This window comes from Cutibacterium sp. 37298 (assembly GCF_023838685.1).
Classification (GTDB): Bacteria; Actinomycetota; Actinomycetes; order Propionibacteriales; family Propionibacteriaceae; genus Cutibacterium; species Cutibacterium acnes.
Genome location: NZ_JAJNRJ010000001.1, coordinates 399,972 through 457,642, shown reverse-complemented (window position 1 = coordinate 457,642; position 57,671 = coordinate 399,972). Strand labels below are relative to the sequence as shown.

The window sequence follows — 57,671 nt, the reverse complement described above, 5'->3', positions numbered from 1 at the left end:
TACCAAGTACCTCATGCATGCCGAGGGCGGCAATGTTGCGCTCATTTCGTACACCTACGACGGGGTGACGGATACGGTCTGGTCGAACCCCTACCGTGACATCAAGAAATACCGCGTGGGTCAGAAGGTCGATCTAGTGATCCGGGCCACACCGAATCATCCGGATGACGCCATCGTGACGGTGCGTGACCACACCATCCTGGGCTTGCGTCTCATCCCTTGGGGATTCCTCGCCAGCGCCGTCATTATGACGGCATGGTTCGGACGTGACTACTGGAGGTCCAAGAGACGCCGTCGACTAGGTGGTCAGCGTCACACCCCGGCCGCCGTCGAAGCCTAACGAGAGTCAATCAGCCACGTCAGGAACTCTTTAAGTTCTCCAGTCTCACCGTCGCGACCGCCTCTGCCAATATGCATCGGGGGCAGGGAAGGGTGAAGCTTGACCCCACGCAGTCGCGCAGCGAAACCACCGGGGACGACGAGGTGGTAGTACTCCCCGTTTTCTCCGATGGCGAGGGAATGCTTGGCGTTGAGGTACCAGCCTCGTTTGTCAGTGCGCGCCTCGTGGCCGTCCATAAGTTGAGCGCGCAGCGGCACTGGTGTCATCCCCCTGAGCGCGAGCCATGACGAGGAAGTCATCGATGAGTCGCTGGGCCTGAACAGCCTCCTGACGACGCGCTCTTTCCTCAAACTCGATACGGAGGCGGGCATCCTCGGCACGTTTGCTGGTCACGAGTTGAGGGTACGGCATCCCCCGCAACAAGCCTGAACTGTATGTCCGGAGGCGTCACACAACGCCGATGGTTGGAACCAGTTCGGGGACGCGGCACCACTGCGCATCCCCGAACCGTTGACGTCAGAACAGTCCGATGGTTTCGCCGTTATCGTCGATATCGATCCTCTCGGCGGCCGGGTGACGGCCCAAGCCCGGCATGGTGCGCATGTCGCCGCAGATCGCGTAGATGTATCCAGCTCCGACGGCGGCCCTCACCTCGCGCACAGGCAACCGCCATCCGGTCGGGGCGCCCTTGAGGGATGGGTCATGGGACAGGGACAGGTGGGTCTTCGCGATGACGACCGGGAATGTGCCGTAGCCGAGATCCTCGAAGTGGGCCAGCTCCTTGGCTGCCGCTGGGGCGATGTCGATTCCGTCAGCCCCATAAACCTTGGTAGCAACCTTGGTCAGTTTCTCGACTAGAGAGTCCTCAAGGTCGTAGGTGTAGCGGAAGTCGGCCTTGTGGTCACAGGCTGCCACGACCGCGTGAGCCAGGTCGATGGCACCGTCACCGCCATCGACGACATGGGTCGAAGAGGCGAAATGGGCTCCGGCGGCCTCAGCGACTTTACGGACGGCATCGATCTCACCGGGGTGATCGGTCGGGAAAACGTTGAGAGCCACAACCGGGGAGACGCCGAACTCACGCACAATCTCGATGTGTTTGCGCAGATTGGCAGCACCAGCGAGCACGTCGTCAAGGTTGTCCTCCAGCATTGCCGGGGGCAGGGGTTTTCCGGGGATGACGTTGTAGCGGCCGGCGTGGGTTTTGAGGGCACGCACGGTGGCGACGAGGACGGCAGCGTCGGGGCGCATCCCGCCGATGCGGCATTTGATGTTGAAGAACCGCTCAGCTCCCATGTCCGCACCGAATCCGGCCTCGGTGAGCAGGTAGTCGCCGCAACCGATACCGACGCGGTCTGCGATGACCGAGGAGTTACCGGTTGCGATATTGCCGAAGGGGCCGGCATGAACGAGCACCGGGCTGTTCTCGGTAGTTTGTAATAGGTTCGGCTTGAGGGCGTCTTTAAGAATGACGGCCATCGATCCGGCGGCGTGCAGATCCTCGGCGCTGACTGGCTCCTTGGAGCGGTTGTAGCCGATGACAATACGCCCCAGGCGAGCACGCAGGTCGGACAAGGAGGTGGCCAAGGCCAGGATGACGCCAACTTCGCTGGCTGCGGTGATATCGAATCCGGTCTCGCGGGGGACACCGTCGACCCTCGATCCAAGACCAACAATGGTGTTGCGCAGGGCACGGTCATTGATATCGACGACGCGACGCCACGAGATCGAGTGAGGTTCGATGTCGAGCTCGTTGCCCTGGTGCAGATGGTTGTCGATCATGGCGGCAAGCAGGTTGTGGGCCGCTCCGATGGCATGGAAGTCACCAGTCAGGTGCAAATTAAGCTTCTCCATCGGCAGCACCTGGGAGTATCCAGCACCGGCGGCACCGCCCTTGATTCCGAAAGTTGGGCCCATCGACGGCTGGCGCAGGGCCAACACGCTGTGCTTACCGATCTTCTCTAGCCCCTGGGCTAGACCAACAGCGGTGGTCGTCTTGCCCTCACCAAGGGGCGTGGGGGTCATGGCCGTGACGACGACGTATTTACCGCGAGGATGATCCCTGTTGTGCGTGATGACCTCGAGGTCCACCTTCGCGACGCCGCGCCCATAGGACTCCAGGTACTTCTCATCAATGCCTGCCCGGGCTGCAACCTTCTCGATGGGGTCAAGGTGGGCCTCGCGGGCAATTTCAAGATCCGACTTCATTGTCATAGCTCCAATCATGACGTGTTGAACACCTCTTTGCATACCTGTGCGCATCATGGCCGGCCCGGACTGCCACCGACGCTCACCTGACGCCACAGCAGCGTAGCGTTCCGCTGCCATCACATGTCACCGAGATTCTCCTCGAGGTCGCAGACATAGGACCCGAGCAAACTTCCGTAACAAAAGCGCCGAGAGCCCCGAGCTGTGGCAACCGTCCACGTGGTACTTCGCCCGCAGGTGGGGGTATTTCCGGTCCTGCTGCGTCGTCCTTGCAGCATCATTGATGAGGCCGACCTTGCAGGGCCGCTGAGGTGGATCCTCTGCGAGTGTTCTTCGGTTCACCCTTTAGGATCGATAGAGGCCAGCCCGAAGGAGACCATGTGTTCTGGCAGAATCTGCGCCACCTGTGGCGACGCCACGACTTCCGGAGGATTCTCGGGGTTCGTGTAGCTACCCAGGCGGCTGACGGCACCCTTCAGGTCGGGATGGCCTCCTACGTTTTGCTCTCCCCCGAGCAGCAGCCTGACGCGTGGTCGATCGCCATGGTGCTGGCTATCACCTTGCTGCCCTTCAGCATCATTGGCCCCTTCATTTCCGTCGTACTCGACCGCTGGTCGCGTCAGCGCATCCTCGTCTATACCGATGGTCTGCGCTGCCTCATTGCGGTCGGGCTGGGGATCTTAGTCTGGAATGGCGCGCGCGATAAACCCTCCCACCTGGCCTTGCTCATCGGGTTACTCATCGCGATGAGCCTCAACCGGTTCTTGCTCACCGCTTTGGTCGCTGGGTTGGAATACACCATCGACAAGCGTGACTACCTGACGGCGTCGTCGATCATGCCGACGATTGGCCCACTCGGGCTCATGATTGGTGCGGTTGTTGCTGCCGCAGTGCGCATGATTGCCGGACGCCATATCCCTGTGCACCACGCCGACACGATCATTTTCTGCATCTCCGCAGCCCTCTTCGCAGTCTCGGTCGCCTTGGGGCTGCAGTTTTCACGTCGGGAGCTTGGGCCGCCACTGGTGGATCGTTCCCGGACGATGAGAACGGTGGCTGGGGATGTGGTGGATGGGTTCCGCTATCTAAGAAAAGTGCCACTGGTGGGGCACTCCCTCACGCTGATCGGCGCCCAGCGGGTGCTGTTCGGGGTGTACTCGGTAGCGATGATCCTGGGGTACCGTAACCGATTTCATGTGCAGTCTGACATCAACGGAGCCATGGCAGACATGACCGTATGGGCCGTAGCTATGGGCGCCGGCTTCGTGCTCTCGGCAGGCTTCATGCCCATGTTGGTGCATCGGCTAGGAATGCGTCGTGCCCTTATGACCCTCCTCATCGCGACTGCGGTCATCCAGGCCTTCCCAGGCGCCACCCCAAACCGTTGGGGTCTGCTCATGGCTGGCTTTCTCGTCGGGCTATTCGCCCAGTCCCTCAAGGCCGGTGTCGACACCATTTGCCAGGCACACATCACTGACGGCTACAAAGGCCGTGTGTTCATCGCTTACGACATGGTGTACAACGCGATGTTCGTGGCAGGTTCAGCTTTGGCTGCATTGGCGCTGCCCATCCAGGGACTGTCCGGCCCACACATAGTCGGCCTGGCCATCGCCTACGCCGTGATGGCTGTGGTCTTCGCGCTAGCGACCCGGGCCCATGGTAACGACGTCTTTGACAAGGGCAGTGCCCTCGGCGGGTTGCCCGCCGCTAACCCCAAAGAATGACGCCATGCACGGGCGTCGCTCCTCGACTAGTGGACAGTGGATACCCTCAGACCACCCTGGCCCGGGCGTGACCTTCCATCACCTCCTGCAAAACGGTGACGGTTTCGTCTGACAAGTCCACGCCAAGCCGTCGGGCCTGACGAGACAGCACGTAGACCAGTCTCTCGACTTCGCCACGGTCGTCGAGCTCGTCAGCAAGTTTGATGCGGGCCACTAGCAACACCTCGTCCTCGGGACAGGCGACGGTGGCCCTGGCTAGGGCCCGGGATGCCAGCTCAACGTCTCTTATCTCCATAGCTCGTCGGGCTACCTCGACCCCGATGTCGCGAACCATCTGGATCATGTCGATCCGCCATTCCTCGGCCCAGTGCCATTGGCCGGGAGCGGCATCAGCCAAAGGAGCCCCACGGACGAGGTCAAGGGCGCTCACAAGATTGGCTAGCGGAGCCGTCGACACTCCCCCAGAAACCAACAGCTCGAGCCTTTCCCAGTCACTTGTCACTGCGTCTGCGAGACGCAATGAACCGTCGTATCCCTCTGGAAGATAGGCGCGACCAGCGTCATCGGTGCCGAGCCAACGGCGTAGCCGGGAGACATTGGAGCGCCGGGTCGGCTCGGCAACCATGAGTGCGTCAGCCATCTGCACCGAGCGAGCTCCTGGATGGCACAGCAGCCAGGCGCAGTACTCCAAGCATTGACGTCGAGCCTTCGTCGGCGGATTTCCCCGAGCCCCCAACAGGTCAACCGGGCCGAGAAGCCGCAATATGGGCGACGGCACCTGTCCACCGGTGGCAGGTAGGTGGGCAACATCACTCGTCATAGTTGACGTCAGCACGGTTTCCTCCTCGACGGTCAGATGGGCATCACTGGGTGGCAGCACAGCGCAGGGCTTGGCCATCACCGGAGGAGGATCGGATCCTTCCTCATCGCCTCGCCGCGGCTCCCACCACGGAGCGGGCTCCGTATCAGACCGAGCGGTAGTCTCAAGCAATTCCACAACAGCACGACGCATCGGAGAGGTGACGATCTGCGGGGTAAACGACTGACCGTCGAACTCCGCATGATCACAGTCGGTAACGGTAATCTCTTGGCCACCTACCCCGGGCATGACGATGACGATGCCCGCTGCAGCAAGGGAAGCCAGACTCGGAAGGTTGAGGGGGCTTGAGGAGAGGACAACCCTGGTAATCGCCCCGGGATACTCGCTGGCTTCGTTGGAAAGACCAGCTAAGCCCTCAACAACCTCGTCCTCATCAGCGAGTTGGACATCGTCACTGCCGGTATGTGCCAGCCAGGCAAGATCCTCACCCACCGCTACGATGTCAATTCCGCCGCTCCACGGCGCCGCAACAAGGGACAGGCTGATCGACGCAACCATCGCCGTAGCCAGGTCTCTGGCGGCATTAACCGCTAATACCCCGCCAACATCGGCTAGGTCCACCACGACCGGCGTCTGAGGGTCACATGTTCCCAACACGACGGTGGTCGGCGTCATGGCAAGGGCAGCGGTGTCCCGCGATGACGCGGACTCGTCGAGCTGATCTGCGGCGGCGTCAAGAACACGCTTCGCCCGCCGGGGCTCTCCAGATACTGGCGGTATGCGTCTGCCGAGAGGCCGGGTGAAAAGCTGCTGTCGGCGTCGAGTTGTGACTGTTCCAGCGACCCCACCTGCCAGGAACAAGCTCAGGCCAGCTAATGCGGTCCGAAATATCTCGGCCGGGCTTTGCCCGACCTCAGCCATACTCATTGCCTGGTTCGCCCCGGCAGCCGTGTGAGGTTCAACTTTCGTCTCATTGACGGTGGCCGTGGTGTCGCCACCCCCCGCAGGTAGCACGGGCGGAGTGCTCTCGGTGGTCGGAGTCTCGGCAGGGGTCGATTTTTCCCGCTTGCCGCCTTGCTCATCGGTGTGCTGGTCAGATGTCCGCATGTCCACAGTTGGGGAGTCCGGCAAGACCAGTTCCCAACCTGGCTCGATGTGGTCGGGGTCCGCGATGGTCCCCTCGTTGAGATGCCAGATTGCTGGCCAGGACGATGCATCCCCCAACTGTGTTTGAGCAATCCCGCTAAGGGTGTCTCCTTGCTCGACAGTGATGGTCCGAACTTTCGACATCTCCGACGGGGGAGCGATCTGGTTGAGTTGCTCAGTATCGATCGGGCGACCAACGCCAGTGTGCCCGGCGGGCATGGTCACTGTGGCTCCCGGAAGAGCGAGTCGCTGACCGACGACGAGATGATCAACGTCGACATCAGGGTTGGCAGCGACGATGCGTCGCCACGAAGTGCCATCCCCATACCAGGTCTCGGCGAGTGTCCACAGGTCGTCATGCGGGCCAACTGTGACAGTCATGACGTCCTCGTCGTGCCCAGAGTCGCTGTCCACCTGAGCCTCAGGCGCAGGCTGCGGGACAGCCGCCGCAGTAGCCACTAGCGACACCGGAGCGGGTGGGACAGCTGATCGCGTCAACGGGGACAGGACAGTCAGACTTGCCACCAGCAGTCCTGCCGCAATCCCCTGGATCGCGCCCAGACCAGGAAACCTCACGTGATGACGCTGGCTGGTGGCCATTCCGACGGCCTCGGCAACGACGCAGACACAGAATACGGTCCAGGCCGCCCAGCCGATCACAGTCACAACGGTGAGGAAAATCGACCCGTCATCAGGGGCTAGCCATCCTGCTGGGCGCAACACGGTGGTGGCGTCGAGGTGTCCCCATGCTACGAGAGCGGCTGGGGAGCCCACCACCAGAAGGAGGAGGGCAACCACGGCCAGGGCACCGTGTATTCGGGCACGGACAGGTGAGATCTTCATGAGTATCGCTCCCGATGGCTGTCGAGGGTGGAGTGGGCCACCGACTCGATGTGGAAGGACCCCGGCATTCCCGGGACGAGAAGGTCAGACAGTTTGATGATGCAACTTACTCGTGCTGATGTGGTGCCAGCGGACCCGACAGGAAGCGTAAGGTCAGATGAATCCACAGCAATTGCGGGGTTACTGCACCTGGTGCCAGCCAACTCAGCCAGACCAACGCGCTGCCCAACCGCAATGCTCTCGCCAACCGACGAGGCCACTGACCCAGCCCGTGCAGCGACTTGGGCAGCCGATTGAGCGTCGGCCTTTACTTCAGAAATTCGCCAGCTTCCCGTGGCCACCGCGGCAATCATGAGCAGAGCGGGCAAGATAAGTGCGGCTTCGACCGCGACCGCTCCCCGGCAGCACCAATGGCGTCTGTTCTGGCAGGCGTTGCAGCGTCGATACCGTATCTGGTCGATGCGGTCTTGAGGCAACAGCGCTCGCCCATGGAAGGGCCGGATCATGTCCCCTCCTCGACGGCGACAGCATGCCCTCTCACCGTGACAGCAGCACCAAAGAGCGCTGCGGCTCGTCCTTCAACATCGACTCTGACGAGAGAATCAGTCGTACTCACCGTGACGGTGACGTCGGTCACCTTCGAGGTCCGGGCGACATCGCGCGCGGTAGCCTCGGCTTCACCAGTGTGCGAACCTCGTAAAGCTTGGATGCGAACTGCTGCTCGAGCCGCTTCGGTGACGGTAGCCCGTGCCTGAAGGACGACCGCGGTCTCAATGACCGCAACGACTACCAGCAGGACGACGGGCCACACCAGCGACCACTGAAGGGATTCGGAAACTCCACGCTCCCGGCACTGTCGATGCTCCGATCGACCCCGACTCATTTCGGCAAGTTTGACGACACATAGCCCTTGATCACGGTAACAACCACCGTCGCTATCGAGACCGCCCCCACTAACAAGATGGCGTTTTCGGTTGACTGGCTGAGTCCTCTCTCGTCGCGTTTCTCGACGAGAGAGGGTATCCCTGCGATCATCGGCAGAACGACCGAAGCAACGGTATTGATGTGTTTCATGGCGACCTCCTTGGTCATTCGCACCGGCCTTTCCGGTGACGTCGTGTACCCCGCAACGGGTCGGGGATTCGAGGGTGCGAAACGTAGTCATGAGGCGACCCCCGCCATGATCAATAGCGGTGGGGTGATAAGCACCAAGCCCAAAACAAGGACGGGGATGACCATCCATATCGTCAGGGATTCCGAGGCTGTCTGGGCCTCGACCTTCTCCTGATTGAGGTGAGCGTCCCTCATCTCATGGACTCGAGCGCGCAGTGCTCCGGCGAGAGATGCTCCCTGGTCGTCGAGTCGCAATACCTCAACGAGTTCGGCAAGTTCTGGCAGATCAAGTTCATCTGACAACCCGTCGAGACCAGCCCATGGGGACTGCTGCTCCAACCGGGAGCGCTCCAGCGTCATGCGAATGCGCGCCAAGACAGGGTGATCACTCATCTGCGCCGCCTCGACGAGGGCCCGCGGAGCTGACTGGTTAGCCAATCGAGCAAGGGTGACGAGATCGACATAGACCAAGACGGCCTCGGCGGCATCCTGACGCACTGCTTTAGACCGTGACCTGATCCGGGTGTCGGGAATAAACCATCCGACGACAGCAAGAACCACCGCCAAACCAACTGGAGTCACCGGCAGGGTGTCCCCGCAGGCAGCAGCCACAGCCCGTACCAAGGCCGGGACGAGCATCCCTCCCATAGCCATGACGGCTTTCTCGATCACCAGATCACCAGGGGTTCTCCCCTGCAATATGAGAGTGCGACGAGATCGCTCGCTCACCACCCGCGGCCAACGGATTGCTGCTCGCGTTCCCCACCGCTCCAGCCGTCCGCCCTCCGCGGCGAGATCGACGACGGCGTCTTGACGTCCATGATCGGACAGTCCCGCCAAGGCGTCGGACAATCTCAAAGGCGCATTACGTCGTCCGGAAATGACAAAGACTGGAGCGCATGCCAGCAAAGCCCCACAGATAGCAGCGAGGATGACGGTGGACTCAGCCATAGTTGGCCTCCCCCGCACGCCGAAGGAGGATCCGGGCACGACGTCGCGGCTCGCTACGCCGGGATAAGGCGATCAAACCGGCGAGGTAAAGACCTGCGTAGCAGCACAACAGCAGCTGGCCAACGCCGGTACGATACGGAATCAGATATTCCCGGCCAAGGATGAGGGCACCTGCCAACACGACGCCGATGATGATACTGACCTGACGCACAACGACCCGCGGCTTAGCACGCTCAACTCGTATTTCTCGAGCTGCTCGGATGCGTTCCTGGAGGGACGCCGCGAGAGCGTCAAGGGTACCGGTGGCCCCCGTCCCGCCACGTTCGGCAGCCATCATAATCGCGGCAATGACCTGGTCAGCGTCGGCGCTGTCAAGGTCATCGGCAAGGCCTTGCAAGGCAGCTCGGGTATCCCACCGCGAATCCAGGCGGGCTACCACCCGGGTGAGTGGTTCTATCAGAAGTTCGGGGGCTTGACGACGAGTCGCCCGGATGGCATCAATGACGGATTTACCTGTCGATGCTGACCCGCTGACAAGACGCACCCATCGTTCCAGGGCACGCATGACGTCGAGGTCATGACGTGGTGGATCAGTCAACAAGGTAGGGACGACGACCGCCAAGACTGGCACGATGACCAGCACAACCGCCCACCCCGTCACCACATAACCCACGACACCGATTCCCAGACCAGTGAGGCCATGAGCGCGACTACGGCGGGGTAGCCGGAAGAACCAATTGTCCACTCTTGTCCACAAGCTTGTGGATTGCCCTGTGGATAACTGGTGAATCGGGGCGATGCCGATGCCTACCATGACCACTCCCCCGACAAGAAGTCCGCCGAGCAGTGCGGCAATCGCGGTGTTCATATCCATCTCGTCACCTCCGGCTCGTAGTGGGACAACTCAGCGACGAGAGCGGGATCCGGGTGGAACATGCCTGGACTAGTTGGCGTTGGCGCAGCATAGGTGAGGTGGGTGACCGGTCGCCCATTCTCTAACGCCCCGGTGAGTTGGCGGATTTCGGTGATGTGACGAGTTCGGGTGCCTCCTCGCCAGGTGTCATCGACGAGGGTGACGTGCACGAGGAACGTGATGTTGTGCGCGATCTGCCGATAGGCCTCCTCAATCGTCATGACCCCTCCCATGGCAACTCGTCCAGCCAACCGATCCATGGTCGAGGTGGCCGAGTGGGAGTGGGTGGTGCTCATCGTTCCGGCACCGGCCTGCATCGCCTCGAACATGGCAGCCGCCTCGACGCCACGGACCTCGCCCACCACCAAACGCGAGAGGTTTTGACGCAGTGCCTCCGGGATAAGATCGGCGACGGTGAACTCACCCAGGCAATGCCCGTCCACTTTCTCTCCCAGCCCCACGGTGGCCTGGAAGGCGACCATATTGTCGCGATCTGGGTTGAGGTGAGTGAGCAGTTCGTAGTCAGTTTCAAGGGTTCCGAACCGCTCGGTGGGTGGGATAGCGTCAACTAAAGCCCGTAGCAGCGTCGTCTTGCCCGCACCCTGGTCTCCGGCAATGACGATGGACCGACGCGCCAGGACGGCCGCACGTAGCAACACCCCGACGTGGTGGGGCATCATCGCGGTATTGACGAGGTCGTCGATCGTCACCCTCGTCAGGGTGTGGTGGCGAATGACGACCGAGGGCCGGTAGGACAGCCCAAACCCGATAGCGTGCAGTCGATATTGGGATCCCAACGCCACCGTCATAGTGGGGTGAGCGTCGTCAAAAGGCCGAGGCGGGTTAGCCGACTCACCGAGGAACCGAATTGCCTCGACGAGCTCAGCGTCATCGTCGGCCACCACGGGGCCAGGTTCGCGTCGTCCATCCCCGTACTGCACAAAGACCCGGTCGCAGCCATTGATTTCAATATTCTCCGCGTCTTGGATTTCGAAGAGAGGCTGTAGCCGCCCGTACCCAAAGATGGCATCCATGACCGCGCGGACGTACGCGTCTTTAGTCTGCGCGCTCCACAGGGCTTGCCCCTCAGCCGTCAATTTCTCCGCGTGGGACTCGACAGCCTGCCGCACGATCGACCGGCCAAGCATCCGTACATCATCGCCGCTCAGGTCGACGCCGGTACGTTCCCGATGGGACGCCCGTTCTGACGAGATACGTTCAGATGCCTTCCGACGCAACGAAACGACGGTACGCCAATCAATGTCCTTCGCCTCGAGTCGTCGTGGGTTGGGACGACGTGGGTTGGGACGAGGAGACACGGTTGTAGGCGATACGTGTGGCGACGGGGAGATGCGGGAAAGCACACCGGCAAGGTCCTTCCCGTCATCGAGCGAGACTACCGGAGCGTCCTGTGCATATCGACTTACTGCATGGTCGATCGTCATGACGCCACTCCCATTGCCGACGTGCTGAGAATTTCAGGTCCGGTGATGGCTTGATCTGCTCGACAGATCCGCTCTCGCATTGACTCCGCCATACTTTGCATACTCGTGACATAACGTCCCCGCAACCAACGCTTTCCCGCTGGTTCCCCGTCAGACAGCACTGCGGCGGCATGGGCATCAAAGACGATGTCACCGAACACCGGGAGACCAAACTGATGACCGATCTCGCGTGAGTTGTAAGGGCGACCGGGACCAACAACGACAAGCCCCACGGTCCCGGTGGTCGCCGAGGACATTGCCTCAACTTCCTCAGCTCTCATAGACAGTCCAGCCAGCTGACGCAGCCGAGATCCCGTCACGATTCCGATGAGGGATGCGCGGGAGACGAGACTGCTAGGCAAGGCTTCCGGCCCCAACCGGCCTGCGTCAACAATGACGTCAACCCCTGCCTGACCAAGTTCGATCATGGCACTGACGAGGCTCGACCACGCTGCTCCCATGAGAGAAGCCTGTCCTAGGTGCCCGTACCCGCTAAGTAACCTCACCATCCGGTCTCCGGAGTCGTGGGGAAGCGGGATGGTCTCCTCCCACATCGTTTGAACTGGGTCAGCACCGTCACGGAATGCTGTAGCCAAGCCAATGAGTCCGGGGCGCGGTGGGATGCGTCCCGTCAGGTATCCCGATTCGATCACGTGTCCGGGGCACGGGTCGGCGTCGACAAGAACGATGTCTCGCGGCCAGGTAAGAGCCAGGCCGAGAGCGGTAGTTGTCAGGCCCGGGGCTCCCCCAGGGCTGGTCAACAGGATGATCGACATCACTGACCCCTTTCGACCAGGGCGATGCGGTCCAGGGAAGCGAGGTCGGCTAGTCGGGCAGCATTGCCGGAATCGACCTCGACATCAACCAACCAGCTTCCATGATCATTCGTCGCCTTGGGTGCCGCGACGACCACAGCGTCAGCCGTTGACAGATTAGAAACAGTCCCCGTGTCCTTGTCGGGACTGGTTTCTATCACGGTGACGTGGGCGCCGGCGGGCAGAGAGACGGTGGGTAGACGTCCAGCAGCAAGTTTGAGACCTATCCGTGCGCGCCCTGGTGCCACCCGTAGTTCTCCCACCGAGTGAGACCCGAGAAGTTGTCCTGGTGATAGATCGACCAGAGCATGACGGCCAACGATTTTGTCGAGTTGGGAAGCTGGGATCGTTGCGACGGCCCGATCGACGGCCACTGAAGTCAGCCCAATATCGGCATTGCGGACGATGTCTCCCTGTCCTACTGCTCGCGTCATGACAAGAACTTGGTCGGCATGAGAGGCGCGGTGCCAGGCAACAGCTCCCCCCAGGCCGCCTAGGCATGCACATAGCACCCCTATGACGATGAGGCGCGGAGAGCGTCGAAGCCGGGGAGATGGCGTCGTCGCGCGAGCAGATATCGGAGTAGCCGTCACGGACATGGCCGCGAAACTATGCGTCAGCTGAAATCAGCGACAAGAGACGCACAGAAGATCTGTGGACACCGAAATCGGGGTGTCAGGTGCCACGCGCACACAGCATGCTGTCCACAGCTACCCGCAAATCCTGTGGACAATCCTGGGGATAACGGAGGTATCTCGACATGTTCAGGACCCGCCCGTGATAGCCATCAGGCGGATGATATTCGGGGCCATCGCTCCTCGCACGATATGGCCGCCCGAATCTCGACCCCGCTACGCCAGATGGACCTTGCCAGTAATAGTCCATCCCAACCCGGGATCCACTGCTCCGGCGGTGTCACACACCACAACGGTGGCCGTCACATCGAGCTGCTCAGCGGTCTCGTAGGGATAGTTCGCCCCGACCATGAAGGATTCCCCCGGCCCCAGCACGTATGGCGGCCGCGCGGTCCCGGGGGCGAATGGGGTCGTCACGATTTTGTGGGCCGCATCATCCCGGGGGGCCAGTACTGACACCAACGGTTGACGCCAAGTCCAGTCCGGGTAGCGTGCGGTGATCGTCACCGTCCCCAAACCCAGATTGATTGGCACCTTTGACACATTTGTGACGATGTAGCGCACCAGCACAATTGACGAGCCCTTGCTCACCACCGGAGTGCCATCTTGCGGATTCACCATGATGGAATCTTCGGGAGCCTTCGCTATTGCCGCTTGGTCCACTTCAATGCGAATACGGTCATCACCAAAATGCCCCAGCTTTTTACCTGATCGCGCCACTGGAACAGCCCAGGCCGGGTGCACGTCAATGCCCTGCGGGATTTTACTTGCCGAAACCGTCGGGGTTGGCTGTGGCCCAGTCAGAGGTTTGAGAACGCTACACCCCGATACCAGGGTACACGCCAGTAAGACACTCGTGATCAGGCCGCGGCGCATATCCTCACCTCCGTCACAAGTCGTCACGCAGCAGGGCCATTGTCACCAAATCCCAGCGACGCCCCTGCCACGATCGTGCCTGCGGAATTCTGCCACATTCTCGGTATCCCACAGCACCAGCACAATGGATCATTCTGCCATTGCCGCTCCACGTAGTCAGAGTCACCACCTGAGCGTCGGTGGTAGCAAAGGTCGCCTCGGTCCACAACCGCAGCGCTCGACGCCCTACACCGCGTCCCCATAAGGTCGACCGAAACACGACAATCCCGACCTCCCACCAGCCTCCTCCAGCTGGCGGCTCCTCGAACCGGGAGACGAACCCAGCCCGGTGCCCGTCCACAGTGACGACGGCATGGTGACCGCTCATCAGCCCCGAACGCCACTCCTCGGCAAACTCCGCAAAACTACGATCGTCGTCGGGCCCAAAATAGGGACCATCCCACTGTTTCCACTGCGGGTCGACGACCTCGACGTTCCAGTGCCACAACCATTCCAGGTCTTCCTCGACGAGGGGACAGACCTCAACCTTCCCGACCTGTGCAGGGCCGTCACAAGGGGGGGGGACGTCACGCGGTCGAGTCATGCCCTTATTATTGCCTGCCCAAGACAACTCACCACGTGGCAGGCTAGACCTATGACGACTTCTATAGACGGTACAGCTCTGGTCCTTGAGGGAGGTGGCATGCGTGCCGCCTACACCAGCGCCGTCATCGTCAAGATGCTCGGGCTAGGTTGGAAGTTCCCGCACGTTTCCGGTATCTCCGCTGGGTCCAGCCTCACCGCAAACTACATCTCCCGCGATCCTGAACGCACCCGTCTCAGCTTCACTGACTTCGCTGCGGACCCCCGATTCGGCAACCTCGGTACCTGGCTGGCAGGGCGTGGATACTTTGACGGCGAGTACATCTACCAGCGAACCGCCGAGCCCCATCAAGCCCTCCCCTTTGATTTCCTCACCTTCTGCGCGTCAAGTCAGGCTTTCCGCATCGGCGCGACTCGTACCAGCGACGGCGGGCAGGAATGGTTCACTCGCGAGGATATGAAAACAATGGACGACCTCATGGTGCGGATACGGGCCTCCTCAACCATGCCCGGATTCATGCCGCCGGTGACCATCGAGGGCGTCGAGTACGTCGACGGAGCCTTAGGAGATACAGGTGGCATTCCCATCGACGGCGCTCAACTCGACGGCTACGACCGGTTCTTCGTCGTCTGTACCCGACCTCGCGACTACATCAAGAACGAGGTGAAACGTCCTCAGACGCTTAGACGGTTATGTAGGCATCGTCCTGCCGTCGCCGAAGCCATCATCGCTCGACCGGCCAGGTACAATGCCACCCGCGAGATGTTGCGCGACCTCGAGTCAGACGGGAAGGCCTACGTCTTCTATCCACGCGTCATGCCCGTAACCAATAAGGAAAGAAACGTCACAAAGCTACGTCAGGCCTACGCTCTTGGGATGGCCCAGGCGAACGCTGAGCTGCCGCAGTGGCGGGTCTTCCTGGGGGTCTGAGCCTCAGCCCTTGACGGCCTGGGATAGCGCCTCGATTGCTCGGTCATTCTCCGCGTCCAACCCGATCGACAGACGAATCCCCTCCCCGCTCCAGCAGCGTGCGAAAACGCCGTGGGAAACCATCACCTCGTCGATCCGATCGGTGTCGTCACCCGTGGCCAACCAGAGAAAGCTCGCCTGGGACGGCACGATCTTCCAGCCCTGGCGGGTCAATTCGTCAAAGACCCGGATGCGCTCGGCGACGATCCGGTTAACCCTCTCATTGAGCTCGTCCTCGGCTGCCAGCGATGCGATCGCAGCCTGCTGGGCCAGAGAGGTCACCGTGAACGGAGTGGCGACGCGACGCAGGTCGTCACTAATCTCGGTGTTGGAGATGGCGAAACCAATCCGCAGCCCAGCCAACCCATAGGCCTTGGAGAAGGCGCGCAGCACGACGACATTGGGGTGGTCATCGAGAAGGGTGAGCCCGTCCACAGCGCTGGCGCCACGGTTGAAATGGCAATACGCCTCGTCCATGACGGCGATCACGTCCTCCGGCACCCTCGCTAAGAACTCCTCCACCTCATCGGTGTGCAAGACGGTTCCGGTCGGGTTGTTGGGGGTACATAGGAAGATCACGCGGGTAAGATCGGTGATCGCGTCGGCCATGGCGCGTCAAGGTCATGACGCAGGTCGACGGTCAGCGGCACCTGGATAGGGGTGGCCCCGGCAACTTTGGTGAGGATCGGGTAGGCCTCGAAGGACCGCCACGGAAAGATGATCTCGTCACCGGCACCGGCGAAGGCATGCATGAGCTGGCTGGCTACCTCCGTCGATCCAGCCCCCACCGCCACCTGGCTCACGTCGACGCCGAAGTGACCAGCGATGGTCGAACGTACTTCCTCAGCACTCATCGACGGGTAACGGTTGAACCTCGGCAGCGTACGAGTGACAGCCTCGACCACACTCGGCAGTGGTTCGAAAGGATTCTCGTTGGATGACAGCTTCACAGCGTTCTCGCCGTGACTTGCCCCTTGCTTGTAGAGCGGTAGTCCTCGAACAACATCACGTCGGTCCTGACTCACGTCATCCTCCCATTCAACGTTCGCTAGGACTCCTTCACACTCCCCCGACAGTCGCTGTCGCGATGCTCTACCACATCTGGCACAGACCAGCCACGCTTTACTTGGCCCCGATCCTTCGTCCGACTCCCTCGGGTGATATAAGTTGTTCATGTATCAAAAATCCACTGCAGCCCTGCTGGCGCTGAAGCTTGCCTTAGCAGTGCCTGCTACCGCATCCGCCTCCCCAACCACATCTCCATCCCCACTGCTAGTGGCAACAGTGACTTGAGACCCGAACAGGGTTCCGCCAAAGTCGCATCCAAAGCCGCTCCCTTCATATCGAAAATAGACAATCCTCACTATTCATCCAGTCATGCTGGAAGTGTCAATGTCCATGGATGGTGGCTAGATGATCATGGCAACTTCAGCGGAATGAAGGCCCGAGTTACGGTTTATCTGTGGGCCAAAAAGGGGTCACAGTGGGTCCAAGTGAACAAGATTCCTAGCAAGAAGAATCCGGTGACTGTCTATGCCGGTGGAGGCGGCGGCAAACGAGCCTCAGGATCAGTATCCTGTCGCAGCCACACACCTACATGGTATCATGGTCAGGTCGATGTGGACATTATTGGCGCCATCGACACACCCAACCGACCCAACTCACAAGACGTGAAATTAAACTGCCGACCATGGTAAAAGAACAACCCTCATGCATCATCGGCAACGTAGCCATCAGCACAACGCTCCACCTCGCACCCAATGACATCGGAGCATTCACCGACACCGATGAACTACGCATCCTCATGGAATCAGCTCGATCCCACGGCTACTTCAGCCCACCCCCACTAGAAAACCGAGAATACCTCATAGAAGAACCCATCGGAGTAGTCGTATCCGACACCAGCCAACCCGAATACCTCACCCTACGCCTAGACTGCCACCCTGAACACCACATCATCGGACGACCCGGCATGAAAATCATGCTCGTCCTCGCCGACGCCCTCCGACTCATAGGGTTATCCACCCCCCAAAGCATCGACGTCGAATGCGTCTATTTCAACCCCCACGACTGGGACCTCCTCAATCCAGACCCCGATGACCACATGCATATGATCGGGACCCTCAGCAACGAGATCTGCCGGTGGATGTCTCCCCACCTCACCTACACCTGGCACGCCACCACCACAAACCCCAACCTCGACCCTCAACTCACACGAAACACCATCAACCGCTGGTTCCCACCAGACTTCGAATACCCCTGGCTAGGACACACACCCCAAGCCCACCAAGAAACCCTCACCTGGCACATGCCCGACGACATCACAGCCCTAGGCTGGCTATTTGACCTCATCACCCTCCTCCAAGGCCAACCACCACAACACATCCACGCCACCCCAAATGAACAAAAAATCCGACCCTGGTAAACCCATCACAAACACAGATATAAATCAGGGAACTCGAAAATCCTCTACACAATCACAAGTACCTCACATCTCTTCACACGGTGAATAGGAACACTCTCTTTAATAGTCATACCCTCTATTAACCTTCTAGCAGCATGACCTACTCGAGAACGAAAAGGAGCCCCCGGCCTCCACAAAAGTTTCCCCGCCCCAACAGGACGCGATTGAACAATCGATACCCCCTCAATCACGAAGGTGGTCTGGGCGCGACGGTAGTAACCCGGCCGCCCATGCTCACGGTCTCCTGAGCATCCCTGATCTCGATCGTGACGCTGCGTTTGCGGGGATCTACCCCATTTATGACCGGATCTAGAGCGGTCTACTCCTTAGTTCGTTTGCGTTGCACGATGATGGTGGGCGTAAGAGGGTATAGCTTCTTTGGGCGGCGCATTCCTCTCTTGAGCCTCTCCCGATCTGGCAGAACCAGGATCGCGCAGACCAAGTGAGAGCCTGACCGGCCGGGGTGGGTGACCGAATAGGGAGCGAGGGTTCTAGTCCCCTAAGACTCGACGTGGCCGAGCCGGATCTTGCAAGAGATCCTCTAAGTAGCCGAGAATTGCGCGTTTCCCGGTGGTGGTTAGTCGGTGACGTGGACCTTGCTTCCGGCGGCCCGGAAGGCGTCAAGCGTTGCCTGAGGCGCATCTTGCATGGTGACCAAGTCGTCGATGTCTTCGATGCCTCCGAAGCGAAAACTCGAGGTCCGTGAAAGCTTGTCGCTCGTAGCAGCCAGAATAACCCGGGCCGAGGATGCGAGGATGGCGCGTTTCACCAGGGCGTCTTGATGTGTCGTGACCGTCAGGCCCATGGCAGGAGAGGCAGAACATGTGCCGATGATGGCGACATCGGCCCGGAACGCACCTAACGCGCGTAAGCATGAAGCAGCCTCGTAGCGCAGGCTTTCGGGCATGAGCGTTCCGTCCGGCGTGCTTACGGTGGCTACGCCGCCTTCGCCCAGGGGCAGCGCGGCGCGCAACGAGAGACACAAAGCCGTAATGGGGCGTTCCTGAAGGGCCTGCGCCACGGCAACCATGGTCGAGCCGTTGTCGATGATCACGGACATGTCGTCAGTCACGAGGCGGGAGACCAGCTGAGCTATGGCAGTCTTGCTTTCAGCATTCTCGGCCGACCGCAGGGAGTAAGGCATCGGCGTGCCGCGCAGGTTCACCGCCACTGCCCCGCCATGTACCTTGCGCAACTGTCCGTGGCCTTCAAGGTCGGTGAGGTCGCGGCGGATCGTCGCCGGCGAGGCGCCGGTGAGCTCCACGAGTGTATCCACCGAGGTCGGTGAGGTCCCGAGAGAGTTGATGATCATTTTCTGGCGAAATAATCGTTGCATATGATTATTTAATCATGCACGCTAGTGGCGTGGCTCATATATGGCAGCGAATCTGGGCCGTCCTCAGCACCAAGGGCCTGGCCATCACCGCAAGCGTGTGCCGCCAGTTAGCCGGGCAGGACGGAGATAACAATGACACGCACTGATCCACGACTGGCCGACTTCCAGGCAGTCCTCTTCGACATGGACGGGACGCTGCTGGACTCCACCGTAGCCGTCGAATCCGTCTGGTCGGCCTGGGCTGAACGGAACAGCATCCCCACCGCTGATGTCCTGGCCTGGTGCCATGGCCGGAGCGTGGCCGCGACCATCACCCATTTCCTGCCCCATATCGCCCCGGAAACCCTCCAGAGCATGGTGAGTGCCCAGCTAGACCAGGAGTGCACACAGCTCGACAGCGTAAAGCCTGCGGTCGGCGGCCGGGAACTCCTCATCTGGCTCGACGCCCACCGCATCCCGTGGGGCGTCGTCACCAACGCGCCGCGGCGACTCGCGCTCGCCCGACTCGGCGCAGCCACCATCGACCCACCACTCCTGGTCACCCTCGAGGACGTCGAGCATGGCAAGCCGGCGCCCGACGGTTACCTCCATGGAGCCCGCTCCTGCGGTGTCGCGCCAACCCGAGCGTTGGTCGTGGAGGACTCTGCGTCCGGCCTCGCGGCAGCACGCAGCGCCGGCACCGTAGTCGTGGCTGTCGGAGGACGCAGGGATGCCGACGTCGTATGTCACGACCTTGTCGACCTGCACCGCCTACTCGTCCAGATACGTTCCAAGTAGCCTGATCGAGAGAGCAGAAGACCGTGGACGTCACAACTTTGCAAACTCAGGGTGAGCGAGCGGTAGACACCAGCGCCCACACCATCGAACCGCCAGTCCATGACGGGGCGGGACGCTGGCCACTGAGTATCGTCCTGATGCCTCCACCACCTGCAGAGAGCGTTCTGGCCGCCTTAACACAGGAAGCTATCTACCTCGCCGGGACAGACCACTTGCACAGTGGGGGTGTGGGCTGTGCACATGTCACCGTCCGGGCGCTAGAGAACCGGCGACCAGTACCACCACAAGATCCATTCGCGGTCAGTTGCGCGAGCGCGCTTGACCGAGCTTGTGCTCACCACGCGCCCTTGTTCATGAAACTTGAGCGCCTCCTAATAACCCCCGGCGGCGTTCTTGCGCTCCTGCATCCCACCAGCCCGGACGCCGATGAGTTCCGCACCTACACGCTCGGCCACGAGCTCGGACCCAACGCCTACCGAGAAGGCATCCTCAGCCCCCGAGATCTCTGGTACGTGTCCCTGCTCCACTTCCGCGGCCCCATCGAGCACCCCAAAGATCTCGTGACCTGGAGCCACCAACAACTCGCTCCAATCACATGGGCCTTCCCCGATGCGGCGCTGTGTACCTACGAAATTACTACCACGGCGATGCGCCCCCGCATCCGCCACACGGCCGCGTTCGGGCGGGCGATCTGACCGCACTACTTTAATGCGACCAGTGGAGTGGGTGGCAGGCAGAGTCAGTAGCCCCGGCCGTGTTGCTCGCGAGAGACCGTCGTGTCCTGATGAAAGCGGGCCCGTCAAGGCGACGTGAAACAGGGCCTCCATTCCTCTGAGAGAGATCTCTAGCGATCACCTGAGGGGTTGTGCTGTCAGTAATAGAAGGTGGTTCCTCGTTCAAACAGTTAGAACTCGCTGGTCTCTGGTGCAGCACCCGGGAGCGATAGATCGAGTCGCCCTGTTCCAGGTCACGCATGATGCCCCACAGAAAGCAATCCGTGACCTAGATGTACTCGGCAGTGACGCTGGGCACGGGCTACTCTCTCAGCTACCTCCGAGACGAGTTTGAGAAGCCGGTAACGACCTGCGAAGAGCAAGCACGCAGAGTCGACGCAACAGTGGCATGTCCAGAGGTGACGACAACGGGGTCGAAGACATCGAACCGTCGAGCGACCATCGTTTGGAGAGCCAGCACAAACTCAGCTGCAGCTGGCACTTGAGACCAGGCTCCGGCATGCCATGGAGCTCATGCCGCAACGCGACAACGCCATCTCCCAAGGTGGTCTAAGACTATGTGGCTCACGCCTCCTCACCCCCTGTTAGGTCTCTCACCTTGCCTAAACATGACCGCAGGGTGAATGCGTGTTCACTTATTGGACACGCAGAGACAAAGTGCCGCTATCTCTACGAATTTTTTGACGAGAGGCCAATGGCCGTAGTGGACAACTCACATGATGCCAAAATGCTATGGGTCCAGCAGTGTAGCGATCAAGTCATCGCCAGAAGAACTTCGCTCTATCTACAATGTCACGATAAACCGTCCGAAATAGTGGAAGACAAAGCCTACTAGATAGCCGACAATGGACGATCCCAAGTAATAACAGGCCAGATACGTACCTGAAGCTTCAGCGCGATCAGCGTTCACCGAGGCACCCACCCCGAAACAACGGAGTAAGCGATAAAGAGTCCGTAGGTGAACACCGCGCCGCTTAGGATCGTCCGAGAGCGGCCCTAACGCGTGACGACCGTACCCGTACAAGCCGAAACAACCGTCTCAAAAAGTACAGAAGGAAGATGCCACCGACTCCCGATTGGGAACAATGGAACGGAGCAGTAGTTAGACGGTAGCCAAGGAAGTCATAAACGGAAACGAACGTCCCCATAACTAAAAAGACCACCAAAACAATGATGCCTTACGTGAATCGCACCAATGATCGAGGACTGCTTGCGTCTCGGTGCGAAGGTGAACCGCTTTCGGGACGAAGCGCCGCTCCTGTAGAATGAAGCCAGGCCAGCAGCCACCAGGGCAATGAGAGCGGTTACATAACCAGGACGTTCTTTCCTCAACCCTTTTGGCAAGACTACGGATGCTGACTCTTCCTCAGCGGCACTCCCTTAACCATTGTCTACCCACTCGACAGCATCACATGGATATTTGCTTATCGAGAAATTTCATAAATTCATGATACGACGACATTGACCGCAGTTCTGTGAACAATTCTCGATCGTAAAGAACGCTGATAAGCGGCTGATAGAACCTCACAAAATCATCGTAGTCCCCCTCATTGATGGCAAGCAGGAGAACCAAGCTCACATCCGACGTTTCCCAGTTGATTGGAGTTGAAGGTATGAGGACTGCAATTTTTGTTTCATACGCCAGAAAATCCATTGCGTGTGGCACTGCGAACGTCCGGAAGAAGACCGTGGATGGGTACTCTTCCCTCAGAAAAACACTTTCCCTAAAGGCGTCGGGAACAATGCCATTCCTCTCCATCGACCCACACATGAAGTCGAGAGTTTCACGCCATGAGTCGAAGGATCTTCCAGTGAAGAACAGTGTGGGATCGAGAAAACGTTTCATCGCGCTGGCAGTGGCAATCCGCGACTTCTTCTCACTGGCCCTCAGGAGCACAGAATCGATCGCCGACAGATCGAGATCCGACATCAACGCGCTGATGGGAACACAGGTATGACGGTGTGACGGTTCTTCTGTCGTCGATATCACGATGTCGCCATCGCACGTATCCGCTTCCGCGACAGATGAAACGATGTCCACAACCCTCATCCGATCCGCGAAATGGTCAACCAGTCCGGCTAGCAGAACGTCACGGAGTGCCTGGTAACGAGGACAGACCACCACTGCCGTGACCAAATTCGGATTTGGCGCAGGTTCGGAGTACAATCCAATATAGATGGCCAGCAGCCCAATCTCGTCATCCGTGAAGAAAATTCCCAACAGCCTTGAAAGCTTGTCAGCCAAGTATACAGCGGCGTCATAGAGGAATGGTGACCGTGATCTCAATGACTCACGCAGAGTATTGCGAAAATAGGGCATTGAAGGAGCGTGGGCCATGAGTCGCCCAACGTGTTTCGAAATACTGCCGTACAGCTCTTCCTTCGCGATGACCAAACCGAAGTGTTCAACCGTGTCATCCAGACACCTACTCACCGTTGAGTAAATGTCACAGGAATCAGAGTGATGATCAAGTTCACCATGCCCAAATCCGAGGGTCGCACCAACGATGGACCTCAAGTAGGCATCATCAGCAGATGACAGTGGGCGTTCGGGGTACAACTTCCGCAATCCAACCAGCAACTGATCGCACAACATCTCAGATTGGTTGCTCATCATCAGATCTATCGCCGCGTTATCTTCGATCGGAAATCTGTACCGCTGTACGCATATTGCGATGTTCACGACCATATTGCTGAGTCGTATGTCGTCAATTTCCAGGTAGTAATCACGCAACGATTCGACGACCACGTTCTCGATATCACCCAGTCTGACATCTGGCAGATACCTATTCACTTTGTCATTCTGACCAACAACGGCATCCATGGCTGTATTTACGAGGCTTCCCAAGAAATTACGGAAGTAAATCTCGTTTCCATCAAGATGAATCGATGACCCCCTCAACGACAGGTGCAACGAATGCTCTTCGAACTGCGGCTCCAAACGTTTCAGTGACGCTTTTATGACGGACTCGCTGAGATAGCAATCACGCATGACGTCATAGATCGTGGTGTCGGGAGTGTTGAGCAGATACAGGAGTATCCGTTCGTGGTGCTCGAGCTGAGTTGAAAATTCTGAATTCCTTGCAACGACCCCGGTGTACACGGACTGCTCCACCGAGTATCCGTTCGTCGTTGACTCAATAATATTATCTCGGCTAATCCCATTGATCCGCGCAACATCGTATCTGAGCGTCCTCGTGCTGACACCAAGGAGTCCTGCGAGGTCGGTCCCTTTGATAGGGTGATCGACCTCACTGAGCAGCTGTAGCAACAGGGCCTGCCGCTGTGAAAAACGAATCAACAGAGAACACCTGACATCGATGTACCATCACTGGAGCGACACATCATGTCACAGATTCTTGTGCGGCGAAATTCGAGTTTTGCCGCGGCACTGGCAACGGAGTGTTTCCCGCTGGACGGCAACTAATCTGATCCGCACCCCTGGAACCGATGGGGCATGAAATGCTCATCGACCTCAACCATCATTGTCTTTCACGAAGGGTCCTCGTTGGCCCCGTACCGACAATGAAACCGGCACCAACACATCGCACCGCGGCGAAGACAGGAGGCTACTTAATGGCCGAGATGATGAACGCTGCACTGATGTATGGACCTGGTGACATTCGCGTCGAGCAGGTGCCGAAGCCCACGTGCCCTCCCGGAGGGTTCGTTCTGAGGGTCGATGCCGTGGGACTGTGTGGTTCAGACATTCGCAATCTCACGACGGACTCCCGGAAGGGCGACTACCCCTTCATCTACGGACACGAAGTCGTGGGAACGGTGTGCGAGACGGCCGATGGCGTGGATGAGTACAAGGCTGGTGACAGGATCTACGTCTACCCTGAAGCGCACTGTCTGAAATGCGAGTACTGCCGTTCTGGACAGAGCAACCTGTGCACTGACGTCGAGCACTATGTGGGCCGCCCCGGCGGTTTCGCGGAATACATTTCGTATACGAGCAAACGTGTCGAGCGCGGTGCAACATTCCGGGTGCCCGAGAGAATCTCGCCGGTTCGTGCCAGCTTGGCCGAACCCCTGTCGTCCGCGTATTCGTGTGTCGAGAACATCAACGTCAAGCTCGGGGACACCGTTGCGATCCTCGGAGCTGGACCCGTTGGCATATTCCTGTCCATCCTGAGCAAGTTGCGCGGAGCATCGCGGATCATCCTGATCGACATCAGCAAGAACCGTCTGACGCGCGGGCTAGATTTCGGAGTCGATGAGATCATCAACTCCAGCGATGTTGATCCGATCGACGCTGTCCGCGACCTCACGCACGGATTGGGCGCGGACAAGGCCATCTCAGCAAACCCGACCACTCTGGGCCAGCAACAAGCCGTCGTGATGACTCGCCCCGGAGGAACCACAGTCTTTTTCGGTGGTGTTCCCAAGGGGACCTGCGTCAGCCTCGATTCCAATTCCGTCCATTACAAGGGCCTGTGGATCTACGGCCACTATGGCGCAACAAGTGTTCAGGTCCAAAAGGCATTCGAACTAGTCATTGACGACAAGTTCCCCGCCGAGCAGGTCATCAGCAAAGTTTTGCCACTGAGTCGGATCAACGACGCTATCGAACTCACCCGTACCGGCGAGGCACTGAAGGTGGTCCTCGTACCCGATGGAAAGGAAAGTGAACACCATGGCAAGTGAAGTCAAGGTTCTCGTCGCATGTGGCTCAGGAATCGCAACATCCACGGTCGCTCAGGAAAAGGTTAGGGAGATCCTGCGGGATGCCAAAATTCCCGCAAAGATCACCAAAGGGACTGTGGGACAGCTGCCAGTTCTCCAGGACGGTGTCGATGTCATCATGCTGACGACCCGCTACGGCAAGCCGTTGAACAAGCCCGTCATCCAGGTGTTCGGTCTCATTTCGGGCATCAACGAAGACACTGTGGCAGAAGAAATCATCTCCACGTGTCGAGATGTCTTGAACCAGTCATGATCTTCTAGGAGCACTTCATAATGTCAATTATAAAGGGCATTCTTGACGTCGGAGCCGTGGTTATCTTGCCGATCGTGATGCTGATTCTTTGCCTGATCTTCAGGATGCCTTTCGGTAAGTCTCTCAAGGCCGGTCTGATGATCGGTATCGGAATTCTCCGGACTTTCCCTCGTCATCGGATTCCTGATGACGTCTGTGCAGTCGGCAGTGGATTACTACCGGCACATGGGCGGAGGATTCACGACTGTTGATGTCGGCTGGGCAGCAGTCGGCGCAGCTTCATTCGGAGTACCGTTTGCCGCTCCTGCCATCCTTCTTATCGTCCTCATAAATGTTGTCATGATCCTCGCGAAAATGACGACCGTACTCAACGTCGACATCTGGAACGTCATCCATTTCTTGGTCCCAGGAACGCTGGCCTATGCACTAACAAACAACGCATGGATCGGATTGAGTGTCGTCTTGGTGCTTTCGGTCATTGATCTCATCGTCGCTCAGCATATCGCACCAAAATGGCAAGAATACTACGGCCTCACAGGGACAACATGTTCGACTCTTTCCTACATCACGTCAGCATGGCCCATTGCGATCGGATTGAACTGGGTCATCGACAAAATCCCCGGAGTTCGTAAGATCGACATCTCCATGGAGAAATTCGGCAACAGGCTCGGATTCTTCGGCGACACCGCCTTCATCGGCCTCATCGTTGGTATCTTCCTGGGACTCATGACCCGTCAACCTTGGCAGGGTGTCCTCGTCATGGGTATGGGAATCGCCACCGTTCTGGTGCTCCTACCCCGAATGGTCTCGGTCATGATGGAGGGCCTGTCGACGGTCGGTGAAGGTGCGAAGACCTTCATGAAGCGCCACCTCGGAAAGAACAAGGACGGCAGCGAACGCGAGCTCAGCATCGGCATGGATGTCGCTCTGGCACTCGGTGATCCGGCGGCCATCACCATCACCGTTCTCATGATCCCGCTGTGCATTGCCTTCGCATTCATTATCCCAGGAATGAACTACTTCCCGGTCGGCATGCTTACCGTGATCGTCTACATGATGCCGATGATCTGCCTGGCTTGTAATGGAAACATGTTTCGCTCTCTCATCATTGGGGCGATCTACATGTTCTTCGTCGAGTGGGGTGCCAGCTTCTTCGCGCCGGAAGCTACTGCGATGATGCATGCCACCGGCGTTCAGGTCTCCGGGTCTGTAACTGATGCGTTCTTCGGGTACAACCTTCCCAACGTCATCATCTCGGCGATCCATCGGATGTTCTAATCCGGAACATCGCAGTATTTTTATGGCCATTTCTGATCCCGTGAAATCAGTAACAACATGAGCGTACTTCTGAACACCGATCTGATAAGTGTGAATATCGAGGCCCCCGACCGCAATCAGGTCCTGACGGTCATGGCTGACAAACTTGATGGAGTCAGGGTGGCCAAGGAGGGATTTCTGGATGCTTTGTTGAAACGGGAGGAGATCTATCCGACCGGCTTGCCAATCAGTGGCGGTGTCGCCATCCCTCATACCGATCCGCAGTATGTCACGAGGGATGCCTTGGCTGTCACAACCCTGCATACACCGGTCCTCTTCGGTCAGATGGGAGGATCAGAAGAAGATGAGGTTCCAGTGTCCGTCGTCATTCTCATGGCTTTATCGAATGCGGCCGATCATCTGAATATGCTCCAAAACATTGTGAAATCCATTCAGGATGACAATCTTATGCAAACGATCAGAAATGCTACCAAACCAGAAGAGGTCGTTTCCATCGTCAGGCCGATGATACCTGCTGATACAGAGGATTCCTGACTACAGCGGAACTGAATTGAATTCAAGATTGCTCAGCGCGACATCATACTACGGCAAAGAATGCTCTTATGCCGGTTATGATATCGCGCTGTATAAATAACACTTGGTCTTGATTTTTCGAGATACAAGGGTGATCACAAAGACAGCTTCGTCGTAGCAGTTGTTTTTGGAAAGGCTGAAGAATGAACAACAAGAGCACTGACGGACCCCTCGTTGTCGCCATCGATTCGTCGACGACCTCCACGAAGGCCATCGTCGTCGATGTCAACGGCAACGTACTGGGCACCGCCAAGCGTCCCATCCAGTTACACACCCCGGCGATGGATCAGTACGAGCACAATCCCATCCGCTGGTGGGAGACCTCGCGCGACACCATCGGCGAAGTCATCTCTGGTCTCAGTCCTGCCGACCGGTCCCGTGTCAGCGCTATTGGCGTGACACAGCAGCGAGAGTCCTTCGCCCCGTTCAAGGCCGATGGCACACCACTGCGCAATGGCATCTTGTGGCTGGACGGCCGCGCCACCGAGCAAATCCGCGCCTACGGCACGGACCGCGTCCACCAGCTGTCCGGAAAGCCTGCAGGTGTCACGCCAGCCATCTATAAGATGGCATGGCTCAAGCAATACGAACCGGACGCATTTGCCCAGGCTGACAAGGTCATCGATGTTGGTAGCTACATCTGTTTCAACCTCACTGATAGATGGGCCACCTCGGAAGCATCCGCCGATTCCCTCGGCCTCTTCGATATCGAATCGCGCACCTGGGCTGACGAACTCCTCGAGATCGCTGGCGTCCAGTGCGACCAGATGGCTGATTTGGTTCCACCTGCTGACGTCATTGGGTACCTGCGCCCAGAACTCGTCACGGACTGGGGTCTGGACGGTCCGATTCGCGTCGTTGCGGGCCTCGGCGACGGTCAGGCAGCCGGCATCGGCGCTGCCGCAATCACCCCCGACATTGCTTACCTCAACCTCGGCACCGCTGTGAACGCTGGTGTCGAGTCCCCCACCTACAAATACGACTCCGCGGTACGAACCTTGGTGTCCGGAATTCCCGGCGAATACGTCTTCGAGGTCCTGCAATCGTCCGGTTCCTACCTGGCCGGGTGGTTCCGCGAAGCCCTCGGTGACCCGCGCCTCCTCGGTGAGCCAGACCCTGAGCTCGACGCTGCTGCCAGCACCATCCCGCCTGGCTGTGAGGGCCTCATCACCCTCCCCTACTGGAACGCCGTGCAGTCTCCGTATTGGGATCCAGTCGCCCGCGGAGCCGTGGTCGGTTGGCGCGGAACTCACTCCCGTGCACACATGTATCGCTCCATCCTCGAATCCATCGGGTTCGAGATGCGCTTTAACCTCGATTGCATCGAGAAGCAGACGGGGGTCCGCATCACAGCCTTGCGTGCCATGGGAGGCGGAACTCGTTCCAAGCTGTGGCGTCAGATCATGGCCGACACCGCCGGCGTCCCCATCACGACATGCGTCGAGGACGAGATCTCCGCTCTCGGGGCCGCTGTCCTCGCCATGGCCGGTATCGAGGCCCATGACAGCCACGACGTTGCCGTCTCTGCGAAGGCAATGGCCCACTTCGGTGACACCACCGAACCTGACGTGTCCCTGCACGAGCAGTACAAGGACGTCGCAGAGGTTCAGCATCGTCTCTATCCGCACCTTCAGGAGGTCTTCGAGGATCTCCACACCTTGGCCAACAGATACCCCAGCACCAAGCCCGAGTCACCCAAGCTGTCGTCCTGAGGAGCAGGCAAAACTACGGTGGAGTTGAAGGAGCCAGGTCTGACATCCTCCGCGACACCGTCCGCCTCGTGATCGACAGCGAATACAGGAAGGACACGACATGTCAGTTTTCACCGTTCTGGGCGCAGGAGCCATGGGCACCGCACTATGCAAGCCCCTTATCGAATCGGGTTGGGAGGTGCATCTGTGGGGGACATGGCTGGACGACCACCTGCTCGATTGCATCAAGAAGGGTGAGCCCCACCCCCGCATCAAGGTCGAGGCAGCACCGGGAATCAAGACGTATCGCTCCGACGAGCTTGCGGCGGCTCTCGAGGTTCTGACGTCGTCGACATCGCCGTGACCTCTGACGGCCTACCGCGTGTTACCGAGATGCTGTTGGAAGACGTCGGGGATCTGCGGGCTCTGTGCCTGACGGCCAAGGGGTTCTGGACCAATCCCGAGGGACGCATCACCCTACTCCCCGACGCCATCCGTGCCATCGCCGCCGACAAAGGAGTCTCACTCCCCCCGATCATCGCCATTGGCGGCCCCGTCAAGGCCAATGAGTGCGCTGCTGGAGAGGTGACGGCGACGACTTTCGCCTGCACCGACTTCGACGTCGCCAAGAGGCTGGCAGCCGATGCGTCCACCGCTACCTATGGCATCCGTCCCAGTGACGACGAGGTCGGCGTCGAGCTGTGTGCTGCCCTCAAAAACGTCTACGCCATTGCCCTCGGCATCGCTGATGGCTTGGGAGAGGCGAGCGGCATCCCGCGTCACAACCTCAAGGCTGCAACCTTCGCCCAGGCCATCCGGGAGATGTCGATCCTCGTCGACCGTGCTGGTGGTCATGCCGAGACCCCCTATGGTCTCGCCGGAGTTGGGGACCTCGAGGTCACCGGACTGTCCGGCCGAAACAAGCTGTACGGCGTTCACCTTGGCAAGGGAGAGCATCCCGATGGCGCCTTGGCGACCATGAACAAACTCGAGCAGACTGTCGAGGGGTACCCAGCAGCTCCGCTAGCGGTTCGATTCGCTGATCAGCTTGGTGTGGACGAAAAGACGGTCCCGCTGCTGCACATAGTGGCCCGCATCCTTCGCGGGGAGACAGGCGACGTGTATAAGGCCGTCGCTGCCGCGGTCAAGCCCTGATCGACGCCTGACGGAGCAAATAAGTGCGGTGTGGACATGAGTCCACACCGCCTCCAGGGAACCGGACAACACACGAATCAGCTATGCCATGGCAGCAACCACCTTTCAGGCCGTCTTGTCGCTGTCCGGGTACGGCTCCCTTGTCCAGGTCCCGCTTGGTCGGGGGCAGAACCATGCTGCTCAGACGCCGAACCTTTCGCCCCGTGCATTCCACTATCCACACTCTTGCTCCCGCGCAAGGGAGTCGATGCGGACCACCTTGAAAGAGAAAGGAACTCAACTGTGGATCATCGACTCATTGATGGAGTTCATCAGCGACATCAACTCCGACCAAGTTGTCAACAATTTGCTGATACCCCTAGCCGCTCTAGCTAGAGACGCCATCAAAGCTGGCCACGCCGCCGGGCACTCCGATGGTCAGCTCAAGGATGCACGTCACTCCCCTCAAATCGAGAACGCCAAAGGCGACCTGGATGGGTGGGTATATGGAGGTCGACGATAAGTCAGAGCTCCCTGTGTCGTCGATCCTGACCAGATGAAAAGCCGGCACAACCGCGTTAGCCTACCGCATGGCTGAAGCCGGCAAACAGCCCGACTAACTGTCTCGAATAGCCGCTGACACCCTCGACGTCACTAACACTCTCGAGGCCAATCTGTACACCGGGCTGACAGACGCTCGACGCCACACGAAACCCTCCTCAGCGGTAGAACCTCACGCCCCCAGGGTGTGCGTTCAATTCCCCCCTTGGGGCGTGAAAAAAGGGACCCGTCACACGAAACCCTCATTCATCCGCTCGCGTTCGCTAACCAAGTCATCGCAGCCCGTAATCAGCACATCACCGACGCTGCCGCGAAGGGCAAAACAATCTGCCCCCGACCGCTGACCTCGCAGCCATCGAGGTGTTCCGTGACCTGCTCAGCCAGAAGCACAACCCCGATGAGTATTGCCGTAACCTGGCACAACGCTCCGAGTGGACCCGAGACCGACGAGTCACGGTTACCTATCGCCCTTTGAAGTACTACAACCCAACCGAACCACCGAGAGAAAAAGGTGTTGACATCCTCGCCGCGTTTCGCATCTTCCAAGCCGCTGCATACCGCGAGGCTGATGTGCTCATACTCGCCTCCCACGATACCGACTTGGAACCCGCCGTCGAAGCCGCCATGAAACTCGGAACCTGCCATGTCGAAACAGCAGGCTGGCACGTCACAAGATTCTAAAAACACAAGGCATGCCGAGGCTATGGCACACAGCCCTTGGGGAAGCCGAGTTTGGTCGATCTCAAGACCACAAGGACTACACCTAAACCACCCCGGCCGGCCGCGAATCGCGGCTGTGAGATGAGAACAAAAGAGGTCTCATAAAACATGCCGCCATCGACTCAGCAGTACTGAGGCCATAACCCACACTGGGCCACGATCAACCCCCCGGCACCCCATTCGGGTACGCGGTGTCATCGTATCCTCAGGCGTCTATCTCGTGGGTGAAAGCTACCCTCCTAGACACCGCTACGCGCCACGTTCCGGGAGTCTGCGAGCCACTCCGCCATGTCGTCGGTGATCGCGTCCACGTCAACCCGTCGACCCACTCTCCCAAAGCCGGTCGTACCACTTGGTCGGTGTAGTCCGCCTTCATCACGGCCTCTACCGCGGTACGAATCCTTTGCCAACCATGCCCGAACCCCAAAGGCCCCCACGGACAGACATGGCACACAAACGGGAGCACATTGCCGATGCGACGCCCCTAAATGCAACAATCCCTCTTGTCACCAAGAGGGTTCGCACTGTGGGCCTAACTGGACTTGAACCAGTGACCTCCGCCTTATCAGGGCGGCGCTCTAACCGACTGAGCTATAGGCCCAAACCTCGACCGGCTTTCCGACCGCGAGTGGAAACTTTACTGGATCACGCTCCGAAGAACCAAATCGGGATCTGATCGAGGTGTCGCACTTCCATCAAAACGGTACTCCACAACGCACGATGACGTTGGAATACGGCGTCGTCTCTCCCGTCCGCACGACGAAAGAGACGTTGGGCAGCACCTTTTTGAAGTCCTCATGACTGACCGTGTGAACCTCTTCGATCCGTTCTCTCACCCAAGATTCCGGTTCATGCCCGAGAGCCTCGTGAGCAATCGTGGCTCCCTCCACGACCACTTCGTCGAGGATGGCGTCGAAAACCTCATGGAACCTCGGGGTTCCCAGCACTACAGTGAGGTCAATCACCGGGACCTCATGAGGAATCGGCAACCCAGCATCAGCGACGACGAAGGTCTGGGTGTGCCCCAACCTGGCCACCGCCGCACACAATTGGGGATTAAGCAGTCCGCTCTTCTTCATGCGTGTTCTCCTCGACGAATGCTCTCGACCTCGTCAGCACTGGGGTAGGAGGCTTGTGCCCCCGGCTTGGTCACCGTCAAAGTCGCCACCGCGGTAGCAAAACGGCAGCCCTCGACAAGAGTACGGCCACGAGCCAGTTCTGCAGCCAACGCACCAACGAAAGCATCTCCCGCACCGACGGTATCGACAGCCTTCACGGTCGCCGCAGCCACGGCGTCAAACCCTTCCGGCCCGCCGACGATGCATCCGGCCGATCCCAAGGTGATGACAACACTGCGGCACCCAAGGTTCAACAGCTCGCGCAAAGCTGCGTCAGGATCATCCTCAAGACGAGAAGTCGTCGATCCCAAAGCAAGAGCCACCAAGGCCGCCTCATGTTCGTTAACTATCAGCGGGTCGGCCATGCGAATGACCTCTGGATCAACATCAACAACCGGTGCCAGATTGAACACGAATCGTTTGGCGCCGCGAGCAGCTTCGGTAATCCCGTCAGGCGGAATCTCACCTTGACACAACACCACGTCAGCGTCCTGGATGCGCTCGGCTTGAGCTCGAACGGTCTGTGCATCAACGGTCCCATTAGCAGCCGCGACGACGATAATCGAGTTCTCTCCGGAATCCGCGACCATGACGACGGCCGTCCCCGTCAATACATCACGACGGGCCACGCCATCAAGGCCAACGCCTTCCGATAGTAGGGATAGGGCGGTTTCAGCCGTCGGGTCCTTCCCCACAGCTCCGACCATCGCCACCTGAACGCCACATCGCGCCGCCGCAAGGGCCTGGTTAGCTCCCTTACCGCCGGGGGTCAGTGTCGCCTCACCTCCGGCCAAGGTCTCCCCCGGGCCCGGAAATCTCTCCACGCCGACCCTCATGTCGGCATTGATCGATCCGACGACGGTGACTTTCGCTGTCGCGCCGCTCATTCGTAGTCCTTCGCGTTGTTCTTGGTCACCAACACAACCTTGATTGGGGTGGTCTTAGAAACCTGCTTGCCAGCCAAAATGTCGGCCGCCTGGTCTACCGCGGTCTTGCCCAGCAAGGCAGGCTGCTGAGCAATCGTCGCTCCCATGGTTCCCGCCTTAACGGCCTTGATACCGTCAGCAGTGCCGTCGAAACCTACAACTTTGACGCTTTGGCCAGCCTTCAAGTCCAGGGCAGAAATAGCACCAATAGCCATCTCGTCGTTCTCGGCGAAAATACCCGTGGCTTTGGAGTGAGCCTGCATGAGATTGGTCGTCACGTCGAGAGCCTTAGAGCGATCAAAATTAGCGGTCTGCTTGGCGACCACTTTGATGCCTGGATGTTTGGCGATTTCCTCGCTGAATCCCTTACCACGGTCACGGGAAGCCGAGGCACCCGGGGTTCCCTGTAGGTGGATGACTTCACCCTTGTCTCCCATGATCTCAGCGAGTTTCTTGGCGGCATCGATACCACCAGCAATGTTGTCAGATGCAATGAAGGAATCAACATCACCGCTGCTGGAACTGCGGTCGACCGTAATTACCGGGATTTTCGCCTTATTGAGGGCCTTCACAGACGGCGCAACGGCGTCAGAATCAGTCGGATTAACGATAACTACTTTGGCTGAGGTAGATACCGCATTAGCAAGCTGGTTGGCCTGGGTGGCAGCGTCGTCTGAAGCGTCCTGCACCTGAAGGTTAACTCCCTTGGCCTGAGCCTCCTTCTTTGCCCCATTCACAAGCTGAACGAAGAACGGGTTAGTTTGCGTGGAGACGGCGAACACCACGGTACCCGATGCAGATGAACCAGCTCCACCGTCACGGTTACAACCGGCCACACCAGTCGCTATCATCGTCGCGACGACTGCCGTCGCGAGCACCTTAGTAGTCTTGAACTTCATTGTTCTACCTTTCTCTTGTTGCACTATAGGTCGTGTACGAGCACTTACTCAGGATTCTTTCTTAGACCTGAAGACATCGAATCCGACAGCCAGCGCGATAACGCAGCCGATAACAACCTGCTGCCAGAACGAGGAAACGTTAAGAATATTAAGTCCGTTACGAATAACGGCTAGTAAAACGGCACCAACAAAAGTGCCACTTGCCTTTCCAGAACCTCCTGACAATGAGGCTCCACCAATAACGACAGCTGCAATGGCATCAAGCTCATATCCGAACCCCGCCTGAGGCTGGGCTGAGGAGAGCCGACCAGCCAACACCAGACCGGCTAGGCCAGCAAAAACACCGGCCAGAGCGTAGACGGTGACGAGGATGCGACGCACCGGAATACCGGAGAGACGAGCAGCCTCTTCGTTACCACCAATGGCATAGAGAGAACGCCCCAGCACCGTACGTGACAGCATGAACCAGCACACCACACCGGCTAGGGCGAGCATGATGACAGGCACCGGAACTGGCCCAACATCAGCACCCAGCTGGTTCACTGCGTCAGAGGTGGCGACAGGGGTGCCGCCAGAGATAACAAGAGTTAGTCCGCGTGCGACGCTCATCATGGCCAGCGTGGCGATGAAGGCAGGCAACTTGCCATAGGCGATAGCCAGACCGGAAACAGCCCCAGCAAGCAGTCCGATCAGCAGGCCGATGATAAGGGTGAGCCAGCCTGGCAGACCAGCGTTAGAGAACATCCATGCTGAGACCATGGCTGAAAGAGCTGCGACCGAACCCACAGACAAATCAATGCCGGAGGTAACGATGACGAAGGTCATACCGAAGGCCATAATCGCCACCACTGCGGCTTGGATGCCGATATTAATGATATTCGGAACAGTAAGGAATACTGGAGTCGCAATAAACAGAGCAATACAGAGAATAATAAGGCCTACTAGAGCACCATGATCAAGGGCCCAGGGACCAATTTTCCTGCCAACTGATGGTCTTTGCTTGGTAGCGGTTGATGTAGTGGTCACGATGATTTTTCCTTTCCCGATCATCACCGATCGAGAGAAGACGATATTCAGTACTTTTCGGCATTAAGAATGAACGGGATTCACCCTGTTTTTTCATCACCAGGATCAACGGAAGCCACCGCTAGCTCCATGACAGCGTCTTCAGTGGCCGTCTTGGCGTCGAGGATCCCCATTGCTCGGCCATGGGACATGACGAGGATCCGGTCACTCATCCCGATGACCTCGGGAAGCTCGCTAGAAACCATAAGGACGGCGCCCCCGGCGTCGGTAACAGCATTAATAAGCTGGTAGATCTCGACCTTGGCACCGACGTCGACACCCCGAGTTGGCTCGTCCAGCAACAGAATTGACGAGTCCGCGAGAATCCAGCGTCCAATAACAACCTTCTGCTGATTACCACCGGACAAATTGCGCATCGGCTGATCCAAGCTAGCCATTCGGACCCGCAGCTTCTCAGCAACATTTTGAGCGCGTCGACGTTGCCCAGAGCGATCAACCAATCCCGCGTGAGAGGTCGATTTCATGGTCGCGTAACCGAGATTCTCGTTAACCGAAGCATCAAGAACTAATCCCTGAGATTTGCGTTCCTCCGGCACATGGCCGATGCCGTCGACGATCGCGCGAGAAATCTTTCCTTTCGGGAGCTCCTTACCACGCACACGCACGGTGCCTGAGTCGTATTTATCGGCTCCAGCGATAGCGCGCAGCACCTCGGTGCGTCCGGCTCCCACCAGACCCGCCAGGCCCAACACTTCGCCGGCGTGCAAGTCGAACGCGACATCTTGGAATGCCTTTTCGCGGCTGAGTCCCGTAACCGACAGCAGCACCTCTCCGACCTCACCGCGATGGCGCGGGAACTGGTCGTCAATGTCACGGCCGACCATCATCGTGACCAGCTCACGTTCCGAGGTACAGGCCGGTACCTCCCCTACGAGAGTCCCGTCGCGTAACACCGAAACGTCGTCACCGACGCGGGGAATCTCTTCGAGGTGATGGGAGATAAACACCATCGCCACGCCCTTAGTCTTGAGGTCATCCATCACCTCGAAGAGCTGGCCAGACTCTTTGCGGGTCAGAGCAGCGGTGGGCTCGTCAAGGATGAGCACCCTGGCATCCATCGACAGAGCTCGCGCGATCTCCACGAGCTGTTGGTGGGCAGTACTCAGCGAACCGACGAGGCGGTCCGGGGAGACGTTTAAACCAATCCGCTCCAGCGCAGCACGGGCCTGAGCCCGCATCGAGCCCCAATTCACCAGCCCGCCCCGGCTGGGTGGGCGTCCAAGCATGATGTTCTCAGCCACCGACATCTGCGGAACGAGATTAAGTTCCTGGTGGATCGTCGCGATACCCCGAGCTTCGGCAGCCTTAACAGTAGGCAGTTCGACGGGTGTGTTGTCAATGACGACTGAGCCAGAGTCGGGGTGATAAATGCCGCTCATCATCTTGATGAGGGTGGACTTTCCGGCTCCGTTTTCACCGAGCAGGACGCGCACCCTGCCGGGAATGACGTCCACTGATACGTCTTGGATGACCTTCACGGGTCCGAAAGCCTTAGTGACGTGGTCGAGTCGAAGTACTGTTGTCACTGGTTCTCCTTGACCATTCGAGTTGATGCCCTGACGATGAAGTGGGTGTCCAAGCGGGCGCAGCTGGTGAGCTCCCCAGACATGGCACGGTTAAGTAGATCGACGGCGACCTTCCCCATGGCGTCAATATCCTGGGCGACGACGGTGAGAGCGGGATTGGTGAGGCTGAATACCGGCAGGTCGTCGAAACCGACCAGGTCGATCTCGTCACCGATGCAAATCCCCTGGTCAATGCATGTCCGCAGCGCTCCCATCGACATGAGGGAGTCGGACGCAAAAATGGCAGTTGCGCCACCGTCAAGTAGTCGACGGGCACCCACGCGTCCTGACTCCTCCTGAAAGTCGCCTTCGACAACGAGGTCCTCGTCGACCTCCAGTCCATGTTCAGCCAACAGTTGACGATAGGCCTGATAACGCTCCAGACCGGTTGAGGTTTGTTGTGGTCCAGTAATGAAACCGATCCTGCGATGCCCGTGATCCACCAGGTGGTCGACGGCCTGTCTCATTCCATTCCAGGGATCAGAGGTGACAGCTGGCAGAGGTGACCCCGTGATTTCACGGTCCACGCACACCACCTGAACGCCGTCGTCAACTAAATCTTTGACGGCCTGCCCGCCGCTGCCAGTGGGCGTCACGATCGCCCCGTCAACTCTCTGACGACGCAGAGTGTTGACGTACCGGTTGAACTGGTCGGGAGACTCGTCGGCATTGCACAGCAAAGTTGCCCAACCATGAGCGAGGCACGCGTTTTCAACGACCGACGCCAACTCAGCAAAGTACGGGTTACGGATATCTGGGACAACCAACCCGATGACGCCACTGTGAGATGAACGCAAGGACCTAGCGTGAGCATTCGACAGATATCCCAACTCATGGGCTGCGTTGTGCACCGCGCTGCGGGACGCCTCGGAGGTCGCGGAGCTGCCGTTGAGAACTCGCGACGCCGTCCCCAGCGACACTCCTGCCAGCCGAGCGACATCCTTGATCGTCGGTTTGTGAGTCATCTTTCCCTCCTCTCGTCGTCGAGTGTGAGGTGTCGAAGAGCTTTCCTAAGTCCACCTTATGGAAACGTTTCCATGAGTGTGTGATTTACACGGAACCACATTCAACATTGAGTGTCAAGGGGGTATTACAGAATCCGCCCCACGTCCCCGGCTACCCTTGCCAGTCCCTTATCAACTATGACCTCATCAAGGCTGTGGCAATCCTGCACACAACACAGGGTCGTGCCATGACGAGTGGCAACTAACCCAACGACGAACACATTTGCCACACCGAGACCGCAGCTCTCGGCCGCCTCAACGTCACGCGCACTCAAACACACTGGAGCGTAGTGTCACGATGCCGTTACAGCTCGTGACAGCACGGTCTAAGCGTCATCGGCATATCGTCATAACAAGTTCCTGCTGCTCTGCCAAGAACGAGTTGCGGGACTCGTCGCCAATCCGCAGGAAGCGCTCTCCTACGACCTTGGTGTGACCGTTGCCCTCGGACTCACCCAGAATCACCAATAACCTTGTGTCAGACACCGTCGTGGAGCACTGACTCGCCGCATTACCAGCTATTGCAACTCTGTTCCAGTTCGTTGCAGTACGTGCTAAACAGGAGCAGACAAGATCGCCACCACGTCTCACCGTCCGAGACGGCTGGCATACCACGTGAGACGATGAACGTCAACGGAAGGATCACACCCATGTCAATTGCACCGCACCTCGTCGTTATCGGGATCGGCCACGTCGGCTCGGACGTCGTCACCAATGCCGCAGCCTTGGGACTCTTCTCACGTATATCGCTCATTGATGTCGACAAAAAGGTCCGTGACGGCCAAGCTCTCGACAACCACCAGGCCACCGCCGTCGCTCCCGCCATGACGACCACCATCACGGCAGCCGACTATGACGCATGTCGCAGCGCCGACGTCATCATCGTCTCCGCTGGCCCCTCCGTCCTGCCTGACAGCTACAGCGGCGGCCATGACTCACGTAACTCGCTGGCCCACGTCAACTCGAAGGTCATCCGCGAGGTGATGGGCAACATCTGCCAATACACCCACAGCGCACCCATCATCCTCATTACTAACCCACTAGACGTTAACGTCCATATCGCGGCAACCGAGTTCGACTATCCGACTAACCTCATCGTTGGCACCGGAACCGCCCTCGACTCAGCCCGACTGCGCCGTCACCTAGCCGACTGGGCCGGCGTCAGCCCCGACTCGGTGCAAGCCTTCATGTTGGGAGAGCACGGGGCGACAGCATTTCCCTACCTCTCGCATGCCTCTATCGGTGGTCTGACCCTCGCCGAGGCGACGACCGCCCTGGGGCTGCAACCGTTGTCCCCCGAGCAGGTGGGCAACAGCGTCGTGCAGTCGGCCTTCGATGTTCTTGAGGGCAAGGGATGGACGTCCTCGGGTATCTCGAAGGCGGCGGTGAGCTTGGCACGGGCCATGCAGCTCGACCAACGGTCCATCCATCCGGTATGCACGCTAGCCGACGGGGTGCTGGGATTCCACGGTGAGGTATCCCTGTCGCTGCCAACGGTGGTCGGTGGCCACGGGGTCGAACATCACCTCGACATCGTCTTGGACAAGTGGGAGCAAGAGAAACTGTTGGTCTCGGCCAAGGCGGTACGAGAGGTCTATGAGTCGGTGCGTCCAGCCTGAGCGCCGCGACTCCCGGCATTTCCCGTTACATCCCACCCATACAGAGGGGTGTCGTTGATCTCGATGACGAGTTCGGTGCGCAGTTCCGGGCACCGAACTCAGTCTTCAGCGAGAGTGACCTCCAAGCCACCCATAATCTGGGCAGCCAAGTTGTAGAGGAAGCTAAACAAGGTCGAAATCGCCGTAAACAACACCGCATTAATGGCGCCGATAAGGGCAGTCAAACCCAATACACGCCCAGTATTGACGTAGTCAGACAGCTCAAACTTCGACGTTGAACTCGGCGAACTGATGAGGTCGTTGACGACCTTATTCATGGAATCAAAGGCACCCGAAGCACCGATGATGCCCCAAATGATCCAGGTCGCGATAAAGAAAATCACCGCGCCAGCCACACCGAATAATAGAGAGGTCTTCATGACCGACCACGGATCGACGCGAGTCAAGCGCAACCGAGCCTTACGTGTGCGCCTCGGAGCGCGTGCCGGCTGATGCGCCTGAGGCGAACGATGCGGCTCCTGCTGGTTCGGGGCCTTCTCTCCCTGGGCGCCACGCGAATCAGTACGCCTCACCGGGGTAGACGCTGTCGTCCGTTTGCGATCAGACTCCTGACGTGGATCAGGGCGCTCCTCGCCCTTCTCGTGGAAGGTACGGCGGGCATCACCGGCGGTCCAGTGGATTGCCTCCGGATCGTCGGGACCGGGATGCGTCACCTTCTTCTCGTCACTCACCGTTGTCCTCCGGCTTCATGTCGTTTCCCGCCGTATCGACGGCACGGTCGTCATCCACAGTATCGCTTCGCCGAACCACATCTCCCGATTGGGCCTTCGTGGCATCGCCTTCAACAGTTTCCACCGATTCGTCAGCGACTTCCTCCTCGACGGTATGTTCGGGGTTGACAGCGATGATTGAGACAGCGTCGTCACCGCGTACGGAGACGAACTTCACCCCCATCGTGGAGCGTCCCTTGGCGGGCACCTCAGACACGGCCGATCGGGTGATCTGACCTGACGTCTTAATCGCGATGATTTCGTCAGCCTCGCTGACCACCAGGCCACCAACCAGGGAGCCGCGCTCCTCACTGAGGGCCATCGCTTTGATGCCGACTCCCCCACGCCTCTGCTGACGGTACTCCGACACAGCAGTGCGCTTGGCGTAGCCGCCACCGGTTGCTGTGAAAACGAACCGATCATCCTCAGGCATGTCGGAGTGAATAATCGACATTGACAGCAACTCGTCATCACCACGGAACTTCATGCCGGTAACGCCCGAAGTCGCACGCCCCATCGGGCGCAACTGGTCGTCGCCGGCAGAGAACCGGATCGCCTGCCCCTTACGGCTGATAAGCAGCACGTCGTCAGCGGCGGAGCACTGCTCGGCGCCGATAAGCTCATCGTCCTCGGTACGGAAATTAACGGCAATAACGCCGGCCTGACGAGACGAGTCATAAGCCTTGAGCGCCGTCTTCTTGACCATACCCTTGCGAGTGGCCAGGAGGAGGTACTCGGCGTCGTCGTAGGACCGTAGGGTCATGACTTGGGCGATCTTCTCGTCAGGCAGGAAGCTCAGCAACCCAGCGACGTGACCCCCCCTGGCGTCACGACCAGCCTCCGGCAGCTGCCATACCTTGGTGCGATAGACCCGACCCATATTCGTGAAGAAGAGGATCCACTGGTGGTTCGTGGTAGTGAATAGCTGTGCCACCTCATCGTCAGTGCGCAGGCTGGCGCCGCGAACACCCTTGCCACCGCGTTTCTGGACCCGGTACAGGTCAGTGCGGGTGCGCTTGGCGTAGCCGCCCCGGGTAATGGTGACGACGACGTCATCGTCGGGGATGAAGTCTTCCTCAGAAAAGTCCCCATCGGCGGCGATAATGCGGGTGCGACGCTCGTCACCGTACTTATCGACGATCTCGGCAAGCTCGGTAGAGATGATCTCGCGCTGGCGGTCCTCGCTAGCCAGAATTGCTTTGTAATCAGCGATGAGGCGCTCGAGTTCCTCAAGTCGGTCGATGATCTTTTGACGCTCCAGGGCAGCCAGACGACGCAACTGCATATCGAGGATGGCGCGAGCCTGAATCTCGTCGATATCGAGCAGTTCCTGTAGGCCGGTGCTGGCGGCCTCAGTGTTCGGGGAGCGACGGATGAGCGCGATGACCTCGTCGAGCATATCGAGGGCTTTAACGAGAGCCCGCTGGATATGGGCGTCTTTTTCGGCCTGAGCCAGGCGGTACTCGGTACGCCTGCGGATGACCTCCATCTGGTGGTCAATCCAGTAGCTGATGAATTGGTCCAGACGCAAAGTGCGCGGCACGTTGTCCACCAGAGCCAGCATGTTGCAGCCGAAGGTGTCCTGCAAAGCCGTGTGCTTGTACAGGTTGTTCATGACGACACGCGGCTGAGCGTCACGCTTGAGGACGATGACTAAACGCTGACCAGTACGGGCTGAGGAGTCGTCACGGATGTCGGCGATACCGTTGATGCGACCGGAGTTCACCAGGTCGGCGATCTTGGTGGCGAGGTTGTCCGGGTTGCACATATAAGGCAACTCGGTGACGACCAGGCACTGGCGTCCCTTCTTGTCCTCTTCCATGTCGATGACGGCACGCATCGTCACCGAACCGCGGCCGGTGCGGTAGGCGTCCTCGATGCCCTGCCGACCCACGATGAGGGCGCCGCCGGGGAAATCCGGACCCTTAATGCGCTCCATGCACGCCTCGAGCAGTTCCTCGTGGGAAGCATTGGGATGAGCCAAAGACCACTGCACGGCCTCGTTGACCTCGCGCAGATTATGGGTCGGGATGTTGGTGGCCATGCCCACCGCGATACCTGAAGAACCATTGACAAGCAGGTTGGGGAACCTCGACGGCAAGACGACCGGTTCGGTCTCCTTGTTGTCATAATTGGGCTGGAAATCGACAGTGTCCTGGTCGATGTCGCGCACCATCTCCATGGCCAGCGGCGCCATCTTGCACTCGGTATATCGCATGGCAGCCGCACCATCGTTGCCCTGGGACCCGAAGTTACCCTGACCCTGGACAAGCTTGTATCGCATAGCCCATGGCTGAGCCAGACGCACCAAGGTGTCGTAAATGGCCGAGTCGCCGTGAGGGTGGTACTTACCCATGACGTCACCGACGACGCGGGAACACTTATTCCAGCCACGGTCGGGGCGGTAACCGCCGTCGTACATCGCGTAGATGACCCGACGGTGTACCGGTTTGAGGCCGTCGCGCACATCGGGCAGGGCACGCCCGACGATGACGCTCATCGCGTAGTCGAGGTACGCGTTCTGGATCTCGTCACGAATCTCGACCGGCTGGATTCCGACGTGACGGCCGGTCACCAATCCTTGACGGTCGGCCTGGTTCTGCTCGTCGGGCTTCTCGTCGTCAGCCATGGAGTGTCCTTTGAATAATCAGGGGATGAGGGAATGGGTGCTCAGATGTCGAGGAAGCGGACGTCCTTGGCATTGCGCTGAATGAACGATCGGCGCTGTTCGACGTCCTCACCCATGAGGATGGAGAACATCTGGTCGGCCAGCGCGGCGTCTTCAAGGGTCACCTGGAGCAGCAGACGCTTGTCAGGGTCCATGGTGGTGTCCCACAGGTCTTCGGCGTCCATCTCGCCCAGACCCTTGTACCGCTGGATCGGGTTAACTTGAGGCAGCTTCTTGCCGTGGGTCAGACCGTCTCCGCGCAGCAGGTCGCGCTCTTCGTCGGAGTAAGCGAGCTCATGCGGGGAGTTCGTCCAACGCAGTCGGAACAGCGGGGGCTGTGCCAGGTAGACGTGGCCAGCGTCAATGACCGGACGCATGAACCGGAACAGCAGGGTCAGTAGCAGGGTGCGGATATGAGCGCCGTCAACGTCGGCGTCAGCCATGAGGATGATCTTGTGGTAGCGCAATTTGTCCAGATCGAAGTCCTCGTGAACGCCGGTTCCTAACGCGTTAATGATCGACTCAATAGTTTCCGAACCCAACGCGCGATCGAGGCGGGCTTTTTCAACATTGAGGATCTTTCCTCGCAACGGCAGGATCGCCTGAATACGCGGATCCCGGCCCTGAGAGGCCGAACCACCAGCGGAGTCGCCCTCCACAATGAAGATCTCGCACTCCTCCGGGCTGGTTGAGGAGCAGTCCTTAAGTTTGCCGGGCAGTGACGTCGACCCCAGCAAGCCTTTCCGGCTACGGGCCAAATCACGGGCCTTGCGAGCGGCTACGCGAGCCTGGGCAGCAGCTTGTGACTTTCGGACGATGCTCTTGCCCTCATTGGGATTCTCCTCGAACCAGTCTGAAAGTTTCTCGTTGAGGGCTTTTTGGACGAAAGATTTAGCCTCGGCGTTGCCGAGTTTGGTCTTTGTCTGGCCCTCGAACTGCGGCTCGGTGAGCTTGATGGAGACGACGGCTGTCAGGCCCTCGCGGATGTCGTCACCGGAAACGCGATCCTCACGCTTCTTGATGAGTCCCCAAGTCTCACCCCACCGATTAACGGTGTTGGTGAGAGCGGCACGGAAGCCTTCCTCATGGGCTCCGCCCTCGATGGTGTTGATGGCGTTGGCGAAGGTGTGGACGCTGGTGGCGTACGAAGTGTTCCACTGCATCGCAATCTCCAAACCCATACCCTCCTCAGGACGGTGGGACTCCAAGGAGATGATGGTGGGGTTGATGACGTCGCGGGTCCCCGTGAGGAATCGGACGTAGTCCTTAAGGCCCTCCTTATAGAGGAAGTCCTCGTGAACCGGGTTGCCGTCCTCATCAGCGTGGTCGGCACGGCGGTCGGTGAGCACGATACGCAGACCTTTATTAAGGAAGGCCATTTCACGGAAACGGTTCGACAAGGTTTGGTAGTCGAAAACGATGGCATCGAAGATCTCGTCGGAGGGCTGGAAACGCACCGTGGTGCCTTCGTGATCGTCGGGGCCGAGCGCCTCAAGCTGCTCCAGCGGACCGTCAGGCTCACCGAGGCTGAAGGACTGACGCCAGTGGTAGCCGTCTCGTCGGACCTCGACGATGAAGTGGGCCGCTAAAGCATTAACAACCGAGGAGCCGACGCCGTGTAGACCACCGGAAACCTTGTAACCGCCGTTGCCGAACTTACCGCCGGCGTGCAGCTTGGTCAGTACCAAGGTGACGGTAGGGATGTGTTCGACGGGGTGCTCCTTGACGGGAATCCCTCGCCCGTTATCGGTAACCTGGCACCAGTTATCGTCGAGTAACTCAACCTGGATGGTGTCGCAATAACCGGCCATCGCCTCGTCGACGGAGTTATCGACAATCTCATAGACGCAGTGATGCAACCCGCGCTCCCCGGTGGAGCCGATATACATGCCGGGACGCTTGCGAACGGCCTCCAAGCCTTCTAAGACGGTGATTTGACCGGCATCGTAGGAACCGTCGACGGTCGTCGGGGGAAGCTCTGAGTCCAGACCATCAGGATGATCGGTAGCATCAATGAGAAGGTCCTCGGGGGTGTCTCCGTCGGTCACGGACTCGGGCATCTCGGGCTGGCTCACGGGCAATGCGCTCCTGTGTCTCTACAGAGGTCACGGTGACCTCCGGGTCTGGCGTCCCCGTCGGATGTCATGAACCAGCGGGGAGCCCAACGATCCAATACTACCGCAAGCCCGCGCGGCACTGAACACCGGAACCCGCGAGACGGACGTTGAGAGGGCCTGTGAGCGATTCGACCCCCTCACCCGACCACCGGTACCGAGTGGGGGGTCACGACGTCAGCAGCGTTACGCCACCTCCCATTCAGGAATCCCCTACCCCAGCACTTGCCAGGAATCCACGTCCCTGACCAGTTACTTTCACCTCGTCCCCGGCAGGCAACCAGACGGATTGGCCACGACTTAATTCGCAATCGTCAGTACCGCAATAGGCCACTAACTGACCCTCTGTTACAAGAAGAATTCGCCCTAGTTCGGTAGCAGGAAGGTCGAGGACATCATTGTGCCCTTCAAGCCCCCAAAGCCGGAATTCCGGGAACGTAGTGTGATACACGCCGACTCCTGGAGATATCTGCTGAGCATACTCGCCAACGCACGGCCCTGGAGTCATGCTGGCGTGGTCTAATAAGGCTTTGACGTCGATGTACTTGCTCGTCAGACCACCACGCAAAACATTGTCAGAATTAGCCATAATTTCCACACCAGTGCCACCAAGATAGGCGTGCATACTTCCGGCGCACAGGTGAATTTGCTGACCGGGAGCCAATCGCACCCGGTTCATCAGCAGAGCGACAAGAATGGACGGGTCTCCGGGATGGTCCTCCCACAGCTCGACGGCGGTAGTGGCTAGGCTGCGGACGTCTTCATCTGCACCGTCATTGAGGTAGGCGCGAGAGGCAGACACGACCCTTTTGACGACCGGAGTCACATCGTCGTCACCTGACAGCACTGCCGCCACGAGCGTGGCCAGGCCATCGTTTTGGCTCAGTGGTGTCAGCACCTCGTTCAGTCCATCGACTTCACCCAGACCCGATAGCAATACCAGGGACGAGGATGGATCGCGGAACCCACACAGGGCATCGAAATCAGTAAGGGCGACGATCATCTCGGGCTTGGGCCAGTCGTCACGAAAGATACGGTTGGGGGCATCAAGGGGAACCCCTGCTTCGTTCTCGGCGGCGAACCCCTTCTCGGCCTGTTCCCGTGAAGGGTGAGCCTGGATACTCAGGGCATGATTGGCAGACAGGATTTTCAGCAAAAAAGGCAGACGGTCACCGAAGGCCTCGCGGCTCCCAGCTCCCAGCTCGTCGGGGTGATGTGTCAACCACTGATCCAGAGGTGTGCCGTCCGGTAGGGTCGATGGAGCTTTGGGGTGGGCTCCCAGCCAGTACTCGGCCCACGGGGTGCCATCGGGTCTAGTCCCAAGGATAGCGGGAATGGCGTCGGTGGATCCCCAGTCGTAATGCTGGATCTGTCCTGTCAGTGCACGCATGGTTCGATTTCATCACGTTGGTTGGGCTCGAGTCACCTGGGTGAGGACAGTCCCGACGATCATGAGTACCACGACTTCCACGACGACGAGAAGTACTTAATGGGATCAACAAGACTGACACAGTAACCAAGGAACCGACGAAAAACACTGTCTTCCTCATGACAACTCCAATTTTTGATCGACGTAGATCACACCTCAATCAAGAGGACACATCCACCGGAGTCCTGCATCCTCGTCACCCCATCGAGACACTCTGTACACTGCTAAAAGCCATTCGCCACAAAGCCCCTGGGTCTCACGAGTTATCACCTAATCTGGCCTTACTCGCTGAGGTATCTGTGGCCGTAACAAGGCTACGTCCGCCATGGACAGCATTTCTGAGGAGCGGTCCATGGCGGCGATTCGACAGGTTGCGTCAGACAGCATTTTGATCATCGTGTCGCATAAGTTGAAGACGTTGGCAACAGCGGACGAGATCATCGTCTTGGAGTCCGGACAGCTTACTGAACGTGGCCCACTAGCAGAGTTAGTTAACGATGATGGAGTTTTCAACAGACTTTGGGAAAAGCAGTAGACCATGGACGAAGTCCAGTCATTTTGACCCTGACAACTCGGTCAAAATGACTGAACTTCCACCTCACCCGTAGGTATCTCGCGGCCCTCTCCCCGGCACCGACCGAGGCCCATGCTTCCAACTGGGAGCACTTGGCCCCTCAATAACGACCTTGGTAACGGTCCCCTCCCCCAGGCGACGATTGAGCTCGGCCACCAGCTGAGGCGCAATGGTGCGCAAAGACGTCGCCCACACCGTCGCCTCGGTCCGAACTGTCAGCACTGTCCCCTGGTACTTAACCGGGCGCGAATGTTCCGCATTCGTCGGACCAACCAGTTCGGGCCAGCGCGAAAGCACCAGATGTAGATTGACCTGACGACCCCATCCCTTAGATTGCACTAGATGGGTGAAAGCGTCGCCAAGGGCCATCGGATCGCGACCGTCAGCCTTAGGACCGGACCATGATGGGGTACTGGGGCGACGACGGCGTTTCCTCGCAGCGGAACGTCGAGGTGGCGGCAGCAAAACCTCGCCATCATCGTCACGACGCGGGGTTCCTGCCGGTTCACCACGAGCGGCTCGAGCAATAGCCAGGGCAACGTCGACACCCTCGTCATCATGATCAGCCGCCAGGCGACGATCTTCCTCGGTCGGACCTTCGTCAAGGCCTTCAGTCATCGTTATTCCCCTCATAGGCCAGCACCTGACCACCCCCGACGTCGAACCTCTCCCCGCGCAGAATCTCGGGAACGTCCGAGGCTACCGCGGCCGTCACTAGCACCTGATCAGCCTGCACTACCGACGATGCCAGTCGGTCTCGACGCGTCGCGTCAAGCTCAGCGAAAACATCATCAAGCACGAGAACGGGTTCAATACCGTCATCACGCAGGAGCTGGAAAGACCCCAATCTCAAAGCCAGAGCCAACGACCATGATTCGCCGTGGGAGGCATACCCTTTAGCCGGCATTTCTCCGATATGCAAGATGATGTCGTCACGTTGCGGGCCGACGAGGGTAACGCCCCGGATGAGCTCGTCAGCACGTCGTTTTGCCAAAGTGTCCAGGAATCGGTTTGCGAGCTCCTTGCGGTCGATCGGTGTGGAGCTCTCCCTTTCTTGCTGAGGCGACCACAGGCCCTCAAGATCGATCGTGGACTTATACGACGCAGTGGTGAGGTCGTTCGCTGGGGCAATCTCGCGGTAGGCGGTCGAAATCAACGGCATGATGGCCGACAGAGTATCGAGCCGAGCTGAAAGTAGTTCAGCACCGATGGTAGCCAGCTCGTTGTCCCAGATGTCCATCGTCGCACCGATCTCAGCTCCCGCCGATCGCCCCTTCCCGGACAGGGATTTGAGCAAGGCGTTGCGCTGCTTGAGGACCCGCTCATAATCAGACTTCACCGCGGCCATCCTGGGCCACCGCGTCACCACTAAGCCATCGAGGAACGCTCGACGATCTGACGGATCACCGCGCACCACTGCCAGGTCATTAGGCGAAAACACCACAGTCCTCAACACCCCGAGAATGTCCCGCGGACGGGTTAGCGGAGCTCGATTAATGCGCGCCCGATTGGCACGTCGCGCATTAATCTCGACCTCCAGCAGCAAGCTGCGGGCGTCGTCGGTCCCGGCACGGACCCGGCCTCGTACAACCGCCTGGTCGGCTCCCAGCCTCACCAGCGGGGTGTCATTGCTGACGCGGTGCGACGACAACGTCGAAAGATATTCCACCGCCTCAACGAGGTTCGTCTTCCCCTGGCCATTAGAGCCAATGAAGGTCGTCGCCCCTGCAGTCATGGGGACATCGGCACGGACATAGGAACGGAAATCAACCAGTTCGAGGCGCTCAACGAACATCCGGACCCCCTCCGACCACATCCAGGCCGTCCGAGCCAGGTTACCGGACAGACATGTTCACAGCCACGGTCTGCCATGTAGGACGGTGCATCCAGGTGGCAGCAACGGATCATCCCCACTGCGAATGGCGTCAATAACGGCTTCCGGCTCGGCTAATGGGCCAACCTCATCCCCTCCCCAGGTCGACGCGCAGCCCTGTCCGGTACCGACGAGATGGAATGTCGGCTCACCATCGACCACCGGCCCAGTGACAACGACGAGGCTACCGTCAACGACGGCCGCCAAGTCCGCGTCAAGAACCCGCAAAAGATCTTCCGAACCATGGTCGCAGGCATCACAAGCGCAATCCGGGATGATGTCGAAAGGATCGGCATCCGAGGTGGCGGACAGCCCGACAAAAGGAACCTGGTCAAAAGACACCACCGACACGTACAGAAGCAACGTGTCGCTGTGAGGGCTTGACCACCGCTGCTGCAACCGGCCCCGACCTTTAGCCATGGTGTCGACGTCAACGTCACACAGTTTCGCAAGAACCGTCTGCCACGCCTGCAAGCGCAGCATGAGAACGCGGTACCTCTCAGGGTCAGTGACCCTGCTGTACTCCTCCTCGGCAGCAACGGAATGATCAGCGTGAGGATTCGGCCAGGAAGGCGCACCGAGGGCATCGAAGACGCGGTCAACCCCAGTCCTGACGTCAGCGATGGTTGTCATGGGACCAGTGTGGCAATCCCCCTAGCAAAGCCATTTGGCACCCCATGGCACTTGCCTACCAAGGGCAGTGCTATAGCCCAATGTAAGTATGCTTTATGGGGCTGTCGAGCAAGACTCTTCGTGACGCGAAGCTACCTCAGGAGGGCAATCTCATTAGCATGATGACGTGACGATAATCCGTCTCCGGCTTGCCGTCGAAGTCATTGAGACCAGTCACCAGGCAAGGCTTGCCAGGAGCGGTGAAAGAGAAGTGGACGTAGGGGGTATCCAGGGCACCAAGGGCGTCAGACAAATAATGCGGGTTGAACCCTGCCGCGGTAATAGTGGGCTCCCCGTCAACGTGGTTTGTAACAACAGCCTCAATGGCCTCAGAAGCTTGAGCCTGGTCGCCCGTGGCCGCCGACAAGGCGACCGAGTCGTCATTGATGACCATCCGCAGCGGAGTGTTGCGCTCAGCAACAAGGGAAACGCGACGCACCGAGTTGATGAGCTCATCGGTACGAGCCCGCACCGAACGAGTGGCCTTGATGTCCATGAGGTGACGCACTTTAGGGAATTCCCCGCTAAGCAAGCGAGTGGTCATGCGACGCACACCGTTGGCCCCGTCACCTTCAAAACCGACAAGACCTTCACCACTGTCGCCCGAAGAAAGGTTCATGGTGACATGCTCACCAGAGGTCATCGAGCGCGCGGTTTCATTGATGACCTTAGCCGGCACCAAAGCAGTAGCCTCAGCGTCGGTGGCGCTGGGATTCCAGGTGATTTCCTTGAGAGCCATCCGGTAACGGTCTGTAGCCAGCAGCGAGAGGGTCTCTCCGTTGATTTCGACGCGCACACCCGTAAAGACCGGCAATAGCTCATCACGACCAGCAGCCACGACGACCTGAGCAACAGCCCTGGAGAAAACACTAGCGTCAACAGTGCCCGTTGCTGCAGGCATGTGCGGCAGATCAGGATACTCATCAACAGGTAGGGCCTGAAGGGTAAAGCGAGCAGACCCGCACACCAGATCCATCTTGGCGGGGTCCGTCGTGATCTGAACCGGCTTGTTAGGCAAGCTACGAGCAATATCAGCAAGCAGCTTGCCAGAGACAAGAGATTCTCCCGGCTCGTCAACTTGAGCGGAAAGGGTAATTTGTGCGCTGGTCTCATTGTCGGAGGCCGACATCACCACCGAGTCGCCCTCAGCTCGCACGAGCAGTCCAGCTAAAATCGGCACTGTCGGCCGGTTCGGCAGACTGCGAGCAGCCCAGGCAACAGCTTCGGCCATGACATCGCGTTCCAGACGGATTTCCACTGCGTCCCCTTGATTTGGCGTCTCGCACTCCATGGTGCCTGCATGCCGATCATATCCATGCTTGCCGACCGTTGGCACGCCCATGGTGATGTCGACGTCAAGAGTTCTCTTGGTAGTGGATACCTCTCCCCGTGTTAGAGCAGTGTGCGGCAGCGAGGCCTTGTCCCCAAATCCACACCCACAGACTTGTAAGAGATGGAGATGTATGTCTTTTCTTCATACTCGTAACCCCTGTGGAACTTGTGGATAATTGCCAAACTCCCTTGTCAACAACGTTTTGTGGCAGTGGACGACGACGTGGACCAGATGTGCATGCCGGTGGGGTGGCTGTGGATATAAGAAGTTGTCCCATCGTTATCCCCTGGCTGTCCACTGGTTTTCCATATATGGGTGTGGGAATAGGTGTTACGGGGCGGGCTTGTGCCTAGCTCAACGACACAGGTGCAGCTGTCACCGTAGGCTGTGGCTCAGCTCAGTACTGCTTGATGCGGTTGGTGATTTCAGAGACCTGATTGAAGATCTGACGCTGCTCCCCCATGAGGGCGCGAATCTTGCGGTCAGCATGCATGACGGTGGTGTGGTCCTTGCCGCTAAATTCGGCGCCGATCTTGGGCAACGAGAGGTCAGTGAGCTCGCGGCACAGGTACATCGCAATTTGTCGGGCTGTGACAAGGGTCTGAGCGCGGGAGGTGCCTAAAAGATCGTCCGCAGAGATGTCGAAGTAGTCGGCGGTCTCCGCGATAATGCGCTCTGGTGTCACCGGGGTCTCGCGACCTTCCGGGATGAGGTCCTTGAGGACGACTTCAGCCAGAGAGATATCCACCGATTGCTGGTTAAGGCTGGCAAAAGCCGTCACCCGGATGAGGGCTCCCTCGAGCTCACGAATATTGGTTTGGATACGGCTAGCGATGAACTCCAGTACGTCCGGCTCGACGGTGATCTTCTCGGCCGCAACTTTGCGCCGCAGGATGGCGATGCGAGTCTCTAGATCTGGTGGTTGGATGTCAGTAAGCAGACCCCATTCAAACCGGCTGCGCAGACGCGGCTCAAGGGCCTCCAACAGCTTAGGCGGCCGGTCAGAGGTCATGACGATCTGCTTCTGGGCGTTGTGAAGAGTATTGAAGGTGTGAAAGAACTCTTCCTGGGTTTGGATCTTCGACTGCAAAAACTGGATGTCGTCAACTAGCAGGACGTCAACATCGCGGTAAGAGCGACGGAACTCCGTGGTGCGGTTGGTGCCGATGGCGTTGATGAAGTCGTTGGTGAGTTCCTCGGTAGAGACGTACTTCACTTTGACGTTGTCGTAATACGACATGACGTAACGCCCGATGGCATGCAGCAGGTGGGTTTTCCCTAGCCCAGAGCCGCCATAGATAAGCAGCGGGTTGTACGACTTTCCAGGGGCCTCGGCAACCGCGACTGCGGCAGCGTGAGCAAACCGATTAGATGCACCGATGACGAAGGAATCGAAGGTGTACTTCGGGTTGAGTCGGTTACCTTCGTCATCGTCGATAGTGGTGGTGGGCCGAGCGGAGGGTTCAGTGACTCCGACGGTGACCTTGGGGACGAACTGGGCAGGTGGAACCTCTTCTTCCTCGTCCTCATGGTCAGGAGCACCAAGAGCCAATTCCAGATCGGGATCGATGGTGATGGCTAGGTGGATGGCTTTGTGAAAATGGTCAGAGAGGAGTTCTTCTAGTTCGTAACGCATCTTTGACTCAAGACGGTCACGGGCGAATTCGTTGGGAACGGCAACCATCGCCGTAGAAGAGTGCATCGTCACCGGGGTGGTGTTGGATAACCACGCGCGATTAGGTTTCGAAACCTTCGTAAGGATGTTGGCCCAAGCTTCATTGAGGGCCTCAGTGGGGTCATTATCAGCCGACTGTGAACTCATCGGCGGTGGCAATACAGCATCCGGATGGATCGGCGCGGGACGAGGGTGGTCGGCGTCGCCGAACGGTGTGTCGGACATTCCACCACCTGTTCTCTAGAAGTTGTCGAGAGTTGTCCACACAGTTTTCCACAGTCGGTGTGACAAGCTACCCACGATGTACCACTCCACTGAACGCTAGTGAGTCCTTGGCTCATCCGCAACCGGTTTGAGTGGCTTGCCAAGCGGGTCAAATGACTACATAAATGTGGTTTCATAGGTGTCATTTGATGGTCTGGCGGCGCAGGGTCATCAGTTTGCCGAGAGCGACTCCGACAACGTAGAGTTGTTCAGTCGCTGTCTTCAGCGTCCACTTCCCCTGCGCCCATCCGGGCGCCCCGGAGGGACCGGCTCGCGTCGATCCCCCGGGTGATCCCCAAGACACAAGGGAGAACATCCCCGTGAAGCGCACTTTCCAGCCCAGCAATCGTCGTCGTGCCCGTAACCACGGCTTCCGTTCCCGCATGAGCACTCGCGCCGGTCGCAGCATTCTCGCTGCTCGCCGCCGCAAGGGTCGCGTCAACCTGTCGGCCTGAGTTCTTATGCTGCCTGCCCGGTCGCGGATGCACCGTCCCGGTGACTACTGTGCCGCGGTCCGCGGAGGCGTCAGGTCGGGTCGTCCTACTCTTGTCGTTCATGCCGGACGACACGCGCAATTCAGGTTCGACTCAGCTGATAAGACCGAGTTATCCACAGCACCTGTGGGTAACTGTGGTTCTGGTGAACCATTAGTGTCAACGACGACTTCCCGATCTGACCTTGACGTTGCGCCGCGGGTCGGTTTTGTCGTGTCCAAGGCCGTGGGCAATGCCGTGACACGTAATCGAGTCAAACGTCGACTGCGTCACCTCTGCCGTCCTCTCGTGGATGAGCTCGAGGATGGCACCGTGGTCGTCGTGCGAGCTCTACCGGCTGCAGCGACCCAACCTGATCGGGTTGCCAAGGATCTCGACGGGGCATGGCACCAGGCATTGCGGAAACTGCGATGATGGCTGCGGCGATTCCCTCACGGCACCCGAACGACGACGGTGGCGTATGGGCAACGGTGCGGCGTTTTCGTCCCCTTACCTGGCTAGCTATTGGATTTGTCAAAGGGTGGCGAGCCCTCATCTCGCCGCTCTACGGGGATGTCTGTAAGTACCAACCCAGTTGTTCGACGTACGGTCTGCGGGCGTTACAGGTGCACGGGGTCTTTCGCGCGACGCCGATGATCATCTGGCGGATTCTGCGATGTAATCCATGGTCCCACGGTGGGTACGACCCAGTGCCGGGCACCCCCGAGGCAAGGCAATGGCGTGAACTCCATCCGGAAACTGCGCGCTCAAAGAATGAACCGATTCACGATCTGACGGACGATAATCCTTGGGATCACGAACCGGCCCTACGAAAATCCATCCCCGGATACACCGATCCGGGGAGTACCCACACGGGTACCCCTTCCCACACCCGAGGTGAGAATTGATGCTCAACCCGCTGGTCATACTTAGCCTGGGCGGCGCCCTGCACACGATGGGTCACGCCATCATGGTGCCGTTGTACTGGGCAGTGTCCGGCCTGCTCGTCCTTTTCCATTACCTGTGGTCGCCGCTGTTCGGCCGCGACTCCGGTATCTCGTGGACGTTAGCCATCGTCTGTCTGACGATTTTCATTCGTTTGCTGCTGGTGCCGTTGTTCGTTAAGCAGATCAACTCTGCGCGATCGATGCAGCTTATCCAGCCGAAGATGAAAGCCATCCAGGAAAAGTACGGCGACGATCGGGAACGTGCCGGCCAGGAGATGATGAACCTCTACCGCGAGGAAGGGGTCAACCCGGCGGCGTCCTGTCTGCCTGTGTTGTTGCAGATGCCAATCTTTCTAGCGTTGTTTCGTGTGCTGGACGGCGCCTCCCGTGGTATCCCCCGAGGTCACTTCTTCGCTAAAAACCCTGGCCTGATGGAATCCCTGCAACACGCCAAGTTCTTTGGCGCTGAGTTGGCTGGTCGGTTCCTCCCCATGAACAACGGATTCGGTGGCACCCAGGTCGTCGCTCTTGTTCTCATCATCATCATGGTCGCGACGCTGTTCTACACCCAGCTTCAGCTGATGCGGAAGAACATGCCTCCGGAATCGCTAACCGGCCCCATGGCCCAGCAGCAAAAGATGATGATCTACCTCTTCCCACTGATGTACCTGTTCAGTGGTGTGAGCTTCCCGATCGGCGTCATGCTCTACTGGTGTACCTCGAACCTATGGACGCTAGGCCAGCAGGAAATCCTTATCCGTAACAACCCGACACCAAATACCCCGGCCTACATCGATTGGCGCGAGCGCATGATCGCCAAAGGCAAGGATCCCGACGAAATCGAGCGTGCTCGTCGCGAGAAGCGGCGTCGCAAAGTTGTTGCCCCCACCCCGGTAGCCACCATCGAAGATGGTGAGAAGCCGATGGTGGCCCGCCAAGGAGTGACCCGTCAAACGGTCCGCAAGGACGCCAGTGGTGGTCGTCAGGTGGTCCGTCGCCAGCAGCCTGCTAAACAGACGCGAGCCCAACGTAAGAAGTAAAAACCCCTGGGGCCTGTCCCGAACCATGAGTTGATCTTTTGAGAGGTAACAGATGAGCGAAAGCAGCGAGAGCAGTGAGGAGCTCGACGTCGATCAAGTCGAGGATTGCGGTAACCTCGATCCTGAGGAGATTGAGGCTGATGGCGTTGAGTCGGAAGATTCCGATGGCAATGACGGCGACGAAGCTGAGAACGATGACGAGGAGACCGGCGACCCTCTAGATGAGGAGGGTGACATCGCAGCCGATTACCTTGAGGAACTCCTCGACATCGCAGACCTAGACGGCGACATCGATACCTATGTGGAAAGTGGCCGAGCCCACGTTTCCATCGTCACGGATTCGCAGACCCTAGTTGGCAAAGATGGCAAGGTTCTGGAGGCTTTGCAAGAGTTGTCGCGGCTGGCCGTTATGACTGAGGTCGGGCACCGTTCCCGCCTCATGCTTGACATCGCCGGGTATCGGGAGTCACGTCGCAAGGATCTTGTGGTCTTGGCGACCGAGGCGATTCAATCGGTTAAAGAGACCGGCGAACCGGCTCACCTTGCCCCGATGAATCCCTTCGAGCGCAAGATCGTCCATGATGCGGTCGCCGCAGCTGGGCTCGTCAGTGAATCTGAGGGTGTCGAGCCTAAGCGCCATGTGGTTATCACTCAGGAGCAGTGATGAGTGATTGAGGAGGGCCCGGTGAGTAACCGGGCCCTCCTCTTTGTGCCAGTCTTCTTCGCGTCTGGTGAGGGCTGTCCCCGTCCGTATGCCCAACGGATGGCGACCGTAAGGTGTGTTGAGCAGTGGCAAAGTTGGGCTGACAACGTCACTAGACGTGAGACGGTTTTCGTTGGAGACGAGATAATCACGGCGTTATAGTTTGAAGAGTGCCGATTTCTGCTCACTCTATTTCCGTCTCCACGATGCTTGAGTTCATTGCGGCTCGAGGGTCAGCCTCCTTCCTGCAGACCCCCGCATGGGCACGGGTGAAGTCAGAATGGCGAGGTGAACGAGTAGGTTTCTATGACGGTGACGAGCTCACTGGCGTTGGACTGATCCTCTACCGAAAGCTTCCCAAACTGCCCCGTTACTTGGCTTATCTGCCGGAGGGGCCGGTTCTCGACTGGTCTCGCGACGATATAGCCGAGCACTTCGACGCGCTGGTGACCCACGTCAAGAAGCGTCAAGCTTTCGCGGTGCGTATCGGACCGGCCGTCGTGCACCGTATATGGGGAACCAAAACCATCAAAACCGCTATTGCTGACGACAACATCACCTCGTTAACCGAGGTTGAGCCGGACGTCGTAACTCCCGAAGGAGAGCACGTCGTATCGGTGCTTAAGCAGGGCGGATGGATCACTGACGAAACTGATCAAGGGTTTGCTGCTGGTCAGCCGCAGTTCAACTTTCAGCTTTCGTTGCGCCACGAAGACGGCACTCAGAAATCCGAGGATGAGCTCCTCAAGGGCATGAATCAGCTGTGGCGACGCAATATCAAAAAAGCTGCCAAATTTGGCGTCGAAGTGAAACTTGGCATCCGTGACGACCTGGCGCGTTTTCACAAGGTCTACTTGGAGACTGCTGAGCGTGACGGATTTACCGGTCGCCCGCTGGAATATTTCGAGCATATGTGGGATGTCCTCAATGCTGAGGAAGAAGACCGCATGAAGGTCTTTCTCGCTGAACACGAGGGCGACGTTGTTGCTGCAACCACCTTTGTCACCGTCGGTGAGCACGCCTGGTATTCCTATGGCGCATCGACCACGGTCAAGCGGGAAGTGCGTGGCTCAAACGCCATCCAGTGGGCCATGATTCGCATCGCCAATGAGGCTGGATGTGCAGTTTACGACATGCGTGGCATTGTCGCCGGAGTGGGTGCTGACGACCCCGAGATTGGCCTCATCCAGTTTAAGGTTGGTAGCGGTGGCCAGGCAGTGGCCTTCCCGGGTGAGTGGGATAAGCCCATCAACCCGATCCTGTACAAGGCTTTTGACCTCTACATGAAA

53 protein-coding genes, 1 tRNA gene, 7 pseudogenes and 1 riboswitch (2 of these 62 cut by a window edge) are annotated in these 57,671 nt (G+C 58.8%); of the genes and pseudogenes, 25 read left to right on the top strand and 36 right to left on the bottom strand.

Going from position 1 to position 57,671, the window contains the following annotated elements; all coding sequences use genetic code 11:
• Window positions 1–340: the 3' portion of a hypothetical protein gene (locus tag LRP59_RS02220; RefSeq protein ID WP_032499752.1), read on the top strand. 149 nt of this gene lie to the left of the window's left edge; the window shows 340 of its 489 coding nt (coding positions 150–489); the start codon falls outside the window, past its left edge; it ends in the stop codon at window positions 338–340.
• Here LRP59_RS02220 and LRP59_RS02215 read toward each other — a convergent pair.
• Window positions 337–751 (bottom strand): annotated as a pseudogene (locus LRP59_RS02215) (hypothetical protein). The gene LRP59_RS02220 and the pseudogene LRP59_RS02215 overlap by 4 nt on opposite strands.
• A gap of 105 nt (window positions 752–856) precedes the next feature.
• Window positions 857–2,605: a formate--tetrahydrofolate ligase gene (locus tag LRP59_RS02210; protein WP_171011483.1), complete on the bottom strand. Its 1,749-nt coding sequence runs from the start codon at window positions 2,603–2,605 to the stop codon at window positions 857–859.
• Between the two features lie 269 nt (window positions 2,606–2,874).
• Between LRP59_RS02210 and LRP59_RS02205 the strand changes: the two genes are divergently transcribed.
• On the top strand, window positions 2,875–4,272 hold the full coding sequence (locus LRP59_RS02205) for an MFS transporter (RefSeq protein ID WP_002520940.1): 1,398 nt from the start codon (window positions 2,875–2,877) through the stop codon (window positions 4,270–4,272).
• A gap of 46 nt (window positions 4,273–4,318) precedes the next feature.
• Here LRP59_RS02205 and LRP59_RS02200 read toward each other — a convergent pair whose 3' ends face one another.
• From LRP59_RS02200 to LRP59_RS02150, 11 genes are all read right to left on the bottom strand, one after another.
• Window positions 4,319–7,081 carry a LysM peptidoglycan-binding domain-containing protein gene (locus LRP59_RS02200; RefSeq protein WP_002512755.1) on the bottom strand — a complete coding sequence of 921 codons (2,763 nt, stop codon included), beginning with the start codon at window positions 7,079–7,081 and terminating at the stop codon, window positions 4,319–4,321.
• A complete protein-coding gene (locus LRP59_RS02195) occupies window positions 7,078–7,587 on the bottom strand; it encodes a TadE/TadG family type IV pilus assembly protein (protein ID WP_002512754.1) in 510 nt (169 codons plus the stop codon). The genes LRP59_RS02200 and LRP59_RS02195 overlap by 4 nt, the downstream gene beginning before the upstream one ends.
• Window positions 7,584–7,964, bottom strand: a complete 381-nt coding sequence (locus LRP59_RS02190; RefSeq protein WP_002520938.1) for a TadE/TadG family type IV pilus assembly protein — start codon at window positions 7,962–7,964, stop codon at window positions 7,584–7,586. Before LRP59_RS02190 ends, LRP59_RS02195 begins: the two co-directional genes overlap by 4 nt.
• Window positions 7,961–8,173 carry a hypothetical protein gene (locus LRP59_RS02185; protein ID WP_002512752.1) on the bottom strand — a complete coding sequence of 71 codons (213 nt, stop codon included), beginning with the start codon at window positions 8,171–8,173 and terminating at the stop codon, window positions 7,961–7,963. Before LRP59_RS02185 ends, LRP59_RS02190 begins: the two co-directional genes overlap by 4 nt.
• A 69-nt stretch (window positions 8,174–8,242) precedes the next feature.
• Window positions 8,243–9,145 carry a type II secretion system F family protein gene (locus LRP59_RS02180; protein ID WP_002512751.1) on the bottom strand — a complete coding sequence of 301 codons (903 nt, stop codon included), beginning with the start codon at window positions 9,143–9,145 and terminating at the stop codon, window positions 8,243–8,245.
• Entirely contained in the window at window positions 9,138–10,019 is an 882-nt protein-coding gene (locus LRP59_RS02175) for a type II secretion system F family protein (RefSeq protein WP_002533200.1), read from the bottom strand. Before LRP59_RS02175 ends, LRP59_RS02180 begins: the two co-directional genes overlap by 8 nt.
• Window positions 10,010–11,206: a CpaF family protein gene (locus LRP59_RS02170; protein ID WP_002520935.1), complete on the bottom strand. Its 1,197-nt coding sequence runs from the start codon at window positions 11,204–11,206 to the stop codon at window positions 10,010–10,012. Before LRP59_RS02170 ends, LRP59_RS02175 begins: the two co-directional genes overlap by 10 nt.
• A gap of 293 nt (window positions 11,207–11,499) precedes the next feature.
• Entirely contained in the window at window positions 11,500–12,318 is an 819-nt protein-coding gene (locus tag LRP59_RS02165) for a hypothetical protein (protein WP_002520934.1), read from the bottom strand.
• Complete coding sequence (locus tag LRP59_RS02160; RefSeq protein ID WP_002520933.1) at window positions 12,318–12,791, bottom strand: SAF domain-containing protein; 474 nt, start codon at window positions 12,789–12,791, stop codon at window positions 12,318–12,320. The genes LRP59_RS02165 and LRP59_RS02160 overlap by 1 nt, the downstream gene beginning before the upstream one ends.
• A 417-nt stretch (window positions 12,792–13,208) precedes the next feature.
• A complete protein-coding gene (locus tag LRP59_RS02155; protein ID WP_002512746.1) occupies window positions 13,209–13,868 on the bottom strand; it encodes a hypothetical protein in 660 nt (219 codons plus the stop codon).
• Window positions 13,869–13,881: 13 nt separating this feature from the next.
• Window positions 13,882–14,451 carry a GNAT family N-acetyltransferase gene (locus LRP59_RS02150; RefSeq protein ID WP_252236809.1) on the bottom strand — a complete coding sequence of 190 codons (570 nt, stop codon included), beginning with the start codon at window positions 14,449–14,451 and terminating at the stop codon, window positions 13,882–13,884.
• Between the two features lie 51 nt (window positions 14,452–14,502).
• Between LRP59_RS02150 and LRP59_RS02145 the strand changes: the two genes are divergently transcribed.
• Complete coding sequence (locus tag LRP59_RS02145; protein ID WP_002512744.1) at window positions 14,503–15,381, top strand: patatin family protein; 879 nt, start codon at window positions 14,503–14,505, stop codon at window positions 15,379–15,381.
• A gap of 3 nt (window positions 15,382–15,384) precedes the next feature.
• Here the strand turns inward: LRP59_RS02145 and hisC are convergent.
• Window positions 15,385–16,445, bottom strand: a pseudogene (gene hisC / locus LRP59_RS02140) (histidinol-phosphate transaminase).
• Between the two features lie 199 nt (window positions 16,446–16,644).
• On the opposite strand from hisC, the pseudogene LRP59_RS02135 reads away from it, so the two are divergent.
• A pseudogene (locus LRP59_RS02135) lies at window positions 16,645–17,117 on the top strand (hypothetical protein).
• The gene (locus tag LRP59_RS02130; RefSeq protein WP_002512740.1) at window positions 17,111–17,845 is read left to right on the top strand and encodes a hypothetical protein; all 735 of its coding nucleotides are present in this window, start codon (window positions 17,111–17,113) and stop codon (window positions 17,843–17,845) included. The pseudogene LRP59_RS02135 and the gene LRP59_RS02130 overlap by 7 nt, the downstream one beginning before the upstream one ends.
• Window positions 17,846–17,889: 44 nt before the next feature.
• On the opposite strand, the pseudogene LRP59_RS02125 reads toward LRP59_RS02130, so the two are convergent.
• Window positions 17,890–18,321: pseudogene (locus LRP59_RS02125) on the bottom strand (hypothetical protein).
• 140 nt (window positions 18,322–18,461) lie between these two features.
• Complete coding sequence (locus tag LRP59_RS02120; protein WP_002512739.1) at window positions 18,462–19,220, bottom strand: DeoR/GlpR family DNA-binding transcription regulator; 759 nt, start codon at window positions 19,218–19,220, stop codon at window positions 18,462–18,464.
• Window positions 19,221–19,352: 132 nt separating this feature from the next.
• On the opposite strand from LRP59_RS02120, the gene LRP59_RS02115 reads away from it, so the two are divergent.
• Both LRP59_RS02115 and LRP59_RS02110 read left to right on the top strand, forming a co-directional pair.
• Window positions 19,353–19,997: an HAD family phosphatase gene (locus LRP59_RS02115; protein WP_002512738.1), complete on the top strand. Its 645-nt coding sequence runs from the start codon at window positions 19,353–19,355 to the stop codon at window positions 19,995–19,997.
• A 353-nt stretch (window positions 19,998–20,350) separates the two neighbouring features.
• Window positions 20,351–20,692 (top strand): hypothetical protein, encoded by a 342-nt coding sequence (locus LRP59_RS02110; protein WP_002512737.1) that lies wholly within the window; start codon window positions 20,351–20,353, stop codon window positions 20,690–20,692.
• A 307-nt stretch (window positions 20,693–20,999) separates the two neighbouring features.
• On the opposite strand, the pseudogene LRP59_RS02105 reads toward LRP59_RS02110, so the two are convergent.
• A pseudogene (locus LRP59_RS02105) lies at window positions 21,000–21,212 on the bottom strand (carboxypeptidase).
• A gap of 78 nt (window positions 21,213–21,290) precedes the next feature.
• Between LRP59_RS02105 and LRP59_RS12065 the strand changes: the two are divergent.
• Entirely contained in the window at window positions 21,291–21,566 is a 276-nt protein-coding gene (locus tag LRP59_RS12065; protein ID WP_002531579.1) for a hypothetical protein, read from the top strand.
• Between the two features lie 573 nt (window positions 21,567–22,139).
• Here the strand turns inward: LRP59_RS12065 and LRP59_RS02100 are convergent.
• Window positions 22,140–24,032 carry a transcription antiterminator gene (locus tag LRP59_RS02100; RefSeq protein ID WP_002532589.1) on the bottom strand — a complete coding sequence of 631 codons (1,893 nt, stop codon included), beginning with the start codon at window positions 24,030–24,032 and terminating at the stop codon, window positions 22,140–22,142.
• Window positions 24,033–24,307: 275 nt separating this feature from the next.
• On the opposite strand from LRP59_RS02100, the gene LRP59_RS02095 reads away from it, so the two are divergent.
• The 8 genes and pseudogenes from LRP59_RS02095 (at window position 24,308) to LRP59_RS02060 (ending at window position 30,872) form a co-directional block, all read left to right on the top strand.
• A complete protein-coding gene (locus LRP59_RS02095) occupies window positions 24,308–25,381 on the top strand; it encodes an alcohol dehydrogenase catalytic domain-containing protein (protein WP_002520923.1) in 1,074 nt (357 codons plus the stop codon).
• Window positions 25,371–25,673 carry a PTS sugar transporter subunit IIB gene (locus tag LRP59_RS02090; protein WP_002512732.1) on the top strand — a complete coding sequence of 101 codons (303 nt, stop codon included), beginning with the start codon at window positions 25,371–25,373 and terminating at the stop codon, window positions 25,671–25,673. The genes LRP59_RS02095 and LRP59_RS02090 overlap by 11 nt, the downstream gene beginning before the upstream one ends.
• Window positions 25,674–25,693: 20 nt before the next feature.
• Window positions 25,694–26,951: pseudogene (locus LRP59_RS02085) on the top strand (PTS transporter subunit IIC).
• A 57-nt stretch (window positions 26,952–27,008) separates the two neighbouring features.
• Window positions 27,009–27,485 (top strand): PTS sugar transporter subunit IIA, encoded by a 477-nt coding sequence (locus tag LRP59_RS02080; protein ID WP_002512729.1) that lies wholly within the window; start codon window positions 27,009–27,011, stop codon window positions 27,483–27,485.
• 221 nt (window positions 27,486–27,706) lie between these two features.
• Window positions 27,707–29,236 carry an FGGY-family carbohydrate kinase gene (locus LRP59_RS02075; RefSeq protein ID WP_230640157.1) on the top strand — a complete coding sequence of 510 codons (1,530 nt, stop codon included), beginning with the start codon at window positions 27,707–27,709 and terminating at the stop codon, window positions 29,234–29,236.
• A gap of 100 nt (window positions 29,237–29,336) precedes the next feature.
• Window positions 29,337–29,579, top strand: coding sequence for a hypothetical protein (locus tag LRP59_RS02070; protein ID WP_002512727.1), 243 nt, complete (start codon window positions 29,337–29,339; stop codon window positions 29,577–29,579).
• Window positions 29,576–30,370: an NAD-dependent glycerol-3-phosphate dehydrogenase gene (locus LRP59_RS02065; RefSeq protein ID WP_002512726.1), complete on the top strand. Its 795-nt coding sequence runs from the start codon at window positions 29,576–29,578 to the stop codon at window positions 30,368–30,370. The genes LRP59_RS02070 and LRP59_RS02065 overlap by 4 nt, the downstream gene beginning before the upstream one ends.
• 104 nt (window positions 30,371–30,474) lie before the next feature.
• Window positions 30,475–30,541: riboswitch (guanidine-III (ykkC-III) riboswitch) on the bottom strand.
• A gap of 76 nt (window positions 30,542–30,617) precedes the next feature.
• A complete protein-coding gene (locus LRP59_RS02060; protein ID WP_002512725.1) occupies window positions 30,618–30,872 on the top strand; it encodes a hypothetical protein in 255 nt (84 codons plus the stop codon).
• Window positions 30,873–31,198: 326 nt separating this feature from the next.
• Here LRP59_RS02060 and LRP59_RS02055 read toward each other — a convergent pair whose 3' ends face one another.
• From LRP59_RS02055 to LRP59_RS11985, 9 genes are all read right to left on the bottom strand, one after another.
• A complete protein-coding gene (locus tag LRP59_RS02055; protein WP_014604280.1) occupies window positions 31,199–31,576 on the bottom strand; it encodes a hypothetical protein in 378 nt (125 codons plus the stop codon).
• 581 nt (window positions 31,577–32,157) lie between these two features.
• A tRNA-Ile gene (locus tag LRP59_RS02050) sits at window positions 32,158–32,231 on the bottom strand.
• Between the two features lie 94 nt (window positions 32,232–32,325).
• Window positions 32,326–32,709 (bottom strand): D-ribose pyranase, encoded by a 384-nt coding sequence (gene rbsD, locus LRP59_RS02045; protein WP_002512722.1) that lies wholly within the window; start codon window positions 32,707–32,709, stop codon window positions 32,326–32,328.
• Window positions 32,706–33,635 (bottom strand): ribokinase, encoded by a 930-nt coding sequence (locus LRP59_RS02040; protein WP_002512721.1) that lies wholly within the window; start codon window positions 33,633–33,635, stop codon window positions 32,706–32,708. The genes rbsD and LRP59_RS02040 overlap by 4 nt, the downstream gene beginning before the upstream one ends.
• Window positions 33,632–34,573, bottom strand: coding sequence for a substrate-binding domain-containing protein (locus tag LRP59_RS02035; RefSeq protein WP_002512720.1), 942 nt, complete (start codon window positions 34,571–34,573; stop codon window positions 33,632–33,634). Before LRP59_RS02035 ends, LRP59_RS02040 begins: the two co-directional genes overlap by 4 nt.
• A 48-nt stretch (window positions 34,574–34,621) precedes the next feature.
• Window positions 34,622–35,623 carry an ABC transporter permease gene (locus LRP59_RS02030; protein WP_002533194.1) on the bottom strand — a complete coding sequence of 334 codons (1,002 nt, stop codon included), beginning with the start codon at window positions 35,621–35,623 and terminating at the stop codon, window positions 34,622–34,624.
• Window positions 35,624–35,679: 56 nt separating this feature from the next.
• On the bottom strand, window positions 35,680–37,185 hold the full coding sequence (locus LRP59_RS02025; protein ID WP_002512718.1) for a sugar ABC transporter ATP-binding protein: 1,506 nt from the start codon (window positions 37,183–37,185) through the stop codon (window positions 35,680–35,682).
• Complete coding sequence (locus tag LRP59_RS02020; RefSeq protein WP_002512717.1) at window positions 37,182–38,189, bottom strand: LacI family DNA-binding transcriptional regulator; 1,008 nt, start codon at window positions 38,187–38,189, stop codon at window positions 37,182–37,184. The genes LRP59_RS02025 and LRP59_RS02020 overlap by 4 nt, the downstream gene beginning before the upstream one ends.
• Before the next feature lie 372 nt (window positions 38,190–38,561).
• Complete coding sequence (locus tag LRP59_RS11985; RefSeq protein ID WP_014604279.1) at window positions 38,562–38,693, bottom strand: hypothetical protein; 132 nt, start codon at window positions 38,691–38,693, stop codon at window positions 38,562–38,564.
• Window positions 38,694–38,851: 158 nt separating this feature from the next.
• Here LRP59_RS11985 and LRP59_RS02015 point away from each other — a divergent pair, with 158 nt between their 5' ends.
• Entirely contained in the window at window positions 38,852–39,847 is a 996-nt protein-coding gene (locus LRP59_RS02015) for an L-lactate dehydrogenase (RefSeq protein ID WP_002512715.1), read from the top strand.
• A 98-nt stretch (window positions 39,848–39,945) separates the two neighbouring features.
• Here LRP59_RS02015 and LRP59_RS02010 read toward each other — a convergent pair whose 3' ends face one another.
• The 4 genes from LRP59_RS02010 to manA all read right to left on the bottom strand — a co-directional run bounded on the left by LRP59_RS02010 (window position 39,946) and on the right by manA (window position 46,789).
• On the bottom strand, window positions 39,946–40,578 hold the full coding sequence (locus tag LRP59_RS02010) for a DUF3566 domain-containing protein (RefSeq protein ID WP_002512714.1): 633 nt from the start codon (window positions 40,576–40,578) through the stop codon (window positions 39,946–39,948).
• The gene (gene gyrA / locus LRP59_RS02005; RefSeq protein ID WP_002512713.1) at window positions 40,571–43,246 is read right to left on the bottom strand and encodes a DNA gyrase subunit A; all 2,676 of its coding nucleotides are present in this window, start codon (window positions 43,244–43,246) and stop codon (window positions 40,571–40,573) included. Before gyrA ends, LRP59_RS02010 begins: the two co-directional genes overlap by 8 nt.
• 41 nt (window positions 43,247–43,287) lie before the next feature.
• Window positions 43,288–45,345, bottom strand: coding sequence for a DNA topoisomerase (ATP-hydrolyzing) subunit B (gene gyrB / locus LRP59_RS02000; protein WP_002531564.1), 2,058 nt, complete (start codon window positions 45,343–45,345; stop codon window positions 43,288–43,290).
• A 256-nt stretch (window positions 45,346–45,601) separates the two neighbouring features.
• Window positions 45,602–46,789: a mannose-6-phosphate isomerase, class I gene (gene manA, locus LRP59_RS01995; protein ID WP_002512711.1), complete on the bottom strand. Its 1,188-nt coding sequence runs from the start codon at window positions 46,787–46,789 to the stop codon at window positions 45,602–45,604.
• Between the two features lie 346 nt (window positions 46,790–47,135).
• Here manA and LRP59_RS01990 point away from each other — a divergent pair.
• A pseudogene (locus LRP59_RS01990) lies at window positions 47,136–47,363 on the top strand (ATP-binding protein); the annotation flags it as partial.
• Window positions 47,364–47,426: 63 nt separating this feature from the next.
• Here the strand turns inward: LRP59_RS01990 and LRP59_RS01985 are convergent.
• From LRP59_RS01985 to dnaA, 5 genes are all read right to left on the bottom strand, one after another.
• Window positions 47,427–48,020: a DUF721 domain-containing protein gene (locus tag LRP59_RS01985; protein WP_002512709.1), complete on the bottom strand. Its 594-nt coding sequence runs from the start codon at window positions 48,018–48,020 to the stop codon at window positions 47,427–47,429.
• A complete protein-coding gene (gene recF / locus LRP59_RS01980; RefSeq protein ID WP_002531562.1) occupies window positions 48,013–49,218 on the bottom strand; it encodes a DNA replication/repair protein RecF in 1,206 nt (401 codons plus the stop codon). The genes LRP59_RS01985 and recF overlap by 8 nt, the downstream gene beginning before the upstream one ends.
• A gap of 36 nt (window positions 49,219–49,254) precedes the next feature.
• Window positions 49,255–49,908, bottom strand: a complete 654-nt coding sequence (locus LRP59_RS01975; protein WP_002512707.1) for a DUF6226 family protein — start codon at window positions 49,906–49,908, stop codon at window positions 49,255–49,257.
• A 136-nt stretch (window positions 49,909–50,044) separates the two neighbouring features.
• Window positions 50,045–51,205 (bottom strand): DNA polymerase III subunit beta, encoded by a 1,161-nt coding sequence (gene dnaN / locus LRP59_RS01970; protein WP_002512706.1) that lies wholly within the window; start codon window positions 51,203–51,205, stop codon window positions 50,045–50,047.
• 472 nt (window positions 51,206–51,677) lie between these two features.
• The gene (gene dnaA / locus LRP59_RS01965) at window positions 51,678–53,180 is read right to left on the bottom strand and encodes a chromosomal replication initiator protein DnaA (protein WP_002512705.1); all 1,503 of its coding nucleotides are present in this window, start codon (window positions 53,178–53,180) and stop codon (window positions 51,678–51,680) included.
• A 359-nt stretch (window positions 53,181–53,539) separates the two neighbouring features.
• Here dnaA and rpmH point away from each other — a divergent pair, with 359 nt between their 5' ends.
• The 7 genes in view from rpmH to LRP59_RS01930 are tightly spaced (at most 52 nt apart) and all read left to right on the top strand, a layout consistent with a single transcriptional unit that may run on beyond the window.
• Window positions 53,540–53,674 carry a 50S ribosomal protein L34 gene (gene rpmH, locus LRP59_RS01960; RefSeq protein WP_002512704.1) on the top strand — a complete coding sequence of 45 codons (135 nt, stop codon included), beginning with the start codon at window positions 53,540–53,542 and terminating at the stop codon, window positions 53,672–53,674.
• A 6-nt stretch (window positions 53,675–53,680) separates the two neighbouring features.
• The gene (gene rnpA, locus LRP59_RS01955) at window positions 53,681–54,127 is read left to right on the top strand and encodes a ribonuclease P protein component (RefSeq protein ID WP_002512703.1); all 447 of its coding nucleotides are present in this window, start codon (window positions 53,681–53,683) and stop codon (window positions 54,125–54,127) included.
• Window positions 54,124–54,600, top strand: a complete 477-nt coding sequence (gene yidD, locus LRP59_RS01950; protein WP_002520899.1) for a membrane protein insertion efficiency factor YidD — start codon at window positions 54,124–54,126, stop codon at window positions 54,598–54,600. Before rnpA ends, yidD begins: the two co-directional genes overlap by 4 nt.
• Window positions 54,600–55,679 (top strand): membrane protein insertase YidC, encoded by a 1,080-nt coding sequence (yidC, locus tag LRP59_RS01945; RefSeq protein ID WP_002512702.1) that lies wholly within the window; start codon window positions 54,600–54,602, stop codon window positions 55,677–55,679. The genes yidD and yidC overlap by 1 nt, the downstream gene beginning before the upstream one ends.
• A gap of 52 nt (window positions 55,680–55,731) precedes the next feature.
• Window positions 55,732–56,343, top strand: coding sequence for a R3H domain-containing nucleic acid-binding protein (locus LRP59_RS01940; RefSeq protein ID WP_002512701.1), 612 nt, complete (start codon window positions 55,732–55,734; stop codon window positions 56,341–56,343).
• A 3-nt stretch (window positions 56,344–56,346) separates the two neighbouring features.
• Window positions 56,347–56,544 carry a hypothetical protein gene (locus LRP59_RS01935; protein WP_002512700.1) on the top strand — a complete coding sequence of 66 codons (198 nt, stop codon included), beginning with the start codon at window positions 56,347–56,349 and terminating at the stop codon, window positions 56,542–56,544.
• Between the two features lie 8 nt (window positions 56,545–56,552).
• Window positions 56,553–57,671: the 5' portion of a peptidoglycan bridge formation glycyltransferase FemA/FemB family protein gene (locus LRP59_RS01930; protein ID WP_312845839.1), read on the top strand. It continues 9 nt past the right edge of the window; the window shows 1,119 of its 1,128 coding nt (coding positions 1–1,119); it begins with the start codon at window positions 56,553–56,555; the stop codon falls past the right edge of the window.

Coding starts and splice junctions, on each gene's coding strand:
- LRP59_RS02210 (WP_171011483.1), bottom strand. CDS start 2,605: ATGATGCGCACAGGTATGCAAAGAGGTGTTCAACACGTCATGATTGGA.
- LRP59_RS02200 (WP_002512755.1), bottom strand. CDS start 7,081: ATGAAGATCTCACCTGTCCGTGCCCGAATACACGGTGCCCTGGCCGTG.
- LRP59_RS02195 (WP_002512754.1), bottom strand. CDS start 7,587: ATGATCCGGCCCTTCCATGGGCGAGCGCTGTTGCCTCAAGACCGCATC.
- LRP59_RS02190 (WP_002520938.1), bottom strand. CDS start 7,964: ATGAGTCGGGGTCGATCGGAGCATCGACAGTGCCGGGAGCGTGGAGTT.
- LRP59_RS02185 (WP_002512752.1), bottom strand. CDS start 8,173: ATGACCAAGGAGGTCGCCATGAAACACATCAATACCGTTGCTTCGGTC.
- LRP59_RS02180 (WP_002512751.1), bottom strand. CDS start 9,145: ATGGCTGAGTCCACCGTCATCCTCGCTGCTATCTGTGGGGCTTTGCTG.
- LRP59_RS02175 (WP_002533200.1), bottom strand. CDS start 10,019: ATGGATATGAACACCGCGATTGCCGCACTGCTCGGCGGACTTCTTGTC.
- LRP59_RS02170 (WP_002520935.1), bottom strand. CDS start 11,206: ATGCTTGGCCGGTCGATCGTGCGGCAGGCTGTCGAGTCCCACGCGGAG.
- LRP59_RS02165 (WP_002520934.1), bottom strand. CDS start 12,318: ATGTCGATCATCCTGTTGACCAGCCCTGGGGGAGCCCCGGGCCTGACA.
- LRP59_RS02160 (WP_002520933.1), bottom strand. CDS start 12,791: ATGACGCGAGCAGTAGGACAGGGAGACATCGTCCGCAATGCCGATATT.
- LRP59_RS02155 (WP_002512746.1), bottom strand. CDS start 13,868: ATGCGCCGCGGCCTGATCACGAGTGTCTTACTGGCGTGTACCCTGGTA.
- LRP59_RS02150 (WP_252236809.1), bottom strand. CDS start 14,451: ATGACTCGACCGCGTGACGTCCCCCCCCCTTGTGACGGCCCTGCACAG.
- LRP59_RS02145 (WP_002512744.1), top strand. CDS start 14,503: ATGACGACTTCTATAGACGGTACAGCTCTGGTCCTTGAGGGAGGTGGC.
- LRP59_RS02130 (WP_002512740.1), top strand. CDS start 17,111: ATGGTAAAAGAACAACCCTCATGCATCATCGGCAACGTAGCCATCAGC.
- LRP59_RS02120 (WP_002512739.1), bottom strand. CDS start 19,220: ATGCAACGATTATTTCGCCAGAAAATGATCATCAACTCTCTCGGGACC.
- LRP59_RS02115 (WP_002512738.1), top strand. CDS start 19,353: ATGACACGCACTGATCCACGACTGGCCGACTTCCAGGCAGTCCTCTTC.
- LRP59_RS02110 (WP_002512737.1), top strand. CDS start 20,351: ATGAAACTTGAGCGCCTCCTAATAACCCCCGGCGGCGTTCTTGCGCTC.
- LRP59_RS02095 (WP_002520923.1), top strand. CDS start 24,308: ATGGCCGAGATGATGAACGCTGCACTGATGTATGGACCTGGTGACATT.
- LRP59_RS02090 (WP_002512732.1), top strand. CDS start 25,371: ATGGCAAGTGAAGTCAAGGTTCTCGTCGCATGTGGCTCAGGAATCGCA.
- LRP59_RS02080 (WP_002512729.1), top strand. CDS start 27,009: ATGAGCGTACTTCTGAACACCGATCTGATAAGTGTGAATATCGAGGCC.
- LRP59_RS02070 (WP_002512727.1), top strand. CDS start 29,337: ATGTCAGTTTTCACCGTTCTGGGCGCAGGAGCCATGGGCACCGCACTA.
- LRP59_RS02060 (WP_002512725.1), top strand. CDS start 30,618: ATGCGGACCACCTTGAAAGAGAAAGGAACTCAACTGTGGATCATCGAC.
- rbsD (WP_002512722.1), bottom strand. CDS start 32,709: ATGAAGAAGAGCGGACTGCTTAATCCCCAATTGTGTGCGGCGGTGGCC.
- LRP59_RS02040 (WP_002512721.1), bottom strand. CDS start 33,635: ATGAGCGGCGCGACAGCGAAAGTCACCGTCGTCGGATCGATCAATGCC.
- LRP59_RS02035 (WP_002512720.1), bottom strand. CDS start 34,573: ATGAAGTTCAAGACTACTAAGGTGCTCGCGACGGCAGTCGTCGCGACG.
- LRP59_RS02030 (WP_002533194.1), bottom strand. CDS start 35,623: ATGATCGGGAAAGGAAAAATCATCGTGACCACTACATCAACCGCTACC.
- LRP59_RS02020 (WP_002512717.1), bottom strand. CDS start 38,189: ATGACTCACAAACCGACGATCAAGGATGTCGCTCGGCTGGCAGGAGTG.
- LRP59_RS02015 (WP_002512715.1), top strand. CDS start 38,852: ATGAACGTCAACGGAAGGATCACACCCATGTCAATTGCACCGCACCTC.
- gyrA (WP_002512713.1), bottom strand. CDS start 43,246: ATGGCTGACGACGAGAAGCCCGACGAGCAGAACCAGGCCGACCGTCAA.
- gyrB (WP_002531564.1), bottom strand. CDS start 45,345: ATGCCCGAGTCCGTGACCGACGGAGACACCCCCGAGGACCTTCTCATT.
- manA (WP_002512711.1), bottom strand. CDS start 46,789: ATGCGTGCACTGACAGGACAGATCCAGCATTACGACTGGGGATCCACC.
- LRP59_RS01985 (WP_002512709.1), bottom strand. CDS start 48,020: ATGACTGAAGGCCTTGACGAAGGTCCGACCGAGGAAGATCGTCGCCTG.
- recF (WP_002531562.1), bottom strand. CDS start 49,218: ATGTGGTCGGAGGGGGTCCGGATGTTCGTTGAGCGCCTCGAACTGGTT.
- LRP59_RS01975 (WP_002512707.1), bottom strand. CDS start 49,908: ATGACAACCATCGCTGACGTCAGGACTGGGGTTGACCGCGTCTTCGAT.
- dnaA (WP_002512705.1), bottom strand. CDS start 53,180: ATGTCCGACACACCGTTCGGCGACGCCGACCACCCTCGTCCCGCGCCG.
- rnpA (WP_002512703.1), top strand. CDS start 53,681: ATGCTGCCTGCCCGGTCGCGGATGCACCGTCCCGGTGACTACTGTGCC.
- yidD (WP_002520899.1), top strand. CDS start 54,124: ATGATGGCTGCGGCGATTCCCTCACGGCACCCGAACGACGACGGTGGC.
- yidC (WP_002512702.1), top strand. CDS start 54,600: ATGCTCAACCCGCTGGTCATACTTAGCCTGGGCGGCGCCCTGCACACG.
- LRP59_RS01940 (WP_002512701.1), top strand. CDS start 55,732: ATGAGCGAAAGCAGCGAGAGCAGTGAGGAGCTCGACGTCGATCAAGTC.